The following is a 56605-nucleotide window of genomic DNA, read 5'->3' as shown; positions in this document are numbered from 1 at the left end:
GGCGGACTTGAACAAGACGCTCGATCCCGAAGAAACCACTGGCACGCAAGAAACGCAGGCACCCGGCGAATCAGAGGAAGTCACCCTGCAACCTGGAGAGTTGCCCGGCCCGCCCGATGAAACCGCGCAAGCGTTTGATGTACCGGAGCACTGGCAAAGCAATGAAATCCTCGAAAGCTACCCGATGGCCACCAACGGAAAATTCCAGAGTGTCTACACACTCGATTCACAACCCTCCAACGCCATCCTGATCAACGAGCAGGCTTACTTCGTACGTTTCGAAGCAGACGCCAATGGTGGTGGAACATGGGCCATCATTGATCCGCAGAACCCGAATGCCTTTACGGGTTCGATTCCCGTACGCCTGAATGCCGAAGGTGAATGGGAGCTGGCGCCGAAAAGCGGGTTGATGGGTGGCGGCAAAGGCCCCAGCAAGCTCGTTCCCGGCCCCTCCCGACCCACTGCCCCAGTGCCGCCCAAAGTGAATGATCACGCGCACTTGACCCGATACGATGCCCCCAACGGTCGCTCGTTGAACTTCCTGGCGCTGGGAAAACAGGAAACCCATATAAAAGTCGTCAACATGTCTGGTGGGCAAATCAGAGGGGTCTCCCCCTACGAAGAGTTTGTTGCCGGACGTCGCACGGTACTGGTCAGGGACGCAACCGGATTCCAGATGCCCAAGGACTTTTTCGCCTCGCTGCCTCCCCGCCCGGTCCAGCCCGTTATCACGCCATCCACGACGGTTACCGAACTCATCGAGAAGGTATTCGACATAGCGCCGGGGCTGGTGGTCGGTGAAAGTCAGGATCGCATCGCCAGCATGCGGTTCCTGATCGAGAACATGCCGACGCTGGCCAGGCGAGGCGTCAAGACGATCTACATGCATCGTTTGCTCAACGACTTCAATCAAGTCGATCTGAACAGCTTCGCCGAGACCGGAAAGATGCATGGCATGCTGGAGAAATACCTGAAACAGCTGCCAGGCGATCCTGCGGGACAGTTCACGCCGCTGGAGGTTGTCAAAACAGCCCAACAGAACGGCATTCGCATCCAGGCCACTGACTGCCTCGCAAGTTACCGCTATGAAGACTCGACCATGACCGCCCTATCACGGCAGTCCATCAAGACTTACCTCACCCACACCATCATGCAGGCCACCCAAGCCCGTAGCGGCGGTGGAAAATGGCTGGTGCTCACGGACCAGGAAAGTACCAACACATTCAGGGGATTGGCCGGCATCAGCGAAACCGAGGGAGGCATCGGTTTGCGCATCGAAGAAGTGCGACCCGATCAGACTCTACACCTGGACATCGACGATGGCATCGAAATCGGCCATGGCATAGCGGGGACAACTGGCCCGATGCGCGGCAATTTCAACACCCTGTATGCCGACATCAGCCTGCAGATGCCGACGCCGTTCATTCAACGAACGCCCGAGCAGATCAATAAACTGCTGTTCCGCCAAGGCATGTTCACCATCGACAAGTCGGAAGAAACCCTCACGCTGATCCATCGCAGCCGCACTGGCCAGATTGTGCGAACACCAATTGAGCGAACGATGGATAACGGCTATCGGCTCAACCGCCCTGCCTGGGTCGGCATACATCAGGTCACCTACGCGAATCTGCTCAGCCTCGCCCACGCACTCAACCGCATGGGCCTGACACTGGAAGGACGCCTGCCCGCTGTAGCGGCCTGATGCAAAAAGGCCCCGTGAATTCACATTCACGGGGCCTTTCAGGTGTTACAGGCGATCAGTCAGACCGGGATCATTCCCACTCGATGGTCGCTGGCGGCTTGCTCGACACGTCGTAAGTGACGCGGGAGATGCCTTCGATTTCATTGATGATGCGGCCGCTGACGGTTTCCAGCAGTTCGTAAGGCAGGTGAGCCCAACGCGCAGTCATGAAGTCGATGGTTTCCACGGCACGCAGGGCCACGACCCAGGCGTAACGACGGCCATCGCCTACAACGCCAACCGATTTCACCGGCTGGAACACCACGAATGCCTGGCTGACTTTGTGGTACCAGTCGGCCTTGCGCAGTTCTTCGATGAAGATGTGGTCGGCGCGACGCAGCAGGTCGGCGTATTCCTTCTTCACTTCACCGAGGATCCGCACACCCAGGCCCGGACCCGGGAACGGGTGACGGTAGACCATGTCGTACGGCAGGCCGAGTTCCAGGCCCAGACGACGGACTTCGTCCTTGAACAGCTCGCGCAGCGGTTCAACCAGCTTGAGGTTCATTTCTTCCGGCAGGCCGCCCACGTTGTGGTGCGACTTGATCACGTGCGCCTTGCCGCTTTTCGCGCCAGCCGACTCGATCACGTCCGGGTAGATGGTGCCTTGGGCGAGGTACTTGATGTTGTCCAGTTTGTTGGACTGGGCATCAAAGACGTCGATGAAGGTACGACCGATGATCTTGCGCTTCTTCTCTGGATCGCTTTCGCCAGCCAGGTTGTTCAGGAACTGGTCTTCAGCGTTGGCGCGGATCACCTTGACGCCCATGTTCTCGGCGAACATGGCCATCACTTGCTCGCCTTCGTGCAGACGCAGCAGGCCGTTGTCGACGAAGACGCAGGTCAGCTGGTCGCCGATGGCTTTGTGCAGCAGCGCGGCAACCACCGAGGAGTCAACGCCGCCGGACAGTCCGAGCAATACGTTGTCGGTGCCGACCTGGGCGCGAACCTGGGCGATGGCGTCTTCAGCGATCTTCGACGGTGTCCACAGCGCTTCGCAGCCGCAGATCTCGAGGATGAAGCGCGACAGGATGCGGCCGCCCTGCTTGGTGTGGGTCACTTCCGGGTGGAACTGCACGCCGTAGTAGCGCAGATCATCGTTGAACATGCCGGCAATCGGGCAGCTCGGGGTGCTGGCCAGGATGTGGAAGTCCTGCGGCATTTTGGTGACCTTGTCACCGTGGCTCATCCACACGTCGAGGCCGAACAGGCCGTCGGCGTCGATGTGGTCTTCGATGCCGTCCAGCAGCTGGCTCTTGCCGACTACGTCGACACGGGCATAACCGAATTCACGCAGTTCGGAACCTTCGACCTTGCCACCCAGCTGTTCAGCCATGGTCTGCATGCCGTAGCAGATGCCGAAGACCGGCACGCCCAGGTCAAACACCGCTTGCGGGCAGCGAGGGCTGTTGGCTTCGTGCACGGACTCGGGACCGCCGGCGAGAATGACACCTTTTGGAGCGAATTCGCGAATCGCTTCGTCGTCCATGTCGAACGGATGCAGTTCGCAGTACACGCCGATTTCACGCACGCGGCGGGCGATCAGCTGGGTGTACTGGGAACCGAAGTCGAGGATCAGGATGCGGTGGGCGTGAATGTCGAGGGCCATGAAGTCAGTCTCGTCTATGTAATTCAGAAACAACTCGGGGCTGAATAAAACAGCCCCGGGTTACTTAACGTTTTGCTAGAAGGCTCAACCTACGCGGTAGTTTGGCGCTTCTTTGGTGATCTGTACGTCATGAACGTGGGACTCGGCCATGCCAGCGCCGGTGATCCGCACGAACTCAGGCTTGGTGCGCATTTCTTCGATGTCGGCACTGCCGGTGTAACCCATCGAGGAACGCAGGCCGCCCATCAGTTGATGGATGATCGCGCTCAGGGTGCCCTTGTACGGAACACGCCCTTCGATGCCTTCCGGAACCAGTTTCTCGGCGCCTGCCGAGGAGTCCTGGAAATAACGATCGGAGGAACCTTGAGCCTGGGACATGGCGCCCAGCGAACCCATGCCACGGTAAGCCTTGTACGAACGCCCCTGGAACAGTTCGATCTCGCCTGGCGCTTCTTCAGTACCGGCGAACATCGAGCCCATCATCACGCAGGAAGCACCGGCTACGATGGCCTTGGACAGGTCACCGGAGAAACGGATGCCGCCGTCGGCGATCAACGGAACACCAGTGCCTTCAAGGGCAGCGGCGACGTTGGCGATGGCACTGATTTGCGGGACGCCGACACCGGCGACAATACGGGTGGTGCAGATCGAGCCAGGGCCGATACCGACCTTGACTGCATCAGCGCCAGCTTCGGCCAGGGCCTTGGCGGCAGCGCCGGTGGCGATGTTGCCGCCGATGACCTGCACTTCAGGGAAATTCTGTTTGACCCAGCGAACGCGGTCGATCACACCTTTGGAGTGACCGTGAGCGGTGTCGACCACCACCACGTCAACGCCGGCATTGACCAGGGCAGCAACACGGTCACCGGTGTCTTTACCGGTGCCGACCGCAGCGCCTACGCGCAGACGACCTTGATCGTCCTTGCTGGCCAGTGGGTAAGCCTTGGCTTTTTCGATGTCTTTGACGGTCATCATGCCTTTGAGGGCAAACTTGTCGTCGACGATCAGGACTTTTTCCAGGCGGTGCTTGTGCAGCAACTCGCGGACTTCGTTCTTGTTGGCGCCTTCACGGACGGTGACCAGACGCTCTTTAGGCGTCATCACTTCACGTACGGTGGCTTCCAGACGGGTTTCGAAGCGCACGTCACGGGAAGTGACGATGCCGACCAGGTCGCCATCGTGCAGTACCGGAACGCCGGAGATATTGTGCATGCGGGTCAGTTCGAACAGATCACGAACCGTGGCGTCAGCCTCGATGGTGATCGGATCCTTGACGACGCCGGCTTCGAACTTCTTGACCTTGCGAACTTCGGCAGCTTGCTGCTCGATGGTCATGTTCTTGTGGATAATGCCGATGCCACCTTCCTGAGCCATGGCGATTGCCAGACGGGCTTCAGTAACGGTGTCCATGGCGGCAGAAACCAGAGGAATGTTCAGCTCGATGCCACGGGTAAGGCGGGTCTTGAGACTGACTTCGTTAGGAAGCACCTCGGAATAACCGGGCACTAGGAGAATGTCGTCGAATGTCAGAGCTTCTTGGCTGATACGCAGCATCGCGGGGGCTCCCGAGCGGGAAAATGGAAGCGCGCCATTATAGTCAGACACCCCCTCGGGTTCAATGTAAAACTCTGTCTATTATCGATGCGGTGATCGACGGGGGGTTGGAACGCAAATCCTGTAGGAGCGAGGCTTGCCCGCGAAGGCGTCATCACTGGCGCTAAAAGCTTCGCGGGCAAGCCTCGCTCCTACAGGTTATGGTTACGATACGGGTGCGGTTACAGTTCGACCTTCACCCAGCTAACCGGCTGATCCAGCCAATCGGCAAACTCATCGATAAAGCTCTGCTTGAACCCGGCCTCGGCCCAGTTGTTGAAAATGAACCCCAGGTTGGAAAACCCGCATTCCTGCAAAAACAGAAAGCCATTGATGTCATCTTCATGCCCGCATTCGGGACAGGTGAAGTTATCGGTACGCCCCGGCATCCAGTCTTCGAGGCTTTCGAACAGCGCCTCGCCGATTTCCTTGCGGCACTCGGCGCAACCCGCCTCCCCCAGAAAACCTTTGGCCGGCGTATAAATGCAGCGTTTGGTAATGATCTCCAGGCCATTGACCGGCTCGCCGAACGGCAGCGCATCCGGGTGCAGCACCACGGCGCGGGCACCATCGGCGATCGCGTGCCCCATGCGGTTGCCGGTGCGGCCGCAAGTGGTCAGCTCTTCCTTGATGATGTCCTTGCGCACCAGCCACCGCACGACCGCCCGGGCCCGGGGTTCGTGTACCGGCAGCGTGGAGATTTTCGGGACGATGATGCTTTGGGAATTCATGGGTGCAAGCCTGCTGCGTCAAATGGAAGTTCTGCGGTGTGCCGTCCTACGCCTTCGCGGGCAAGCCTCGCTCCTACAAAGGCAGGCGCAGAACCTGTAGGAGCGAGCGGTGCGGCGACCCGACTTGCCCGCGAAGGCGTCCGAGCGGGCGGCAGCTTAATCCCTGACACTCTGAGGTCAAGTACTCAAATACCGCCCGATCAACGCAATCCCGCTGGCCAGCACCAACCAGGTCACCAGCCGCACAAACGCCTCGCGGGACAATCGCATGGTCAACCGCCGGCCGACCCACAACCCCAGCGCCATGGCCGGCAACAAACACAGCGCCAGTACCAACAAGGGTAGCTCGGCATACACACCCGCGACAGCAAACAGGCTCAGGCGCACCACGGTGCTGCAACTGATCAGCGCACTCTGGGTGGCCCGCGCCGCGTCTTTCGGCAACCGACTGTTCAAATAGATCGCATATAAAAAGCCGCCACTGCCAAACAACGCCCCGAACATCCCGCCCACCGTGCCCATCGGCACTGCCCAGGCGGCAGACAACTGCGTCGGCCGGGTTTTGACCCACAGGCTGTAAACCGCATAGACGCTGATAAACAGCCCCATCAACAGCAGCAACACGTCGGATTTCAGGTTCAGCAAAAAGATGACCCCCAGCGTGCAACCCACCGCCATGCACGGCAACAGCCGCAGCAACTCAGGCCTGGCCACATCCCGCCGCGAGGGCAGCAGATTGCCGAACGCCGCGACGAAATCCAGCAGCACCAGCAACGGCACGATCTTCGACAGCGGCATGAACACAATCAGAATCGGCCCCGCCACCAACGCAGTGCCGAACCCGGCGATACCAAACACGATGTACGCCAGGGCGATGGCCAGGCCGATCACCAACCAATCCGTCGCGCCGAATGGCCATTGGTGTAACAACTCCAGCACGTTCATCTGCACGCCTTTATCAAATACCTGTGATGACTTTAGCCAGCGCCGAGCCTTGCGACTAATATCTTCAAAGCCGACCTCTCATCTCAAAAAGGCATGACTCGTGCTTTCAACCCGTCAATTGCGTTACTTCGTGGAAATCGCCGAGTGCGGCAGCTTCAGTGCAGCCGCTGAGCGTTTGTTTGTTGCGCAGTCAGCCTTGAGCCGGCAGATCAAGGACATGGAAACCCGCCTGCAAACCCCGCTGTTCGAACGCACGGCGCGCCAGCCGCGACTGACCGCCGCTGGCGAGGCGTTCTTGCCGCGCGCCAGAAACCTGCTGAACGAACTGACCAAGGCCAGTGAAATGGCCACCCAAGTGGGCAACGGGCAACTGGGCACCTTGCGCCTGAGTCACTCCAGCACCGTGCCCATGAGTGGTCGCCTGCTACGGGGTATCAGTGCTTATCTGGACCAGCAGGCCGGCGTGTCCATGGAGATCGTCAAGCTGTCTTCCGAAGCGCAGCTTGAAGCGTTGGTCGACAATCGACTTGATGTCGGACTGCTGCGCCTGCCGGTGTTGCGCCAACGTGAAGGCGTGCAGATTGTTCCTTTGTATAGCGAACGATTGCTGCTGGCCGTTCCACCCAATCATCGGCTGGTTGTGGATAAGTCCGCTCAGGGCATCGATCTGGCGCAGTTGAAGGATGAAGCCTTTATCTCCATCCCTCACCCGCAGCGCGGCGGTTTGAGTTATCTGTCCGCCGAGCTGTGTATGCGCCAGGGATTTTTCCCGAAGGCGGCGCGGGTGGTCTCGCGCAAAACCACGCAACTGCAATTGATCCAGGCCGGATTCGGCATCGCGCTGCTGCCGGAGTCGATGCAGGACATCGCGCCACCCGACATTCATTTCCTGCCCCTGGCCGACCCGGATTGCCACAGCACCGTCGCCCTCGCCTGCCGGCAGAATCCCACGGCGCTGATTCAACACTTCATAAATGTCTGCACAGACCATTGTGGGAGCGAGCCTGCTCGCGATAGCGGTTTAACATTCAATAGCACTGTCGACTGACACACTGCCATCGCGAGCAGGCTCGCTCCTATAGGGGATCGTGCATTCGGTTGGAGAATGCCTTTATCATGCGCCCCATGATTAAAGATCCCTTTGCAAGACTCGGCCTGGACCGTGAAGTCCTGACTGTCAGCCAGCTCAACGGCCGCGCGCGGGTGTTGCTCGAAGACGTGTTCAGCAATATCTGGGTCGAAGGCGAAATCTCCAACCTCGCACGCCCGGCGTCCGGCCACGTGTATTTCACCCTCAAGGACAGCGGCGCCCAAGTACGTTGCGCGCTGTTTCGGCAGAACGCGGCGCGGGTTCGTCAGGCGCTGAAGGACGGCCTGGCGGTCAAGGTGCGCGGCAAGGTTTCGCTGTTCGAAGGCCGTGGCGACTATCAGCTGATTCTCGACACCGTCGAGCCGGCCGGTGACGGTGCGCTGCGCCTGGCCTTCGATGCCTTGAAGGAAAAACTCAGCGCCGAAGGCCTGTTCAGCGCCGAGCGCAAAGTGCCGCTGCCGGCGCATCCGCAGCGCATCGGCATCATCAGTTCGCCGACCGGCGCGGTGATCCGCGACATCATCAGCGTGTTCCGCCGTCGCGCACCGCAGATCCAACTGACGCTGATCCCCACCGCCGTGCAGGGCCGCGAAGCGACGGCGCAAATTGTCCGCGCATTGAAACTGGCGGACGCCCGTGGTTTCGACGCATTGATCCTGGCCCGTGGCGGCGGCTCGCTGGAAGACCTCTGGTGCTTCAACGAAGAAGCCGTGGCCCGCGCCGTGGATGCATGCGTGACGCCGATTGTCAGCGCCGTCGGCCATGAAACCGATGTATCGATCAGTGATTTCGTGGCCGACGTTCGCGCCCCGACGCCGTCCGCCGCCGCAGAACTGCTGGCGCCGGATTCCAGTGACCTGGTGCGTCGGGTCGAAAGCCTGCACCGTCGGCTGGTGATGCGCATGCGTGACCGCCTGATGCGTGATCGCCTGCGCCTGGAAGGCATCTCTCGTCGCCTGCGCCATCCCGGTGAACGTCTGCGCCAACAGGCGCAACGTCTGGATGATCTGGACATGCGCATGCGCCGCGCCTTCGAACGCAGCCTCAATACCCGTCGCGAACGGCTGATCCGCCTGGAAACCCGCCTCGCCGGGCAACATCCGGGGCGGCAACTGGCGATGTTGCGTCAGCGCCTCGACAGCCTCGCCGAACGCCTGCCCCGGGCCATGCGCGAAGGGCTCAAGTCCCGTCGTCTGCAACTGCAAAGCCAGGTGCAGACCCTGCACGTGGTCAGCCCTTTGGCGACCCTCGGCCGTGGCTACAGCATTTTGCTCGACGAGCGCGGCAACGCGATCCGCAACGCCGCGCAAACCCACAACGGCCAGCGCCTGAAAGCCAAACTGGGTGAAGGCGAACTGCAAGTGCGGGTCGAAGACAATCACCTGACGCCTGTCACCCTTTCTTTACTGGATTGATCCATGCCGCGTTTTTTAGCTTCGCTGCTGTTGCTGTGCCTGACCTTCAACGCCCACGCCGACAGCTACATCACCCGCCTGTTGAACAAACCGGTACCGGGGGGTGTGGCGGTGGTGGATCTGGGCAGCTCTGCCCAGGCGCCGAAAGCCAGCTATCAAGGCAAACCGGTGCTGGTGGTCAAGGAACAGGACAATTGGCTGGCGATTGTCGGTGTGCCGTTGACCGTCAAACCGGGTGCCCAATCCATCAGCAGCGGTGGCCGCAACCTGAGCTTCACCGTTGGCAACAAGAAGTATCCGGAACAGCGCATCACGTTGAAAAATACTCAACAGGTCAATCCTGACCCGGACAATCTCAAGCGCATCGAGCGCGAACTGGCCGAGCAGATCGCCGCGTACCGCACGTTCAGCCCGAATACGCCGAGCAACCTGCTGCTGGACAAACCGGTCAACGGCCCGCTGTCGAGCAAGTTCGGCGTGCGCCGTTTCTTCAACGGTGAAGAGCGCAATCCCCACTCTGGCCTGGATTTCGCCGTGGGCGCCGGCACGCCGATCAAGACCCCGGCGGCGGGCAAGGTGATTTTGATCGGTAACTACTTCTTTAACGGCAACACGGTGTTTGTCGACCATGGGCAGGGCTTTATCAGCATGTTCTGCCACATGTCGAAGATCGATGTGAAGGTGGGGCAGCAACTGGCGCGTGGTGGTGTGGTTGGCAAGGTCGGTTCGACTGGACGGGCGACCGGGCCGCACATGCACTGGAATGTCAGCCTGAATGATGCGCGGGTGGATCCGGCGATTTTCATAGGCGCGTTTCAACCTTGAATCTTCGCTGAAGCGAATGGCCATTTCGCGGGCAAGCCTCGCTCCTACAGGAGTTCACGCAATTACTGTAGGAGCGAGCGGTGCGGCGACCCGACTTGCTCGCGAAGGCGGTATCACTGACGCCGCCTATTCCGCGTCCAGGTCCTCTATCCCATGTACCTCTCGATCCGCCAGGCAGTGTTTGACCCACTCCTGCGTCTCGACTGAAAACCAGCTCAACTCCTCTGCCGTGATCAATTCCCGCGCACACAACCCAAGCAAATGCGAGCGGGCTTCATGACGCGAAAACCTGAAAACACCAAACGCCCAATACAGTTCCTTTTGCCCGGCTTTCAGCAGCTCCTCGCTGGCATCTATTCGTTCGTAGGGCGCGTTGCTCTTATCCAGCAGCGTTTTTTCGACATCCGACAAAATCCGCTCGCACATCCGCTCATGTGCCACCGGCCGTAACACGCAATACTGCTTCCAGTCAGACTCGTTCATCGCCGACTCCTGAATGCCAGTCGAGGCTTTAAGAATAGCCCGACTGTCAGCGCCCGGCGCTCAAACCATCAATTGCGCATCGCTTGAAGCTCGCGCAAAAAACCAAACAATCACGGGGACTCACAGCAATAAAATCTCGATAAATACGCGCTAGCGAGTATTCCTCTCAATTTTTTTCGACTGCTTGCCATCCTTCACCCTCGCGGTTAGGGTTGAAGACATGAAAACCTCTCACACCCTCATTCAGCTTCGCCAGCACCGCAGCCTGTGCCTCGTCAGCGCACGACTGCCGGGCTGAATCGCGACGCCTCGTTTTACGCTTTTCCCCAAGAACTTTTGATCCACCGGCAGGCCGCCTTTTTTCGGCCCACACAATAAGGATTTCCCGATGAGCATGCTCAAAGACCCGTCTTCGAAATACCGCGCGTTCCCGACCATCGACATTCCGGACCGCACCTGGCCGTCGAAGACCATCACCGCCGCGCCGATCTGGTGCAGCTCCGACTTGCGCGACGGCAACCAGTCGCTGATCGAGCCGATGGACGCGGTCAAGAAGCTGCGTTTCTGGAAAACCCTCGTACAGGTTGGCGTGAAAGAAATCGAAGCGTCCTTCCCGGCTGCGTCGCAAACCGACTTCGACTTCGTGCGCACCCTGATCGAAGGCAACCACATCCCGGACGACACCACCATTCAGGTGTTGACTCAAGGCCGTGAAGACCTGATCGAGCGCACCTTCGAATCCCTGCGCGGGGCGAAGAAAGCCATCGTTCACCTGTACAACGCGACCTCCCCTTCCTTCCGCCGCATTGTCTTCAACCAGGACAAGGACGGGATCAAGGCCATCGCCGTGAACGCCGCCAAGCTGTTCGTCAAATACGCGGCCCAGCAGCCGGACACGCAGTGGACCTTCGAATACTCGCCGGAAACCTTCAGCGCCACCGAGCTGGAGTTCGCCAAGGAAGTCTGCGACGCGGTCATCGAAGTCTGGAACCCGACGCCTGAGCACAAAGTGATCCTCAACCTGCCGGCCACCGTCGAATGCGCGACCCCGAACATCTATGCCGACCAGATCGAATGGTTCGGCCGCCACATCAACCGTCGTGACAGCGTGATCATCAGCCTGCACACCCACAACGACCGTGGCACCGGCGTGGCCGCCACCGAGTTGGGCCTGATGGCGGGTGCGGATCGTGTCGAAGGCTGCCTGTTCGGCAACGGCGAGCGTACCGGCAACGTCGACCTGGTCACCGTGGCACTGAACCTCTACACCCAGGGCATCCACCCTGAGCTCGATTTCTCGGACATCGACGGCGTGCGCAAAGTCGTCGAAGAATGCAACCAGATCCAGGTGCACCCGCGTCACCCGTACGTCGGCGACCTGGTTCACACCGCGTTCTCCGGCTCCCACCAGGATGCCATCCGCAAGGGCTTCGCCCAGCAGAAACCGGACGCCCTGTGGGAAGTCCCGTACTTGCCGATCGACCCGGCCGACATCGGCCGCAGCTACGAGGCGGTGATCCGCGTCAACAGCCAGTCGGGCAAGGGCGGTATCGCTTACCTGCTGGAACAGGAATACGGCATCAGCTTGCCGCGTCGCATGCAGATCGAGTTCAGCCAGGTCGTGCAGCGTGAAACCGATCGCCTGGGCCTCGAAATGACCGCCCAGCAGATCCACGCGTTGCTGCACAGCGAGTACTTGCAGGCCAACACCCCGTACGCGCTGGTCAGCCATCGCCTGCAGGAAGAAAACGGTCACAGCGCCGTGGAAGTGGAAGTTTCCGGCAAGGGCCAGGGCGAAACCAACCTGCACTGGCGCGGCAAAGGCAACGGTGCGCTGGAAGCGCTGGTGGCCGGTCTGCCGATTCCGGTGGAGATCATGGATTACAACGAGCACGCGATCGGTGCGGGCACCAACGCCAAGGCCGCGGCCTACATCGAACTGCGTGTGGAAGGCCAACGTGCGGTGCACGGTGTGGGCATCGATGAAAACATCACCACCGCCAGCTTCAAGGCCTTGTTCAGCGCGCTGAACCGCTCGTTGAGCCAGCCGGAAGCGAAAGCGGCGTAAGCCTTCGCTGTAATGCAAAAGGCCCCGGGGTGTGAACCTCGGGGCCTTTTTGTTTGCCGGCAATATTTATGTTGTCTGTCCCGGCCCCATCGCCAGCAAGCCGGCTCCTACAGTTGACCGCGTAGGTCAGAACAACTCGGTCAACTGTAGGAGCCGGCTTGCTGGCGATGGGGCCTTGTCAGGCAGAGAAAATCTCAGGTGAACTCGAACGTGTCAGCATCCAGATTCGCCGGAAACCGCGTGCGATAAGCCGCCAGTTCCGCCGCATCCAGAACAACCTGAAACACCCCATCCGCCTCACCGGCGCTGAGCAATGTCTCGCCCTGAAAATCCAGGACCTGACTGTCGCCGGTGTACGCAAAGCCTTTCCCGTCAGTGCCGATGCGATTCACCGCCGCCACGTAGCACAGGTTTTCGATTGCCCGCGCCGGCAGCAAACGGTTCCAGTGCTGGCGCCGCGCACCCGGCCAGTTGGCGGTGTACAGCAAAAGGTCTGTGTCCTGGGCATCGCGGCTCCACACCGGGAAACGCAGGTCGTAGCAAATCAGCGGTCGGACGCGCCAGCCTTTGAGCTCGAACTGCACCTGGCGCTCGCCCGGCGTGTAGTGATTGTGCTCGCCGGCCATACGGAACAAGTGGCGCTTGTCGTAATGCCAGACTTCGCCATCCGGCCGCGCCCACAACAGGCGATTGCGATGGCTGCCATCAGCGGCCTGAACGATGATGCTGCCGGTGATCACCGCATCGAGTTTTGCCGCCTGGGCGCGCAGCCATTTGCTGGTGGGACCGTTTTCCGCCTCGGCAAGCGTCTCGGACTCCATGGAAAAACCGGTGGTGAACATCTCCGGCAGGATGATCAGGTCCGCGCCGCGAGCCTGTTCCAGCAGTTGCTCGAAATGCTCCAGATTGGCCTGGCGGTCGTGCCAGGCCAGGGTTGTCTGGATCAGCGCGATGGTCAGATTCGGCAATGCACTCAGATCACGCATAGTTTTGCCGCTGCTTCACGCAGGGTCTCCTCGCGTTTGGCGAAGCACAGGCGCACCAGGCGCTGGCCTTCGGGTGGCGTCTGGTAGAACACCGAGATCGGGATGCTCGCCACGCCGTGTTCGCGGGTCATCCACAGCGCCATTTCGACATCGTTGAGGTCGGGACGGATCTGCGAGTAATCGACCAACTGGAAATAGGTGCCGGTGACGCGGGTGAAACTGAAACGCGATGGCATCAGCAAGTCGCAGAACAGATCGCGCTTGGCCTGGTAGAAGCCGGGCAATTCTTCGACGTGTTCAGGATGCTCCGCCATGAAGTCGGCCAAGGCGTATTGCAAGGGGGTTACGCCGCAAAAATTGACGTACTGGTGCACCTTGCGCAGCTCTGCCGACAAGGCCGGTGGCGCGACCACGTAGCCGGTTTTCCAGCCGGTGACGTGGTACGTCTTGCCGAAGGAGCTGACCACGAAGGCGCGCTGATACAGCTCTTCATGGGCCAGCACACTGACATGGGGCACACCGTCGTAGACCAGGTGCTCGTAGACCTCATCGCTGATCACATAGATGTCGCGGTCACGGATCAACGCCGCCAGTTGGTCCAGCTCGGCACGGTTGATCAGTGCGCCGCTGGGATTGTGCGGGGTATTGAGGATGATCATCCGCGTGCGCGGACTCAGCGCCTGGGCGAGCTTTTCGAAATCGATGCTGAAGTCGTCCAGCCCCAGTTGCACGTGAACACAACGGCCACCGGCCAGCTGGACCGAGGGCTCGTAACTGTCATAGGCCGGATCAAACACGATGACTTCGTCACCGTTGTGGATAACGGCCTGAATGGCGCAAAAAATCGCCTCAGTCGCACCGGGAGTCACGGTCACTTCGCTGTCCGCATCGACGGTGACGCCATAGCTGCGGGCAATTTTCGCCACGATCTGCTGACGCAGTACCGGCAGGCCGGTCATTGGCGAATACTGGTTATGGCCATTGGCAATGTGCCGACCCACCGCATCGCACAAGGCTTGCGGGGCATCGAAATCGGGAAAACCCTGTGACAGGTTGATCGCCCCGGTTTGCGCCGCGAGCTGAGACATCTGCGTGAAGATAGTGATGCCGACATTCGGCAGCTTACTGGTGATCATCGGTGATTCCCTGCTCTACACCCGGCTCTAACGGCGGCGCGGGAGAGCCCGAGGATAGCCAAACGGCGCCCATAAAAAAAGGGCGCCAGTGGCGCCCTTCTTCTCGAACCCGATCCCGTAGGAGCGAGGCTTGCCCGCGAACGCAACACCGCGGTGTATCAGATACACCGCGTTATCGTTCTTCGCGGGCAAGCCTCGCTCCTACAGAGGCGAGCCAGCCTTGAATCAGCGCTTGTCGCGGCGCTTCTTGTCGGCTTTCTTGTGGTGCGACATCAAGCGACGCTTCTTGTTGACCTGACGGTCAGTGAGCGAGTTCTTGTTGCCTTCGTACGGGTTCTCGCCGCCCTTGAACTCGATGCGGATCGGCGTACCGACCAGCTTCAAGACACGACGGTAAGTGTTTTCCAGATAACGCACGTAAGACTTCGGCACCTTCTCGATCTGGTTACCGTGAATCACGATGATCGGCGGGTTGGCACCACCCAAGTGCGCATAACGCAGCTTGATCCGGCGGTTGTTGACCATCGGTGGCGCGTGCTCGCCGACCGCATCTTCCAGAATCTGGGTCAGACGGTTGGTCGGCCAGCGGGTGACCGCGGACTTGAACGAGTTCTGTACGGAAGCGTAGAGGTTGCCCACGCCCGTGCCGTGCAGTGCCGAGATGAAGTGGATGTCGGCGTAGTCAACGAAGAACAGTCGACGTTGCAGTTCGACCTTCACGAAGTCACGCTCGCTCGGCGTCATGCCGTCCCACTTGTTGATCGCGATGACCAGCGCACGACCGGACTCAATGGCGAAGCCCAGCAGGTTGAGGTCGTGGTCCACCACGCCTTCGCGGGCGTCCATCACGAAGATCACCACGTTGGCGTCTTTGATCGCTTGCAGGGTTTTGACCACGGAGAATTTTTCGACTTCTTCGTGGATCTTGCCGCGCTTGCGCACACCGGCGGTGTCGATCAGCGTGTACTTCTCGTCGTTACGCTCGAACGGGATGTAGATACTGTCGCGGGTAGTGCCGGGTTGGTCGTACACGATGACCCGGTCTTCACCGAGCATGCGGTTGACCAGGGTCGACTTGCCGACGTTCGGGCGGCCGATGATGGCGATCTTGATCCCGTCTTTTTCGCTTGGGCCAGGAATGCGCTTGGCTTCCTCGCCTTCGGCAACGTCCTCTTCCTCGCCTTCTTCCAGCTCTTCTTCGTCTTTCGGGAAGTCGCTCAGGGCGATTTCCAGCATCTGGGTGATGCCACGACCATGAGCACCGGCGATCGGGATCGCGTGGCCCATGCCCAACGGGGCGAATTCGGCGCGGGCCATTTCAGGGTCGATGTTGTCGACCTTGTTGGCAACCACGTACGAACGCTTGTTACGTTTGCGCAAATGCTCGGCGATCATCTGGTCGGCGGCGGTGAAACCGGCCTTGGCATCTACCAGGAACAGAACGACATCGGCTTCTTCAATGGCCAGCAGCGACTGCTCGGCCATTTTTTCGTCCATACCGTGCTCGTCACCGGAGATACCGCCGGTGTCGACCAGAATGTAGGAACGCCCTTGCCACTTGGCCTCACCGTATTGGCGATCACGGGTCAGACCGGACAAGTCGCCGACGATGGCGTCGCGAGTCCTGGTCAGGCGGTTGAACAAGGTGGACTTGCCGACGTTCGGTCGGCCCACCAGGGCGATTACGGGAACCATGCGGCTCTCCACTTCGTTATTTCAGAAAATACAAAAGCCGCTGCGAGGCAGCGGCTGGTGCTCGGGGCAGCGTTTGAAAACGCTGCGAGCCCCGCAGAACGGGGCCGCTTGGGGGTTAACCCCAAGCATAGTCAAAACATTACTTGATGGTCAGGGCTTCCAGTTTGCCGCTGTTGCCATAAAGATAAATCGTGTCACCCACCACCAGCGGACGGGCACGCAGGCCGTCGCTGTCGATGCGTTCGCGGCCGACAAAACGACCGTCCACCTGGCTCAGCAGGTGCACATAGCCTTCCATGTCACCGACTGCAACATAGCTGGAGAACACTTCTGGAGCCGACAGTTGACGGCGAGCCAGCGAGTCGTTGCTCCACAAGGCTGTGGTGGAACGCTCGTCAACGCCTTCAACGGTGCCCGAAGCCAGGCTCACGTACACAGTGCCGAAGCCCTGCGCAACGCCGGCATAGCTGGAAGCATCACGCTGCCAGAGCTGACGACCGCTTTCCAGGTCCAGTGCCGCAACGCGACCCTGATAGCTGGCGACGTACAAGGTACCGCCGGACAGCAGCAGACCACCGTCGATATCGACAACGCGCTCCAGTTCCGAACGACCTTGCGGGATCGCAACCCGCTGTTCCCACACCGGCACGCCGTTGGAGATATCGAGCGCAACCACTTTACCGGTCGACAGGCCAGCCACCGCGAGGCGGTTGGTCACGATCGGTGCGCTGGTGCCTCGCAGGGTCAGGACCGCAGGCGTGCTGTCATACAACCAGCGCTGGTTGCCGGTAGAGGCATCCAGACCGATCAGACGGTCATCCTGAGTCTGAACGACCACCACGTCACCGTTGTTGGCCGGCGGCGCGAGAACTTCGCTGGACACGCGAGCGCGCCATTTCTCTTCACCGTTGGTGGCGTCCATCGCAACGATTTCGCCCTTGGTCGTACCGATCACGAGCAGGCCATAACCTACGCCAACGGCGCCGGAAACAGGCAGTTCGAGGTCTTTCTTCCACTTGACGTCGCCATTGCTGCGATCCATCGCCATCACCACGCCAGTGACGTCGGCGGCATAGATGGTATCGCCATCGATCGCCGGAACCAGCATGTTGTAGGTTTCGCCCTGACCGTCACCGATCGAACGACTCCACTGCTTTTGCAGGACCACTTCTTCTTTGAAGTCGACCAGCTCGGCAGGCGGCAATTCTTTTTTGCTGTTGCTGCTGCAACCCGCGGCCAAAACGGCCAGAGCCAGCAATGCTGCATGTTTCCAACGGATCACGTCACGCATCCCCTTTGGCCAGATCGTCCAACTTGATTTGTAGGCCACCGACTGCCGCTTCATCCGACAGTGCCGCCTTGGCTTTTTGATACGCAGCGTGCGCTTCGTCAGTACGACCCAACTGCACCAGCAGGTCGCCCTTGAGTTCTTCGCGGGTGGCGAGGAATGCTTTATCGGCATCGCCTTCGAGCAGTTTCAGGGCTTCATCGACCTTGTTCTGCGCGGCCAGTACCTGCGCCAGGCGCTGACGGGCGATTTCGCCCAGTGCCGGGTTGGCCGGTTTGGCAACGATGGCTTTCAGCTCGGTGGCAGCGTCGTCCAGCTTGCCGCTGTCGACCGCGACTTTCGCCACGAACAGGCTGCCGTATTGCGCGTAGGCGCTGCCGCCAAATTCGCTGTTGAGCTTGCCGGCCAGGTCCGAAACACGGGCGGCATCAGGCTTGCCGTTGGGCGTCAGCGTGGTTTCGAGCAATTGCTGATAGAGCATCGAGGCGCCTTGCGACTGATTGCTCTGATACTTTTGAAAGGCCTGCCAGCCGAACACGATGACCAGCGCCAACAGGCCGCCAGTGACCAGGGGCTTGCCGTTGCGTGTCCACCAGTCCTTCAAATCCGCCAGCTGTTCGTCTTCGGTACTCGACACCCCAATACTCCTTAATCGCTAAATCGGCTGTTTATGACAGCTTCAACCCTGCACGACGCAGGTGGCCAGGTGTGCAGCAAGCGCATCCCAGGCAATGCTTTGTTGTTCGCCCTGGCCACGCAGGGGTTTGAAACCTACCACTTGCTGGGCCATTTCGTCGTCACCGAGGATCAGCGCGTACAGCGCACCGCTCTTGTCGGCCTTCTTGAATTGACTTTTGAAACTGCCGGCGCCGGCATTGATCTGCAGACGCAGGTTGGGCAACTGATCGCGCACCTTCTCGCTCAACGTCAGGGCCGCCAGCTCGGCAGCCTCGCCGAATGCGCAGAGATAGACGTCGACCTGACGGGAGATCTCTTCCGGGATCTGCTCCAGGGTTTCAAGCAGCAGCACCAGACGCTCGATGCCCATGGCGAAACCAACGCCCGGGGTCGGCTTGCCGCCCATCTGTTCCACCAGACCGTCGTAGCGGCCGCCGGCACACACGGTGCCTTGAGCGCCCAACTTGTCGGTGACCCACTCGAAAACCGTCTTGCTGTAGTAATCCAGCCCGCGTACCAGCTTCGGGTTGATCACGTAAGGAATACCGGCGGCGTCCAGGCGAGCCTTGAGGCCCTCGAAGTGCACGCGGGATTCGTCGTCGAGGTAGTCGGCCATTTTCGGCGCGTCGACCAGGATCGCTTGAGTGTCGGCGTTCTTGGTGTCCAGAACGCGCAACGGGTTGGTCTTCAGACGACGCTGGCTGTCTTCGTCGAGCTTGTCCAGGTGAGCGGACAGGAACTCGACCAGCGCTTCGCGATAACGACCACGGGATTCGCTGGTGCCCAGGCTGTTGAGTTCGAGCTTGACCGCATCACGGATGCCCAGCTCGCCCCACAGGCGCCAGGTCAGCACGATCAGCTCGGCGTCGATGTCCGGACCGTCGAGGTTGAACACTTCGACACCGATCTGGTGGAACTGGCGATAACGGCCTTTCTGCGGACGTTCGTGGCGGAACATCGGGCCGATGTACCAGAGTTTCTGCACCTGGCCGCCGCCAGTGATGCCGTGCTCGAGCACCGCACGCACGCAAGCCGCCGTGCCTTCTGGGCGCAGGGTCAGCGAATCACCGTTACGGTCTTCGAAGGTGTACATCTCTTTTTCGACGATGTCGGTCACTTCACCGATCGAGCGCTTGAACAGCTCGGTGAACTCGACGATCGGCATGCGGATCTGCTTGTAACCGTAGTTATCCAGCAGACGCGAAACGGTGCCCTCGAAATGACGCCACAGGGGAGTCTGTTCGGGCAGGATGTCGTTCATGCCACGAATGGCTTGCAGAGACTTGCTCACTTTAAATCCTTAAATTCGTTCGATCAGCCGCGAGCGATTACAGCTGCGTCAGCTTCGACCTTCTCGGCCGCTTTCTGGCGGATCAAGCGTTCAAGCTCATCCACCAGATTGTCATTCGTCAGTTTCTGCGACGGCTTGCCGTCGATGTAAATCAGGTTTGGCGTGCCGCCGGTCAAGCCGATATGGGCTTCCTTGGCTTCGCCCGGCCCGTTGACCACGCAACCGATGACCGCGACATCCAGCGGCACCAGCAGATCTTCGAGGCGCCCTTCCAGCTCGTTCATGGTCTTGACCACATCGAAGTTCTGCCGCGAGCAGCTCGGGCAGGCGATGAAGTTGATGCCACGGGAACGCAGGTGCAGGGATTTGAGAATGTCGTAGCCGACTTTCACTTCCTCGACCGGGTCGGCCGCCAACGAGATGCGGATAGTATCGCCAATCCCTTCGGCGAGCAGCATACCGAGGCCCACGGCGGATTTCACTGTGCCTGAACGCAAACCACCGGCTTCGGTGATGCCCAAGTGCAGCGGCTGGACGATTTCCTTGGCCAGCAAGCGGTAAGCGGCGACGGCCATGAACACGTCGGAGGCTTTCACGCTGACCTTGAAGTCCTGGAAGTTCAGGCGTTCAAGGTGCTCGACGTGACGCAGGGCAGACTCGACCAGCGCGGCCGGGGTCGGCTCGCCGTATTTCTTTTGCAGGTCTTTTTCCAGGGAACCGGCGTTGACGCCGATGCGGATCGGAATCCCGCGATCACGGGCGGCATCGACCACCGCACGCACGCGGTCTTCACGACCGATGTTGCCCGGGTTGATCCGCAGGCAATCAACGCCCAGTTCGGCTACGCGCAAAGCGATCTTGTAGTCGAAGTGGATGTCGGCCACCAACGGCACTTTGACCAGTTGCTTGATCTTGCCGAAGGCTTCGGCGGCGTCCATGTCCGGTACGGAAACCCGCACGATATCGACGCCAGCGGCTTCCAGACGATTGATCTGGGCGACGGTGGCGGCAACGTCATTGGTGTCGCTGTTGGTCATGCTCTGCACAGCGATGGGCGCATCGCCGCCAACAGGCACGTTACCGACCCAGATTTTCCGGGATTCGCGACGCTTGATTGGAGATTCGCCGTGCATGACTTATTGACCCAACTTCAGGCGAGCAGTCTCGCCACTGGTGAATGGAGCGACATCAACCACCTGACCGTTGTAGCTGACCTGCGCGCCACGGGCGAAGCCCAGACGCACGGCAAACGGCGGCTTACCACTGAGGGAAACGGTTTCGCCTTTGCGCTTGAGACCACTGAGCAGCACTTTGCCAGTGCCGTCGGTAACTTGTGTCCAGCAATCAGCGGTGAATTGCAGTTGAACCTGGCCTTGGCCAGCAACCGGAGCAGCCGGTGCAGCCGCTGCCGGAGCAGGAATGGTCGGCGTTACCGAGGCGGTTGCAGGCGGGGTCGACACAACCGGAGCCGTCGGGGCCGCAGGCGCGACAACTGGCGCGGTGCTGTGCGCCGGGGCAACGGGTGCCGGAGCAGCCGGCGCGGTGTTATGTGTCGGTGCAACTGGCGCCGGGGTAGCCGGTGCGGCCGGAGCGACCACAGGCGTAGCCGGCTCAGCTTCAGCCGGCGCTTCAGTCGAAGTCTCGGCTTGCGGCAATGCGAGAGCGGTCGAACTTTCAGCCTGACCTTCCGCGACAGCCTGGTCTTCCGGCTCGTCCAGCGGATGGATCTGGGTGGTGCCGTCGGCGCCTTCGACTTCAACGTGCTCCGGGCTCAGGCTGATCAGGTCCTTGGTGCGCAATGAGGTTTGATCCTGCCACCAGATGAAACCGCCGCCGATCACCGCGATCAGCAGCAGCAGGCTGACGATTCGCAAGATAGTGTGGGAAACCCGAACCGGCTCTTCGATGCGCCCCAGGCTGTGGACGTTGGCGCCCTGGGAGTCGGTACCGGTGGATTGGTCGAATTGCTGAACCAGAACGGTCTGGTCCATGCCGAGCAATTTGGCGTAGGCGCGAATATAACCGCGGGCAAAGGTATGCCCCGGCAGCTTGTCGAATGCGCCGGCTTCCAGATTACTCAGGGAATTAACGGTGAGGTTGAGCTTGAGGGCCACTTCGGCCAGCGACCAGCCATTGCTTTCGCGGGCCTGGCGCAAAGTCTCACCGGGGTTAACGCGATTCGCTGCTACAACTTCGGGATGCGCCGCTTTCATCATTGCTCCGACAGGTATTGCTGATATTCCGGCGTACCGGGATAGAGTCGTTTTAGTTGCAGGCCATAACTGGCTGCCTTGTCGCGATCTTCGAACACTTTTGCCAGCCGAACGCCGAGCAATAGACTACGTGCATTTTGCTCGGTGAGCAGGCTAAAACGGTCGTAATAGTCACGCGCGGGCACATAATGCCTGTCTTCGTAAGACAACTCAGCCATTTCCAGCAATGCACGGGGTTGCTGACGGTTCAAACGCAAAGCTTTTTCCAACTGCTGCTGGGCCAGATCACGCTGGCCAAGCTTGGAAGCGGTCATGCCCAGGTTCTCGAACACTCGCGAACGCTCAGGATACAGGGTATCGGCAGCGGCTTGCTCGAAGCGCTCGTAAGCCTCTTTGTAACGTTTCTGTTCGAAAAGAAAACTGCCGTAATTATTCAGGATACGGGCATCGTTGGGGCGGGAAGAAAGCGCCTTGCGAAAGTGCTCATCCGCCAGCTCCGGCTCCATCTCGGCCTGAAACACCAGACCCAATGCGGCATTGGCGTCAGGATCCGAACCGTCCAGCTCCAAGGCCTTTTTCAGCGGGACCTTGGCGCGTTCGGTCATGCCCTGCTGCAAATAGCCCAAGCCCAGTTGCACGTAGGCAACTCGCGCTTCATCGCGGCCCTTGCTGGTCTTCATCGGATTGAAATCGCCCGACAGGACGCAGCCAGTACAAAGACTGGCCAACAGCAAAAGCAGCGCAAAGCGCAGGGACATAGAGATCCTCTCTTGAATTATTTCGCAGCGTTCGAAGCCATATCGTTGTCGGCGCTCAACTCGCGCACGGCGATATAACGTTCACTGCGACGGGTGCGATCCAGCACCTGCCCTACCAATTGGCCACACGCGGCATCGATGTCTTCACCGCGAGTGGTGCGTACGGTGACATTGAAACCTGCATGGTGAAGCTGATCCTGGAAGCGACGAATCGCATTGTTGCTCGGACGCTCGTAACCGGAATGCGGGAACGGGTTGAACGGAATCAGGTTGATCTTGCACGGGATGTTCTTGAGCAGCTCGATCATCTCAACGGCATGCTCAACCTTGTCGTTGATGTCCTTGAGCAAGGTGTACTCGATGGTCAGCACGCGTTTTTCGCCCAGGGACGACATGTAGCGCTGGCACGACTCGAGCAGCATCTTAAGCGGATATTTCTTGTTGATCGGCACCAATTGGTTACGCAATGCGTCATTCGGTGCGTGCAGGGACAACGCCAGGGAGACGTCGATGTGCTTGGACAGCTCATCGATCATCGGCACCACGCCGGAGGTCGACAGGGTCACACGGCGCTTGGAAATGCCGTAACCCAGGTCGTCCATCATCAGATGCATGGCTGCAACGACGTTGTCGAAGTTCAGCAGCGGCTCGCCCATGCCCATCATCACCACGTTGGTGATGGCACGGTCGGCGGTCGCCGGGATGCTGCCGAACGATTTATTGGCAATCCACACCTGGCCGATGACTTCGGCGGCGGTGAGGTTGCTGTTGAAACCTTGCTTGCCGGTGGAGCAGAAACTGCAATCCAGGGCACAGCCTGCCTGGGACGAAACGCACAGAGTGCCGCGTTTGCCCTGGGGAATGTAAACGGTCTCGACGCAGCTGCCGGACGCCACGCGCACCACCCACTTACGGGTGCCGTCGGTGGAAATGTCCTCGCTGACGACTTCAGGACCGCGAACTTCGGCAATGGCCTTGAGCTTGTCGCGCAGGGCCTTGCTGACGTTCGTCATGGCGTCGAAATCATCGACGCCAAGGTGGTGAATCCATTTCATTACCTGACCGGCACGGAAACGCTTCTCCCCGATTGAGTCGAAGAATTTTTCCATTTCCTGTTGAGTCAGCCCCAGCAGGTTGGTTTTTACAGTCGATGTAGTCATGGATTCACCTTCACTCTTAAGCCAATGCTTAGCGAGTGGTTACTTCAGTAGCTGCGAAGAAGTACGAGATTTCGCGAGCAGCAGCGGCTTCGGAGTCCGAACCGTGTACAGCGTTGGCGTCGATGGAATCAGCGAAGTCAGCACGGATGGTGCCGGCAGCAGCTTCTTTAGGGTTGGTAGCGCCCATCAGCTCACGGTTCAGAGCGATAGCGTTTTCGCCTTCCAGAACCTGAACAACAACAGGACCGGAGATCATGAAAGCAACCAGGTCGCCGAAGAAACCACGAGCGCTGTGCTCAGCGTAGAAGCCTTCAGCTTCGGCTTTGGACAGTTGCTTCAGTTTCGAAGCTACAACGCGCAGGCCTGCTTTTTCGAAACGAGTGGTGATCTCGCCGATGACGTTTTTAGCAACAGCGTCAGGCTTGATGATGGAGAAAGTACGTTGAACAGCCATGGTGTAACTCCAGAAACGGTAATTTGTGAAAAATTAAACCCGCGAATTATACGCGGGTTCTTGGGTATTGCCTAACCTGCAGCGTGGCTCAGTCGCGTTCTTCGATCCAGTGGGCCTGAATGGCCTCGAGGATCTTTTCGCCACAATGCTCAGGCAGGTCGTCGAACTCGGGCAATTCCATCACCCACTTGCGCAGATCGACGAAGTTGACCGACAAAGGGTCAACATCGGGCTTGCTTTCAGCCAGCTGGATTGCGATTTCCAGCACATCAGTCCACTTGAGACTCATGACAGTTCCTTGAATCAGTGCGGCGCTTCGGCGGCGTGGTTGAGCGAATACTTCGGAATCTCGATGGTCAGGTCTTCAGTCCCGACGATCGCCTGGCAGGCCAGACGCGATTGAGCTTCCAGACCCCAGGCACGATCGAGGAAATCTTCTTCCAGTTCATCCGCTTCTTCCAGCGAATCAAACCCTTCTCGAACGATGCAATGACAAGTGGTACAAGCGCAAACGCCGCCACAGGCACTTTCCATCTCGATGTGGTGCTCATGGGCCAGTTCGAGAATCGATGTACCGGGCTCAGCCTCGACCACCATGCCTTCCGGGCAAAACTTCTCGTGTGGCAGAAAAATGACCTGCGGCATCAGTTATCCTCGATTTCATTCAGATTGCGCCCCGCCAGCGCGGCTTTCACCGTCGAGTCCAGGCGGCGGGCAGCAAAGGCGTCGGTGACTTGCGACAGACGCTTGGTCTGTTGCTCGATGGCGTAACCATCGGCACCTTTCATCAGTTCGGTCAGTTCCTGCATCTGCAATTCGATGACCATGCGCTCTTCGGCGTCGAGCAAACGCTCGCCGTCGGCTTCGAGAGCGGCTTGCACCGCTTCGATCAGGCGCTGGGCATCGACCTGCTGCTCACGCAGCACACGGGCGACCTTGTCGTCGTTGGCGTGCTGGAACGAATCCTTGAGCATCTTGGCGATTTCGCCGTCGGTCAGGCCGTAGGACGGCTTGACCTGAATGCTTGCTTCAACACCCGAACCCAACTCACGGGCCGAGACACTGAGCAGACCGTCGGCGTCGACCTGGAAGGTCACGCGGATCTTCGCTGCACCGGCGACCATCGCCGGAATGCCGCGCAATTCGAAGCGCGCCAGGGAGCGGCAGTCGCTGATCAGCTCGCGCTCACCCTGCAACACGTGGATCGCCATGGCCGACTGGCCATCTTTGTACGTGGTGAAATCCTGGGCACGAGCGACGGGAATGGTGGTGTTGCGCGGAATCACCTTCTCCATCAGGCCGCCCATGGTTTCCAGCCCCAGGGACAACGGAATCACGTCGAGCAACAGCAGTTCGCCGCCATCGCGCTTGTTGCCGGCCAGCGTATCGGCCTGGATCGCAGCACCGATGGCCACCACTTGATCCGGGTCGATTTCAGTCAGCGGTTGGCGACCGAAGGCTTCGGCGACGGCTTCACGAACGCGAGGCACACGGGTCGAACCGCCGACCATGACCACCGCGTGCACGTCTTCCAGCTCGACGCCGGAATCACGCACCGCGCGACGGCAGGCCTTCAGGCTGCGAGCAACCATCGGCTCGATCAGCGCATTGAAAGCTTCGCGAGTCAGCTCGGCTTTCCAGTCGCCATAAGCGACTTCAACGGCCGCAACATTGGTCAGCGCTTCCTTGGCCGCGCAGGCAGTTTGCAGCAGGTTACGTTGCGCACCCGGATCGAGATCAGCGGACAAACCGGCGCTCTCGATGATCCAGCCGGCAATCGCATGGTCGAAGTCATCGCCGCCCAGGGCGCTGTCGCCGCCGGTGGCCAGCACTTCGAACACACCGCCGGTCAGGCGCAGAATCGAAATATCGAAGGTGCCGCCGCCCAGGTCATAAATCGCGACCAGGCCTTCAGCATGTTGATCCAGACCGTAAGCCACGGCAGCGGCGGTCGGCTCATTGAGCAAACGCAGCACGTTCAGGCCGGCCAGTTTGGCCGCGTCCTTGGTGGCTTGACGCTGAGCATCGTCGAAATAGGCCGGAACGGTGATCACCGCACCCACCAGCTCGCCACCCAATGTCGCTTCAGCGCGCTGACGCAATACCTTGAGGATATCGGCGGAGACTTCGACCGGGCTTTTCGGCCCCTGAATGGTTTCGATGAACGGCATGTGCGACTCGCCACCGACAAAGCGGTACGGCAGTTGCTCGCCCAATTGCTTGACGTCGGACAGACCACGACCCATCAAGCGCTTGACCGACAGCACGGTGTTCAACGGATCGGTAGCGGCAGCCAGCTTGGCCGACTCGCCCACTTCGACGCGATCGGCGTGGTAACGCACGGCGGACGGCAGGATGACCTGCCCGTCAGCGTCAGCCAGAGGCTCGGAAAGACCACTGCGCAATGCAGCGACCAGCGAATTGGTAGTGCCCAAGTCGATCCCCACAGCCAGACGACGCTGGTGCGGTTGAGGACTTTGGCCGGGTTCGGCGATCTGCAGTAGGGCCATCGTGATCAGGACTTATCTGTATATCAGGCGTGCGACCGGAGCGGCACTGGGTTAATCGTCGAGGCGCTCTTCTAACTGGCGCACTTCGTAGGTGAGCTTGTCGAGGAACTGCATGCGCCGCATCAGGCGTTCGGCCTGTTCACGTTGCGCTGCATCATTCCAACAGGCTGCGAAACTGTCGTTCAGTTTTTCCTGAGCAACTTTCAAACGACGCTTGAAGACGGCAACGCCATTCAGGTCGGCGCTGTCCTGCAGGTCTTCGAGCTCTTCGCGCAACTCCATCTGTTGCAGAAGAAACTCCGGATCATGCACCGTGACCTCCAGCGGCAGCTCGCCACCATTCAGGGCGAGCAGGTATCGCGCGCGCTTCGGGGGACTTTTGAGCGTCTGGTAGGCCTCGTTGAGGCTCGCGGATTGCTCTAGCGCCAGCCGTTGCTCGCGCTCGGAAGCGTCCGCAAAACGGTCCGGATGAACACTGCGCGCCAACTCACGGTAGCGCGTAGCCAGCTGGTCGAGGTCCAGATTGAAACTCGGTTGCAGCTCAAATAAAGCGAAATGACAAGGAGTACCCACAAGAAGCCTCAGATGTTGAAGCTTTCGCCGCAGCCACATTCACCGCGTACGTTGGGGTTGTTGAACTTGAAGCCTTCGTTCAACCCTTCCTTGACGAAATCGAGCTCGGTGCCGTCCAGGTAGGCCAGGCTTTTCGGGTCGATGATCACTTTCTCGCCGTGACTTTCGAACACCTGATCCTCGGCAACCACCTCGTCGACAAACTCCAGCACGTAGGCAAGGCCGGAACAGCCCGTGGTGCGAACACCCAGACGAATCCCTTCACCTTTGCCGCGCCCGTCGAGGGAGCGTCGCACGTGTCGAGCAGCCGCTTCTGTCATGCTGATAGCCATCGGTGACTCCTTACTCGTCGCAAAATCTTGAAAATCAGATCAAGCCTTTCTTCTGCTTGTAGTCGCGAACGGCCGCTTTGATAGCGTCTTCAGCGAGTACGGAGCAGTGAATTTTCACCGGCGGCAGAGCCAGTTCTTCGGCCAGTTGAGTGTTTTTGATGGTCTCTGCTTCATCCAGAGTCTTGCCTTTCATCCACTCGGTCGCCAGGGAGCTGGAGGCGATAGCCGAACCGCAACCGTAGGTCTTGAACTTGGCGTCTTCGATGATGCCTTGCTCGTTGACCTTGATTTGCAGGCGCATCACGTCGCCGCACGCCGGAGCGCCGACCATGCCGGTGCCGACATCCGGGTCTTCCGCGTCCATCTTGCCGACGTTACGCGGGTTTTCGTAGTGGTCGATGACCTTTTCGCTGTAAGCCATGATTCTTAATCCTCACTCATCAGAGAGTCGCTCTTGAAGCCCTGCCTACCTTAAGTTTACAGGGCCTGGTTTGCGGCGACTTGAAATCAGTGTGCCGCCCACTCGATTTTCGAAATGTCGACACCGTCTTTGTACATGTCCCACAGCGGCGACAAAGCGCGCAGCTTGGTAACGGCCTCGCAGACTTTCTGCGCGGCGTAGTCGATTTCTTCTTCGGTGGTGAAACGACCGAAGGTGAAGCGGATCGAGCTGTGTGCCAGTTCGTCGTTGCGGCCCAGGGCGCGCAGTACGTACGAAGGCTCCAGCGAAGCCGAGGTGCAAGCCGAACCGGACGAAACAGCCAGATCCTTGAGCGCCATGATCAGCGACTCGCCTTCAACGTAGTTGAAGCTCAGGTTCAGGTTGTGCGGAACGCGGGCGGTCATGCTGCCGTTGACGTACAGCTCTTCCAGGTCTTCGACCTGCTTGAAGAAACGGTCGCTCAAGGCTTTGATGCGCACGTTCTCGGCAGCCATGTCTTCCTTGGCTACGCGGAAGGCTTCACCCATGCCGACGATCTGGTGGGTCGCCAGGGTGCCAGAACGCATGCCGCGCTCGTGACCGCCGCCGTGCATGGTCGCTTCGATGCGCACACGCGGCTTGCGGCTGACGTACAGCGCGCCGATGCCTTTAGGGCCATAGGTTTTGTGGGCGGAGAACGACATCATGTCGACTTTCAGCTTCTGCAGGTCGATCTCGACCTTGCCGGTGGACTGAGCGGCGTCGACGTGGAACAGGATCCCTTTGGAGCGGGTCAGTTCGCCGATGGCTGCGATGTCGTTGATGGTGCCGATTTCGTTGTTCACGTGCATGACCGAAACCAGGATGGTGTCGTCACGCAGTTCAGCTTCGATCATTTCCGGCGTAACCAGACCGTCAGTGCGAGGCTCGATGTAGGTCACTTCGAAGCCTTCACGCTCCAGTTGGCGCATGGTGTCGAGGACAGCCTTGTGCTCAATCTTGGTGGTGATCAGGTGTTTGCCCTTGGTCGCATAGAAATGCGCCGCACCCTTGATTGCCAGGTTGTCGGACTCGGTGGCACCGGAGGTCCAGACGATTTCACGCGGATCGGCGTTGACCAGGTCTGCGACCTGACGACGGGCGTTTTCGACGGACTCTTCAGCTTTCCAGCCGAACACGTGGGAACGGGACGCCGGGTTACCGAAGTTTCCGTCGACCAGCAGGCATTCACTCATCTTTTGCGCAACACGCGGATCAACCGGGGTGGTCGCAGAGTAATCAAGGTAAATCGGCAATTTCATGGACTATCTCCTAAATCAGGCTGGCTGGCGTGCCGCTAGCTCTTTGGCTGTCATTCGACGGCGGACGCTTCAATCTTGTCCAGGCGTGGCGTCTTGCTGTTGCAACGACGCTGGTCCTGACGCTGGGCTACTTCTTGCACCTCACGGCGAGTAACAAGATCAGCCAAGCTGATACCGCTCAGAAATTCGTGGATCTGCAGGCTCAGGTCGCACCACAAGTGGTGAGTCAGACAGGTATCGCCTTGATGGCAACCGCCCTGCCCCTGGCATTTGGTTGCATCGACCGATTCGTTTACCGCATCGATCACCTGGGCGACCTGGATGCCCTGCATGTCGCGGGACAGTTGGTAACCGCCGCCCGGACCACGGACGCTGGACACCAGATTGCTGCGGCGCAATTTGGCGAAAAGCTGTTCGAGGTAGGACAGGGAGATGCCTTGGCGCTCGGAGATATCGGCCAGGGACACGGGCCCGTGCTGCGCATGCAACGCCAGATCAAGCATGGCGGTCACGGCGTATCGGCCTTTTGTAGTCAGTCGCATGGACAATTACCACGGAGTTCGGAATGGGGCGAGTATGCAATTCCCGAGTATTTAAGTCAACTATAAGACCTAGTACTTTAGTCAGGTTTACCCGCAAAAGAGCGGCCGCATCATAACAAAGGCTGGGCGGTTACAGCCAGCAATTGCGCGTTATCGTTCTTCGCGGGCAAGTCGGATCGCCGCCCGCTCGCTCCTACAGGATTAACGAAACCCTTGCAGGAGCGAGGCTTGCCCGCGAAGGGGTCGACTCGGTCTAGCTGGCCTGGCTCTGATCCTTGTCCTTCACACACGCAAAGTCTTCTTCGCGCAGCTCCGGCAGGTCTTTCGCACAGTAATTACTGCCCAGATCCTTCAACGCCCCGCACATCCCCTCCAGACGACCATCGACTGCCTGCAGATGATCGAGCAGTTGATTGATGGCACGCGCCACCGGGTCCGGCATGTCTTCGCCAACACCGTAGGCATCGAAACCGATCTTCTCGGCCATGGCCTTGCGCTTGGCGTCCTGCTCTTCATCGGATTTGACGATGATCCGCCCTGGAATGCCGACCACTGTCGCACCGGGCGGCACGGCCTTGGTCACCACGGCATTGGAACCGACCTTGGCGCCAGCACCCACGGTGAACGGGCCGAGCACCTTGGCACCAGCCCCCACCACCACACCGTCTTCCAGTGTCGGGTGACGCTTGCCTTTATTCCAGCTGGTGCCGCCCAGCGTCACACCCTGATAAAGGGTGACGTCGTTGCCGATCTCGGCGGTTTCACCGATGACAATGCCCATGCCATGGTCAATGAAGAACCGACGACCGACCTTGGCACCCGGATGGATCTCGATCCCGGTCAACCAGCGGCCGAAGTTCGACACCAGCCGCGCCAGCCACTTCAGCTCGGCGCGCCACAAGGCTGCCGACAACCGGTGGATCCAGATGGCGTGCATGCCCGGGTAGCAAGTCAGGACTTCAAAAGCGTTACGCGCCGCCGGGTCACGATGGAAAACACTCTGGATATCTTCACGCAAACGCTCGAACATCATTAATCCTTCCGCTTTAGAAGCTCACCACGGGCCGCTTTCTGGGTTTCCGTGAGGATGCCACGCAATATATTCATTTCCGCCCGGCTGACCGAGCTTCGTCCGTACAACCGACGCAGGCGCGCCATCAAGTGCCGTGGCTTTTCAGGATCGAGGAATTCGATGGCCACCAGGGTTTGCTCCAGGTGCTCATAGAATCGCTCCAGCTCATCCATGGTCGCCAGCTCAGCGCTTTTGACCGATGCCACTTCTTCCTTCTCGACCTTGCTCGACTGGCCTTGGGCCGCCAACCAGGACATGCGCACTTCATAGCTCAACACCTGCACCGCCGCCCCAAGGTTCAGCGAACTGAATTCAGGGTCTGATGGGATGTGCACGTGATAATGACATCGCTGCAGCTCTTCATTGGTCAGGCCGGAATCTTCACGACCAAATACCAAGGCGATTTCGGCGCCCTGCCCGGCTTCCTCGACCACTTTCGTCCCGCATTCGCGGGGATCGAGCAGCGGCCAGGGAATGCGCCGGTCACGGGCGCTGGTGCCGAGCACCAGATTGCAGCCGACCAAGGCATCTTCCAAAGTGGCGACGACTTGCGCGTTTTCAAGGATGTCCCCGGCGCCAGATGCACGAGCATCGGCTTCGTGGTGCGGGAACAACCGTGGTTCGACCAGCACCAGCCGCGACAGGCCCATGTTCTTCATGGCACGCGCAGCCCCGCCGATATTGCCGGGGTGGCTGGTATTGACCAGGACGACACGAATGTTATGCAGCAAGGGAGGCGCTCTCGAACACTTTAATGGGGAGCAGAATCTTACAGCTCAACAGGGTGCCCCGCCTCAAAAATAACGATTCACTTTTGACGGCGCTCAATGTTGGCATGCTGCGTTGCCGCTTCTCCCCATAGCGCGCTATGAGTCGGCGCGGCGCCTTGCCTGCCAACATTGATCACTCGTCAAAAGTGACCGTATTTCTGAGGCGGGGCACACCGTTCAGCTATGAAAGCGAACACTGACCTTCTCCTGTAGAAACTTTCTGATAGAATGCCCGGCTTTCTTTAACAACCTTAGGTGACACATCCATGCAGCCCATGCTGAATATCGCGCTGCGCGCCGCCCGCAGCGCCAGTGAATTGATCTTCCGCTCCATCGAGCGCCTGGATACCATCAAGGTCGACGAAAAAGACGCCAAGGATTACGTATCCGAGGTGGATCGCGCCGCTGAACAGAAAATCATCGACGCGCTGCGCAAGGCTTACCCGAACCACTCGATCATGGGTGAAGAAACCGGCATGCACGCCGGCACCGGGATCGAAGGTGAAGAATACCTGTGGATCATCGATCCGCTGGACGGCACCACCAACTTCCTGCGCGGCATTCCTCACTTCGCTGTCAGCATCGCCTGCAAATACCGCGGTCGCCTGGAACACGCAGTTGTTCTGGACCCGGTTCGCCAGGAAGAATTCACCGCCAGCCGTGGTCGCGGCGCTCAACTGAACGGTCGTCGCCTGCGCGTCAGCGGCCGCACCAGCCTGGACGGCGCCCTGCTGGGTACCGGCTTCCCGTTCCGTGACGACCAGATGGACAACCTCGACAACTACCTGGGCATGTTCCGCGCCCTGGTTGGCCAGACCGCCGGCATCCGCCGCGCTGGCTCGGCGAGCCTGGACCTGGCCTACGTGGCTGCCGGTCGCTTCGATGCGTTCTGGGAGTCGGGCCTGTCCGAGTGGGACATGGCTGCAGGCGCCCTGCTGATCCAGGAAGCTGGCGGTTTGGTGAGCGATTTCACCGGCGGTCACGATTTCCTTGAGAAAGGCCACATCGTTGCCGGTAACACCAAGTGCTTCAAGGCAGTGCTGACGGCGATCCAGCCGCACCTGCCGGCCTCGCTGAAGCGCTAAGCTGCCAGCGACAGAAAAAGCACCCTTCGGGGTGCTTTTTTTATGCCTGGAATTTGTCCCTGACAACACCACCCCCTGTAGGAGCCGGCTTGCTGGCGATAGCGGTGCAACAGTCGACATCAATGTTGAATGACCGACCGCAATCGCCAGCAAGCCGGCTCCTACAGGGGGTGCGTTAATTTTGGGTACAAAAAAAGCACCCCGTAGGGTGCTTCTTTTTCAGCGGCTGACAATCAGCTCATCAATGCGCCTGTTCATTCTGCGTCAGGATCAACTTACCTTCCTTATCCACCGGAATCTGGTTGCCCGGATCACGATCCATCCGCACCTTGCCTTCCTTGCCGTCCAGCGAATAACGAACGTCGTACCCCACAACCTTGTCGCTGATGTCATTCACCGTGTTACAGCGGGTTTGCGTCGTGGTGTAGGTGTCACGCTCCTGCATGCCCTCCTGAACCTTGTTGCCGGCGTAACCACCACCGACCGCGCCTGCAACCGTGGCAATTTTCTTGCCGGTGCCGCCGCCGATCTGGTTACCCAGCAGCCCGCCTGCCAGCGCACCCACCACCGTACCGGCAATCTGGTGTTGATCTTTCACCGGCGCTTGCCGGGTGACCGCTACATCCTTGCACACTTCACGTGGAGTCTTGATTTGCGTCTTGACCGGCTCAACGGCGAGTACTTGCGCATACTCGGGGCCGTTATTTTTTACCAGGCTGTAGGTGGCCACAGCACCCCCGGCAGTCACACCGACAGCACCCAGTACAGCACCAACCAGCATCGACTTGTTCACATGAACCTCCTGACCATCACATGCGGGATAAACCCGTGCTTCTCCCAGCCTTGGAGCATAAAAAAAGGCGCGAGTTCAACTCGCGCCTTTTTGGACTACATCGCTGGGGAACTGCTCTGGACTAGAGAGTCCTCAAGGACGGTCGTCGACTTCCTTCTCGGTATTCACCGTCGGGATCAGGTCTTCGGAACTCAGGTTCAGCCAGATCAACACCACGTTGGCGATGTAGATCGACGAATAAGTACCGGCCAGAACACCCACCAGCAGCGCCAGGGAGAAGCCGTAGAGGTTGTCACCACCGAAGAACAGCAGTGCCGCAATCGCCAACAAGGTGGAAACCGACGTCGCGATGGTCCGCAGCAGGGTTTGCGTGGTCGAGATATTGATGTTCTCGATCAGGCTGGCCTTGCGCAGTACACGGAAGTTCTCACGAACCCGGTCGAATACCACGATGGTGTCGTTGAGCGAGTAACCGATGATCGCCAGTACCGCCGCCAGCACCGTCAGGTCGAAGGTGATCTGGAAGAACGACAGGATACCGATGGTCACGATCACGTCGTGAATCAAGGAAACGATCGCACCGACGGCGAATTTCCACTGAAAGCGGAATGCCAGGTAGATCAGGATGCCGCCCAGCGCCATCAGCATGCCGAGGCCGCCCTGGTCGCGCAGCTCTTCACCCACCTGCGGGCCGACGAACTCGACGCGCTTGACCGTCGCCGGGTTATCGCCGCCGACCTTCTGCAACGCCGCTGCCACCTGGTGACCCAACTGCGGGTCTTCGCCAGGCATGCGCACCAGCAGATCGGTAGTCGCGCCGAAGTTCTGCACGATGGCTTCGTGATAACCGGACGAAACCAGCTGCTCACGCACCTTGGTGACGTCGGCCGGACGCTCGTAGGTCAGCTCGATGAGCGTACCGCCGGTGAAGTCCAGCCCCCAGTTCATGCCCTTGTGGAAGACACTGAAAATGGCCAGCGCAGTAAGGAACAATGTGACGCCGAACGCGAAGTTGCGAACGCCCATGAAGTTGATAGTACGTAACATGGCAGCCCCTTAAATCCACAACTTCTTGAAGTCACGACCGCCGAAGATCAAGTTGACCATCGCGCGGGTGACCATGATGGCCGTGAACATCGAAGTCAAAACCCCGAGGGACATGGTCACTGCGAAGCCTTTGACCGGACCTGTACCCATGGCAAACAGGATCCCGCCCACCAGCAAGGTGGTCAGGTTGGCGTCGAGAATCGCCGTGAATGCGCGACCGAAACCTTCGTTGATTGCCCGCTGTACGGTCATGCCCGCCGCGATCTCTTCACGAATCCGCGAGAAGATCAGTACGTTGGCGTCGACCGCCATACCCATGGTCAATACGATACCGGCGATACCCGGCAGGGTCAGCGTTGCACCCAGCAGCGACATCAGGGCCAGCAGCAGCACCATGTTCACACCCAGCGCAACGGTGGCAATGATGCCGAAGAAGCGATAGATGGCGATGATGAACAGCGAGACGAACAGCATGCCCCACAGCGATGCATCGATACCTTTGGTGATGTTGTCCGCACCCAGGCTCGGGCCAATGGTGCGTTCTTCAGCGAAGTACATCGGCGCCGCCAGACCACCGGCACGCAGCAGCAGCGCCAGTTCGGACGATTCGCCCTGGCCGTTCAGGCCGGTGATGCGGAACTGAGCACCCAGCGGCGACTGAATGGTCGCCAGGCTGATGATCTTCTTCTCTTCCTTGAACGACTGCACCGCCACGTCTTTTTCGACGCCATCGACCACTTGCTTGGTGTAAGTGGTGACCGGACGCTGCTCGATGAAGATCACCGCCATGCTGCGACCGACGTTCGAACGGGTTGCGCGGCTCATCAGCTCGCCACCGTGGCCATCCAGACGGATGTTCACTTCTGGCGTGCCGTGCTCGCCGAAGCCAGCCTTGGCGTCAGTTACCTGGTCGCCGGTGATGATCAGGCCACGCTCAATCAGCGCAGGAGGACGATTGCCTTCACGGAACTCGAAGGATTCGGAAGTGGCTTTCGAAGCACCAGGTTCAGCAGCCAGACGGAACTCAAGGTTGGCCGTCTTGCCGAGGATACGCTTGGCTTCTGCGGTGTCTTGTACGCCCGGCAGCTCAACCACGATGCGGTTGGCGCCCTGACGCTGAACGATCGGTTCGGCAACACCCAGCTCGTTGACGCGGTTACGTACCGTGGTCAAGTTCTGCTTGATGGAGTATTCGCGGATTTCCGCCAGCTTGGCCGGGGTCATCGCCAGACGCAGCACCGCCTGACCATTGAGGTCGGCCGGAACAATGTCGAAATCGTTGAAGTTCTTGCGGATCAGTGCACGGGCCTGTTCGCGGGAAGCTTCATCAGAGAAGCCCAGCTGAATGGCACCGCCCAGTTGCGGCAGGCTGCGATAGCGCAGTTTCTCTTTACGCAACAGGCTCTTTACATCGCCTTCGTACACTTTCAAGCGTGCGTCGAGGGCTTTGTCCATGTCCACTTCAAGCAGGAAGTGCACACCACCGGACAAGTCCAGACCCAGCTTCATCGGGTGCGCGGCCAGGCTGCGCAGCCATTGCGGGGTGGTTTGTGCCAGGTTCAGAGCAACGACGTAGTCATCACCCAACGCCTTGCGCACGACGTCCTTGGCAGGCAACTGGTCTTCAGCCTTGACCAGACGAATCAGACCGCCCTTGCCGTTGGTCGCCAGCGTGGCCGCCTTGACGTTGATCCCGGATTCCTTGAGCGCAGCGCTCACTCGATCCAGATCAGCCTGATTGACCTGCAGCGCAGTGCTTGCACCGCTGACCTGAATGGCCGGGTCATCAGGATATAGATTGGGAGCGGAATAAATCAGACCGATCGCCAGCACCGCCAGGATCAGAATGTATTTCCACAGAGGGTATTTGTTCAGCATCACGCCGCCCGCTTATGACGCGGGGCGCCTTGCGCGCCCCGTCGATTGAGTAGAAGTTGAAACTTAGATCGCTTTCAGCGTGCCTTTTGGCAGCGTGGCGGCAATGGCGCCTTTCTGGAACTTCATTTCGACGGTGTCGGAAACTTCCAGAACCACGAAATCGTCAGCCACTTTAGTGATCTTGCCGGCGATGCCGCCGGTGGTCACAACTTCGTCGCCTTTTTGCAGGCTGCTCAGCAGGTTCTTCTGCTCTTTGGCGCGCTTGGCCTGTGGACGCCAGATCATCAGGTAGAAGATGACCAGGAAACCGACCAGGAAAATCCACTCAAAACCGCCACCCATTGGGCCGGCAGCGGCCGGTGCAGCGGCGTCAGCCATGGCATTCGAGATAAAAAAGCTCATTTAGCACTCCAGTTGCAAATGTTGAATCTTGGGGTCAGAAAACTCAGTCCAAAGGCGGAACAGGTAACCCGCGTTTGGCGTAGAAGGCATCGACAAAGGCGGCCAATGTACCCTGTTGAATAGCCTCGCGCAAACCAGCCATAAGCACTTGATAATGACGCAAGTTATGGATGGTATTGAGCATGCTTCCCAGCATTTCGCCGCACTTGTCCAGGTGATGCAGATAAGCGCGGGAGAAGTTCTGGCAGGTATAGCAATCGCAGGTCGGATCGAGCGGCGAATCATCATGGCGATGGAACGCGTTACGGATCTTCAGCACGCCAGTATCAATGAACAGATGCCCATTGCGGGCATTACGGGTTGGCATCACGCAATCGAACATGTCCACACCGCGGCGCACACCCTCAACCAGATCTTCCGGTTTGCCAACGCCCATAAGGTAACGAGGTTTGTCAGCCGGCATCTGACCCGGCAGGTAATCCAGCACCTTGATCATCTCGTGCTTCGGCTCGCCCACCGACAAACCGCCAATGGCCAGGCCATCAAAGCCGATCTTGTCGAGGCCTTCCAGCGAACGCATGCGCAGATCCTGGTGCATGCCGCCCTGAACGATACCGAACAGCGCCGCCGTGTTGTCGCCATGGGCTTCTTTCGAACGCTTGGCCCAACGCAACGACAGCTCCATGGAAATGCGCGCGACGTCTTCATCAGCCGGGTACGGCGTGCATTCGTCGAAAATCATCACGATGTCCGAGCCCAGGTCACGCTGGACCTGCATCGACTCTTCCGGCCCCATGAACACTTTGGCGCCATCAACCGGAGAAGCGAAGGTCACGCCCTCCTCCTTGATCTTGCGCATCGCGCCCAGGCTGAACACCTGAAAACCGCCGGAGTCTGTAAGAATCGGGCCTTTCCACTGCATGAAATCGTGCAGGTCGCCGTGCTTCTTGATCACTTCGGTGCCAGGACGCAGCCACAAGTGGAAGGTGTTGCCCAGAATGATTTCCGCGCCGGTCGCGGTAATGTCCCGCGGCAGCATGCCCTTCACGGTGCCGTAAGTACCGACCGGCATGAACGCCGGGGTCTCGACGGTACCGCGCGGGAAGGTCAAGCGACCGCGACGAGCCTTGCCGTCAGTAGCAAGCAACTCAAACGACATACGACTTTGGCGACTCATTCTTTGTCCTCAGGGCCACGTGGTGCGGGATTACGGGTGATAAACATCGCATCACCGTAGCTGAAAAAGCGGTATTCATGCTCAACGGCGGCTTTATAAGCGGCCATGGCTTCGGGATAACCGGCGAATGCCGAAACCAGCATCAACAGCGTGGATTCGGGCAAATGGAAGTTGGTGACCAGGGCATCGACCACATGAAACGGCCGGCCCGGGTAGATAAAGATGTCGGTGTCGCCACTGAACGGCTTGAGCACGCCATCGCGCGCGGCACTTTCCAGCGAACGCACGCTGGTGGTCCCCACCGCCACCACGCGCCCACCGCGAGCGCGGCAGGCGGCGACGGCATCCACCACGTCCTGGCCAACTTCCAGCCACTCGCTGTGCATGTGATGGTCTTCGATTTTCTCGACCCGCACCGGCTGGAACGTGCCCGCGCCAACGTGCAAAGTCACGAACGCCGTCTCGACGCCCTTGGCCGCAATCGCGTCCATCAGCGGCTGATCGAAATGCAGCCCCGCCGTCGGCGCCGCCACCGCGCCCAGGCGCTCGGCGTACACCGTCTGATAACGCTCGCGGTCCGAGCCTTCATCCGGGCGGTCTATATAAGGAGGCAACGGCATATGCCCGACGCGGTCGAGCAGCGGCAACACCTCTTCGGCGAACCCCAGCTCGAACAACGCATCATGACGCGCCAGCATCTCGGCTTCGCCACCGCCATCGATCAGGATCTTCGAACCCGGCTTCGGCGACTTGCTGGAGCGCACATGGGCCAGCACGCGATGACTGTCGAGCACCCGCTCCACCAGGATTTCCAGCTTGCCGCCGGAAGCCTTCTGGCCAAACAGCCGCGCCGGAATCACCCGGGTATTGTTGAACACCATCAAATCGCCCGGGCGCAAATGCTCAAGCAAATCAGTGAATTGACGGTGTGCCAGGGCGCCGCTGACCCCATCAAGGGTCAACAGGCGACTGTTGCGACGCTCGGCCAAAGGGTGGCGAGCAATCAGCGAATCAGGGAGTTCGAAAGTAAAGTCAGCAACGCGCATGATGGGGTTCGTCTAGCAGGGCCCGGAAGTCTAGCCGAAATAGTGAAAATTCTCTATGTACCTGATTGACCGACGGTAATCTCATCTCTATACTTCGCCGCCATTGAGCCCTGATGGCGGAATTGGTAGACGCGGCGGATTCAAAATCCGTTTTCGAAAGGAGTGGGAGTTCGAGTCTCCCTCGGGGCACCAAAATTAAGAAAGGTCTTGCTTAGCAAGGCCTTTTTTTTCGCCTGCAGAAAAGCACCTGACACCCCGCTGACGTGTGGGAACCGGCTTGCTGGCGATGCTTTTGACCTTCTCGCTTGTTTCGGCGGGCACGACAATTCTCAAGGATTCATCCCATGGAACTGCTGCTGGAAACTGTTGCTCTGTTCTGTCTGAAGCTTGCGTATGAGACGGAGGGGTCGAGTCCGATTTTGCGAGATGATCCGATCATGAGTGATTATGAGCGGGAGGTTTTTGGGTTGCTGGTGCGCCGGGGTGATATCGAGGGTATTCAGTTTAGAGTGGCTCACTGCGCAGGTTTGGCGCTAGACGCAATAGGCGGGGCTGAAACGCCGCTAGGGCGTGAGTTGCATCGTTTGTCAGCTGATTTCACCAGTGCGCGGACAATGGAGCAGCTTGATGCGCCGCTCATTGCGCTCAAGGATTATCTGAAAGTCATTCAATGAAGGAAGGCTGGCGGCCAAAACGGGAACGCACTATAGACGGACCGACACTGACCGCCACGTCTTATCCGAAAATAAATCTGTCCTCTTTTTCTGATTTGAATCGCCCTTGGGTTCATCGTCATTCTTGTATCTAGAACTGCCATAGAGTAACTGCTCCGGCCGAAAGCAGACATTCCGCGAAGGGCTGCATCCGGTAAATTGCTGCCTGTCGAAGCCTTAGATGCTAAAAAGGCTGGTGACTTATCAAGTAGAACACATTAGAAGTGTACTTCAACTAATCGATATTGAGTGCGCGTCGCTAACGAGGGAATGTATGGGTGAAGCAAAACGCAGGGGCACAAAAGCACAACGAGTAGCCGCTTTATTAGATGAGAGCGGCGTGGTTCAGATGACAGCAGAGCGATACAACGCATTCATTGCTTGGACACGCTCGCCGATTGCCAATGTTGTAGGTATAGAACTGGAGTTTTTCTCAGACAAAGCTGAGACGCTGATCGGCGTCTTGACTAAGGATCGATTCGATCGGGACTTTGGCTTTGTCATTCTTGGACGAGATCTCAAGGGTCGCTTCCGCTGCATTGACGTGAATTGCAGCATGACCAGAACAAACGCACGCCACACGCTGCTCGCTTCGTTCAGGAAGCACATCGCCAGTGGAGAATCGGTCTTCCCTCAAGGTGATGAGAAGACCGATAAGGCAGGTGTTGCCCTGTTCGATACGAAGTTGCCAATCGAGCAACAGCATCCCGCTTTCCACATGCTATGCACCCGCCCTCATTGGGTGCCCGCGCGAGCGATCATGTCGGAAATGATGCGGCACTTTGTTGACGTTGATGGCAACTTCGTAGAGCAGTTTCAAACCACCGCATTCGACGCACGGATTTGGGAGCTGTACCTCTATGCCGCACTGTTGGAACTTGGCCTCTTCGTAAATAAAGATCACGAGGCGCCTGATTTCGAGGTGAGCGATGGGCAAAACAAGGTTTTCGTCGAAGCTGTCATCGTTGGACCCTCGCCAAATGATCCACCACTCGACCCTCCAAAGAGCCACACGCCTATCAGACGGACGCTAGAAGAAGTCAAAGAGCTACTTAAGACCCGTGCACCAATTCGATTCGGTAGCGCCCTTTACTCGAAGCTCAACCGTAGGACCAAGTACTGGGATCTAGAGCATGTTAAGGGGCATCCGCTGGTTTTTGCAGTCGCGGACTTCCATGAGGAGCAGTCCATGACTTGGACTTCGCCAGCGCTTCTTGAATACCTCTATGCTGTCACTCATGATTTTATTTATGACGAAGCGGGGCAGTTGGTAATCACTCCATTGAAGATCGAAACACATGAATACCAAGGCAAGGTAATTCCTTCGGGATACTTCTTTCAGCCCGGAGCAGAGAACGTGAGTGCAGTGTTGTTCTCGTCGTCCGGGACGATCTCAAAGTTCAATCGCATGGGGCAGCTTGCAGGCTTTGGTCTCTCGGACCAAAAAATCTTCCGAACGGGCGTAAAACACCGTCACGATCCAAACGCCGCTATCCCCGAGCCCTTCTTCCATGAAGTCAAACAAGGGGTCGTGACTGAGACTTGGGCCGAAGGGCTTTCCATGTTCCACAACCCCAATGCGAAGCACCCGATTAATCCGAATATGTTTCCCGGCATCGCCCACCACTGGTTTGAAGATGGGATAGTGAAAAGCCTGCTGCCTGAGTTTCATGTATACAATTCGTTTACTTGGAACATGGTCCCCACCGACGATGATGAGCCTGGTGACGAACTCGCGCCTCGAAAAGTTGCCGCCGGAGAGAATAAGTAACTACTACGACAGAAAAAAGGGACATTTATTTTCTAGAAAATTTACCTGTCCCTTCTTCTGCTTCAATCCGGAAATATTTTGACCTGAATAGGCACCATTAGAGATTAATTATTTGAGCGAAGCTAGAGTCATTAACTCTTGTACGATCACTCGCAGATCAGCCATCATCCTGTCGATATCCTGCCTCTGGGCAATGAAGCGGCGGCTGTGCGCGGACATGTCTCCAACGTCTTTTAGTCGTGGAAGTGCGGCTTTAGCATTTTTGCTAAGGTTCCACTGTTTTTGTGTCGAAAGTGCAGATATAAGATCTCGTAAATAAAAAAAATCCCCCTGCGCAGTTTTTATGCTGTCAGCCAAGCCGTACTTTTCATAAACCTCAATGATAAGCGTCTCTACTAAACGACGGATCATTACCGCTGAAGCATCGTACCAGCCATGTTCGTAGGAACCGTTGATCTGGTGCACCAAGCGTTCAAGATATCCTCGAGTATTACGGACAAGGGAAAAATAAATAACTGGTTCTTCAGGGCTTGGTGCTCCCTCCTCGGGAGGAGGGTTTTTTTCCCTGACGCTGTCTCTAAGTAGCCGGACACTTTGAAGCGCACGCTCGATACTCATTCAATTAGCCCATAAGTGGCAGATGCTTGGCCATGCTTTCGAAGATTTTGTCGATCTGTTCAGGGCTGCTATCAGGTGAGATATGAATCTGAATGTCCACATGCAGCTTAGGGCTAAAACTGCGTTTCTCTCTCCGATCATTAACACTCGTTTCCTCTACGAGGTCTTGAATTTTCGTCGAAGGCACGCTCTTTGTTGGCTTGCTGACTACGCTGGAAGAATTCATCGAAGTTTTAGTAGATTTCACCGGCCCGCTGCCAGGCTTTGACTGCGCCGCTTTTTCCTTCGCACGCGCCAGATCTGCCTCAAGTAGCATCATGTAAGTCGCGCTGTAAGCTCTTGCCGCAGACTCTCCAACCTTGGCATCTCGAGCAAACCAGGCAGCGATATCCTTCAGATGCGCATCTGGATCTGAAAACAAGTCGAGTAGCTCCCGAGGATAGGCTTCCTCAAGAATGATCTTGCACACTGCTGGATACTTATTGTCATCCCGCCATTCATAAGCAAGGTCCGTTGGCTTTCCTGAGTCGTCAATCAGGCCAAAGACACGAAGGGGTGGAATTATATTAGCGCTAGCGGATCTCTCGCCCATATTTAGCGCTGATGCGAGATAACTCGGCGTAACCTTTTCTGGAGTGCGCTGCTTGAACTTATCCCGTAGAAGGAACCAATTGTTCATCGGAATTTTCGGATAGCCCTTCTTTTTCTCGTCAGCCATAACACGCTCCACCCCGTCAATAAATGAAGCCTCCTCATTCACTTAGGCAGCTTCCCTTCACCGATCCAATGTAGACCACGGTATCGGTTATCGCGATCTCGTTTCGGCTTAGTATTGAGTCAAGCCAACTGAATCTCATATTTTCGGATAGCCGAGACAGTTTCCCCAATCTTTCGACTGAGCCTGTATTACGTGCTCGACCCGTAACGAAAAAACCGACGACAGATCACTTTTTTCGTCTCTGACGGTTTGGAGTTGAGTCTTTCGAAGGTTGCAGGAATAGGGCCTGCACGATACCCTCCCACCGTCGCTGCAAATTCAGCGACCGGGCTTGGTAACCCGAGGTAAATCACTGCGCAACAGTGCTATGCGTCCGCAGGCGCTTTTTTTTCGCCTGCGATCTGCGTTATGGCGGCTGTGCGTGGGACGTCTTCGGACGTGCCGGTTTCCTTGATTTCCCGGTTTACCAACCTGCGCACAGCTGCCACCCATTCGCTTGGTAACGAATTGTGGCAGCTCTTCAAATTAAGGAGCTTTGCAATGCGCAGCATCAATCCGTACAAAATTTGGCTTTCCCCTCTACGCAATTCCCAATCGCGTAACACCCTCCCTGACAGCCTCTCCATCCTCGGAGGTGCCCAATGACCAACCAACCCGAACTAAAAACCATCGGCCTAACCCCCGCCATCTACTGCGGCGATCAACCACTCTTCCACGTCACCCGTGACGTCCCCCTCGGCGATGCGTTATCTATGGCTTCCGATTTCCTGTTCCTCGCCAAAACGCTCACCGAAGATGCCGCCTACGCCAAAGACACCGATCGCCACGCCTGGGCTGCGCATTATTTGACGTCGATGAGTAAGGCGTTGGTGGATGATGCGGTGAAGGTGCTGACGCGGGATCGGGATTCTTTGTCGGGGTTCAAGCGGGCGGGGGCGAAGGCTTAAGGGTTGTAGCCGTCAGTCGATAAGGTAGGAAGTCTGTGGGGGCGGGTTGCTTGGGGTGGTGGCGGTGTATTTCGGCCATTGGTGGTGGCTGGTTTGGCGCTATCGCCAGCAAGCCGGCTCCTACAGGGGGTGTGGTTGTCTGATGGGGGTTGTTGGCCCTGAATTTTTTTAACCAAGGAGTGGAGTGAGTAATGTTGTTTGATTCGCTGGTTATTTACGGTGCTTGGATTGGGGTGTGGGTTTGGATCGTGCGCTGTCGTGGCACTCTGAATCTGTGGCTGGCTAATCTGGCGGGGTTTGTGTGTGGCTGTATTGTCGGGATGGTGGTGGAGCAATTGACTCGTGCCGCCAGCGGGATTCTGTCGCCGGATGCGCCATTTATGTTGTATTCGATTATGGCTGGGTTTGGCACTTTGGTTGGGACTTGGATGTGGCTTATTGCGAGGCTTGAGCAGCCGGAGGATCTGTTTCTGCGGCATTTGTTTGCCGGGGCGGTGAGTGTTTTTGTTGGCGCGGTTGTGCTTGGGCAGGCTTGGTCGTATTTGGTTTCTGGGTGAGTGTCTTTGGGGTTGGTGGTGGCTGGTTTGGCGCTATCGCCAGCAAGCCGGCTCCTACAGGGGTTGTGGGTTAGCCCCGGGGGTTTCGGGGCTTTTGGGTGCTCGGGTTAGAGGAGGTGTTGGGAGATCAGTTTGGAGATTTCTACCATTGATGTCCGGCCGGTGAATTCGAATTTCACTTTGCCCAGCGACGAGAAGTAGATCTCCAGTTCCGAGTCCAGGTCGAACGTGCCGGAGGTTTCTACCGAGTAGGCGACGATGTTTTTGTAGGGCAGTGAGGTGAAGTCTTTTTTGCTGCCGGTGATGCCCTGGACGTTGACGGCGATGATGCGTTTGTTGGTGAAGACGACGCCGTCGCGCATGGATTTGTACGAGTCGATGACGTGCTCGCCTTCCAGCAGCAGTGCACTGACCCGTTCTGCGTATTCTTCGTTTTGCTTGAGTTTGAAGAAGCCTTTGTTGTTGAAGTCGATCATCTGCCCATCCTCCGTTCGAAGAAAAATCCTGCGGATTACTTCACCACTTTCACGACTCGAATGTTGACGGGGAATCCATCCTGTCCAGGCAGTTTCTTCCATCCCACGTACTGAAAAATCGCTTCTTCATCAATGTACTCGCCCCACTCCGCGACTTTGCCGCCCAACACGGCGACGTTCCGGTTAATGGCGCAGGTGCCATCGTCAGGACCGACGGTGTAGATCACATAAGGTTTGACGTATTTCGCGGCGCGGAAATGTTCGCCGCAACCAGAATCGACTCTGATCATCAAGGTCTTCAGATTTGCTTCACCATCCAGCTCGGCGTGCTGGTCGAGTTCCCCGATTTCGCCGACGTCGGTGAAGCCCAGAGAGCGAGCGCGCTTGTATGCCGGGGAGGCCAGGTGTTTGATCTGGGCTTGCGCGAGATACTCGTCCACGTCTTTGCTGAGTTCAATTTCGCCCTTGTGCGCGATCTCTTCCGCTATGGGAACGCCGCTCTCACAACGAGCGTATTCGGGGGAGCCAAGGCTTGACGGGGATAGGTAGTAGCGATGGAACTCAAGGGTACTCAGATGCATCTTGATAGCGGGATTAGCTTCTTTGGGCGTCTGGCGCCCGGCCTGCACCTCGGCCACCACCTGCAGAAATTTCTGGCAATCGGAGAGGTAGCCGTCCCAGGCGTATGTCGGGGTTTCACTCGACAGGCCGGCGAGCGCCGGGGTCATCACGACGGCGAAAGTGATTGCGCAGAACAGGCGCGAGACTCGAGTGACAGTGGCCATGTGTAGTCCGTTACAAAGTTGATGAAAGTGGCGCAACGCTACTGTTTTGCCGCCTTGCCGTCCACTGGCAGCAAAGGGGAGAGCCGATACTTCCTGCGGCGAGCCGCTGTGCATGCATCCTGAAACCTCCACGCAGGCTACGTTCTTCTAGACTCAATAAGAGGTCGTGGATAGAACCGGACACGTCGCATTGGTGCAGTCAAATCAACAGCCGCGTGGCAATCTGACTTTTATGCCCTTACTGAGGTGCGGCGAAGACCGTGCCGGGCACAACAAGATGCCCATTCAGGGTGCCCTGGCCACCGGCCTGAAATTGCCACGATACCGTGACGTGGTGTGAGTGCCGCAGCCGACACTTTCGGACGACCGACAACCTTCTGGTTTGTCCGTGACCGTGAGGATTGCTGAATGCCTGATGAGAGTTTGCACCTGCCTTTGGTCAACAGCCTGCTGGAGCGCCACAAAGGCTCCCCCGGCGCTCTGTTGCCCATTCTTCATGATATTCAGGAACGCATCGGTTACATCCCCGATGTGGCCGTCCCCGAGATTGCTCATGCCCTCAACCTGAGTCAGGCCGAGGTTCGCGGGGTGATCAGTTTTTACCATGACTTCCGTACCGCGCCGCCGGCCCGCCATATTCTGCGTTTGTGCCGGGCTGAGTCCTGCAAAAGCCGTGGTGCCGAAGAGTTGGCTGCGCAGTTGCGCGACCGCCTGCAACTGGACGATCACGGCAGCAGCGCCGACGGCAACATCAGTTTGCGCCCCGTTTATTGCCTCGGCGCCTGCGCCTGTTCGCCGGCCCTGGAGCTGGATGGCCGGGTGCATGCGCGGCTCAGTGCTGAGCGTCTCGATGCCTTGCTCGACGCTTGCCGGGAGGACGCGTGATGCCGACTCTTTATTTGCCCTGTGATTCCCTTGCCCGTGCTGTGGGTGCCGATGAAGTCTCCACAGCGCTGATCACTCAGGCCAAGGAACGCAATCTGCCGCTGGAGCTGCAGCGCACCAGCTCGCGCGGTTTGTATTGGCTGGAACCGCTGCTGGAAGTGGACAGCCCGCAAGGCCGGATCGGCTTCGGTCCGCTGACCGCAGACGATGTGCCGTCCGTGCTCGATGCCTTCAAAGGCGACCCATCCGCTCACCCACTGGCCTTGGGCCTGGTGGAAGAGCTGCCTTATCTCAAATCTCAACAACGCCTGCTGTTCGCCCGCGCCGGTATCACCCGGCCGCTGTCGCTGGACGATTACCGGGCGCACGGTGGTTTCGAAGGCCTGACAAGGGCCGTCGCCATTGGCGGCGAAGAGACCGCAACCGCAGTGTTCGATTCAGGCCTGCGTGGCCGTGGCGGCGCGGCCTTCCCCGCCGGAATCAAATGGCGCACGGTGCGCGGCACTCAGGCGGCGCAGAAATACATTGTTTGTAACGCCGACGAAGGCGACTCCGGCACCTTCGCCGATCGCATGTTGATGGAAGGCGACCCCTTCCTGTTGATCGAGGGCATGGCCATTGCCGGCATTACCGTCGGCGCCACCTTCGGCTACATCTATGTCCGTTCGGAATATCCGGATGCCGTGGCCACTCTGCGTGCAGCGTTGAACATTGCTCGTGAAGCGGGTTACCTCGGCGCCAATGTCGGCGGCAGCGGTCTGGCCTTCGACATGGAAGTGCGCGTCGGTGCCGGCGCTTACATCTGCGGTGAAGAAACCGCGCTGCTGGACTCGCTTGAAGGCAAGCGCGGGGTCGTCCGCGCCAAGCCGCCGATCCCTGCTCTACAAGGACTGTTCGGCCAGCCGACGCTGGTACACAACGTGCTGACCCTGGCCTCGGTGCCGCTGATTCTGGCGAAAGGTGCGCAGTTTTATCGCGACTATGGGATTGGCCGTTCAATGGGCACGATGCCTTTCCAACTGGCGGGCAATATTCGCCACGGCGGCTTGGTGGAACGGGCCTTTGGCCTGACCCTGCGGGAACTGGTGGAAGACTACGGCGGCGGCACCGCCAGTGGCCGGCCGCTGAAAGCCGCGCAGGTGGGCGGCCCGCTCGGCACGTGGGTACCTCCGTCGCAATTCGATACACCGCTGGATTACGAGGCGTTCGCCGGCATCGGCGCGATGGTCGGTCACGGCGGTGTGGTCGTGGCTGACGACACCTTGGACATGGCGCAAATGGCCCGTTTCGCCATGCAGTTCTGCGCCGAAGAATCCTGTGGCAAATGCACGCCTTGCCGCATCGGCTCGACCCGGGGCGTGGAGGTGATCGACCGGATGCTGGCCGCGCCGGACCAGAGCGATCGCGATGCGCAGGTGATCATCCTCAAAGACCTGTGCGACACGATGCAATACGGTTCGCTGTGCGCCTTGGGCGGCATGGCCCCCTTCCCGGTCACCAGCGCCCTCAAGTATTTCCCCGCCGACTTCGGTCTGCAGCCTTCGGAGGCCGAGCAATGATTACTCTCTTCGACCCGAAAACCGATATCGATCTTGGCACTCCCGCTCGCGAAAGCCAGGTGCAAGTCACCCTGAACATCGACGGTCGCAGCATCAGCGTGCCGGAAGGCACTTCCGTGATGCGCGCCGCTGCGCTGATGGGCACCACTATTCCCAAACTGTGTGCCACCGACAGCCTGGAAGCCTTCGGCTCCTGCCGCATGTGCCTGGTGGAGATCGACGGCATGCGCGGCTACCCCGCGTCCTGCACCACGCCGGTCACTGAAGGCATGACCGTGCACACCCAGACGCCGAAGCTCGCAACCCTACGCCGCAATGTCATGGAGTTGTACATCTCCGATCACCCGCTGGACTGCCTGACCTGCTCGGCCAACGGCAACTGCGAACTGCAAACCGTCGCCGGTCAGGTCGGCCTGCGGGAAGTGCGCTACAGCTATGAAGGCGAAAACCATCTGGAGGATGTGAAAGACACCTCCAACCCTTATTTCGACTACGACCCCAGCAAGTGCATCGTCTGCAACCGCTGCGTGCGCGCCTGTGAAGAAACCCAGGGCACCTTTGCGCTGACCATTACCGGTCGCGGTTTCGAATCCCGCGTGGCCGCTGCTGGTGGCGAGAATTTCCTCGATTCGGAATGCGTGTCTTGCGGCGCCTGTGTGCAGGCCTGCCCTACCGCGACGCTGATGGAAAAAAGCGTGGTCGAACTCGGCCAGCCGGAACGCAGCGTGATCACCACCTGCGCCTATTGCGGCGTGGGCTGTTCGTTCCGCGCCGAGATGAAAGGCGACCAACTGGTGCGCATGGTTCCGGACAAGAACGGTCAGGCCAACCACGGCCACTCTTGCGTCAAAGGGCGCTTTGCCTGGGGCTACGCGACCCACCCGGATCGCATCACCAAACCGATGATTCGCAAGAACATCAGCGACCCATGGCAGGAAGTCAGCTGGGATGAAGCGGTGACCTACGCCGCCAGCGAATTCCGTCGCTTGCAGCAGAAATATGGCCGCGATTCCATTGGTGGCATCACCTCCAGCCGTTGCACCAACGAAGAAACCTATCTGGTGCAAAAACTGGTGCGCGCCGCGTTCGGTAACAACAACGTCGACACCTGTGCGCGGGTTTGTCACTCACCGACCGGGTATGGCTTGAAACAAACCTTGGGCGAGTCCGCCGGCACTCAGAGTTTCGATTCGGTGATGCAGGCCGACGTGATCCTGGTGATGGGCGCCAACCCGAGCGACGCTCACCCGGTGTTCGCTTCGCAACTCAAACGCCGTCTGCGTGAAGGTGCGCGGTTGATCGTTATCGACCCACGTCGCATCGATCTGGTGGACTCGGTGCACGCCCGCGCCGAATATCACTTGGCCCTGCGCCCCGGCACCAACGTCGCCATGCTCAACGCGTTGGCCCACACGATCATCACCGAAGGCTTGCAAGACCAGCCCTTTATCGACGCCCGTTGCGAGGGCAATGACTTCGCCCGCTGGAGCGAGTTTGTCAGCCGTGCGGAAAACTCGCCGGAAGCCCTTGCCCCTGTCTGCGGCGTCGACGCTGCCGATATTCGTGCCGCCGCTCGCCTGTATGCAACCGGAGGCAACGCCGCGATTTACTACGGTCTGGGCGTCACCGAGCACAGTCAGGGCAGTACGGCGGTGATGGGCATCGCCAACCTGGCCATGGCGACCGGCAACATCGGCCGCGAAGGCGTGGGCGTGAACCCGTTGCGTGGGCAGAACAACGTGCAAGGTTCCTGCGACATGGGTTCCTTCCCCCACGAGTTGCCCGGCTACCGGCACATTTCCAACGAAACGGTCCGCACGCAATTCGAACAGGCGTGGAATGTCACCTTGCAACCCGATCCGGGCCTGCGGATTCCGAACATGTTCGAGTCTGCGCTGGCCGGCAGTTTCAAGGGCCTGTATTGCCAGGGTGAAGACATTGCCCAGAGCGATCCGAATACCCAGCACGTCACTGCGGCCTTGTCGGCCATGGAATGCGTGGTGGTGCAGGATATCTTCCTCAACGAAACCGCGAAGTTCGCCCATGTGTTCCTGCCGGGCGCTTCGTTCCTCGAAAAAGACGGCACCTTCACCAACGCCGAGCGCCGTATCTCGCGGGTGCGCAAGGTCATGGACCCGTTGGGCGGCAAGGCCGACTGGGAAGGCACCGTGGCTTTGGCCAACGCCTTGGGTTACCCGATGAACTACAAACACCCATCGGAAATCATGGATGAAATCGCCAGCCTGACGCCGACGTTCACCAACGTCAGCTACGCCGAACTGGACCGCCACGGCAGCCTGCAATGGCCGTGCAACGCCGCCGCACCGGACGGCACGCCGACCATGCACATCGATCAATTCGTGCGCGGCAAGGGGCGGTTCATGCTCACCGGTTATGTGCCTACCGAGGAGAAGGTCAACAACCGCTATCCGCTGCTGCTGACCACCGGACGCATCCTCAGCCAGTACAACGTCGGCGCTCAAACCCGGCGTACCGAGAACGTCGCCTGGCACGACGAAGACCGTCTGGAAATCCACCCGACCGACGCCGAAAGCCGTGGCATCAATGAAGGTGACTGGGTGGGCATTGGCAGCCGCGCCGGGCAAACCGTGCTGCGTGCGCGGGTGACCGAACGAGTCGCGCCGGGCGTGGTGTACACCACGTTCCACTTCCCTGAATCGGGGGCCAACGTGATCACCACCGACAACTCCGACTGGGCGACCAACTGTCCGGAGTACAAGGTCACCGCCGTTGAGGTCAGCCGCGTGTACCACCCTTCGGAATGGCAAAAACGCTTCCAGGAGTTCACTGACGAACAGCACCGTTTGCTCAAGGAACGCCGTCAAGGCGCTAAAGCGGAGGTGCGCCGATGAGCACTGCCAACCTGATCAAGATGGTCAACCAGATCGCCCAGTACTTCGCCACCGAACCGGACCGGAAACAGGCCGTGCTCGGTGTGCGTAACCATCTGCAGATGTACTGGACGCCAGGCATGCGCAAGGAGTTGCTGGCCTGGCAGACAGAGCATCAGGGGGCGGATTTGCATCCGTTAGCGCAAGAGGCGGTAAGCGGGGCGGGTTGGGAAGCGTAGATCTAGAAAACGACGAAAAAACCTGTAGGAGCGAGCCTGCTCGCGATGCGGTGTGTCAGTCACCATCATTATTGACTGACATACCGCTATCGCGAGCAGGCTCGCTCCCACAGGGGTTGTGTGTTGTGTTCCGTCCTATTTATCCCCATCGGTCACCCGCACCGCGATCTCGATCGCCCGCACGCTGATCGCCGCAAAGGCGGTCAGCGGGGTGGGTTGGGAGGCCTGAAACCCTGTGGGAGCGAGCCTGCTCGCGATGGTCGTCAACGATAACGCGGGCTGTCTGGATGCCCGCGTTGTATGGACTTGCATCGCGAGCAGGCTCACTCCCACAGGGGTTGTGTGTGGTGTTGGCCCGCCTTATTTATCCCCGTCGGTCACCCGCACCGCGATCTCAATCGCCCGCACGCTGATCGCCGCAAAGATCGCCGTGAGCAGCACGCCGTTGAACCCGAGCAATATTGCCAATATCCGCGAAACCGGCAACTTCGGCACCAACTCGCCATAGCCGATGGTCAAGCCGGTCACGAAGCCGAAATAGATGCCGTCGAAAGGATCCCAACCTTCCAGGTAGCTGATGATCAGGCCGCACGTGACGATGACGATCAGCATGGTGGAAAGGATGGGCCAGACAACTCGAAGGTAATAGCCGACAGCTTTGTAGAACTCTCGGCGGATGTTCGACGTATTTGCAGGCTTCATGTCGTGGGTTTCCTGAGGGCGGCAGGCGAATTGACACTCATCAGCTTGGCACAAGTATTGGAAATCGATGCCGCGTCCCAGGAGGTAATGGCTACTCGATCTGAATCGGCCCCTTGGTCCCGGCATCGCTGTCGGTCCAATAGTCCTCATTCTGCAACCGCCGATCGCCCTGAATCGTGAAGGTGAGTTTGCCCTGATGAAACTGCAGCGTGCCATCGGTGCGCTTGGCGTTTACCCGCTTGCCGTTGACCCAGACTTGCTCCTTGGCATCGATACGAATCGTCGCAACGGTCGCGCCGGCATCGCTCTTGGCGACCCATTGCCCGGCGTAAGGCGTCTGGGTATTTGTGCTGTCCGCCGCGGGGTTGGTGAAACCGGCCTTGGCGTTTTCCGCTTTGCTCTTGTGGATATCGCAGCCCTGAGTCTCGCTGACCTGGGTGCAACCGGATTGCTCAAGTTGTTTGCGGTACTTGTCGTTGATGGCATAGGCCGGGAGTTGCACCAACATCATGGTGGCCAATGCCGGCAGGATGATCCGTTTCATAGGTCCTCTCTTCTGAACAGCGCCTTCCCCAGCGCCCGCGAACTGCATGGATCTTTCACTGTAGTCCGAATCCTGTCCCCGGATGCACCGGCAAAACCACCAACGCCGCCAACCCGCCCTTCGACCGATTGCGCAGCTTCAGCTCGCCGCCGTGCTCCAACACAATCGCCCGTGCCGCCGATAACCCCAACCCTACCCCGCCCGTGCTTTTATTCCGCGAGCCTTCCAGACGAAAGAACGGCACAAACACCTGTTCAAGACTGGCCTGCGGAATTCCCGGGCCACGATCCAGCACGTTGATCCGCACTTCCCCCGCATCAGGCATCAGCTCAATCGCGGGCTCACTACCGTACTTGATCGCGTTATCCAGCAGATTGGTCATCACCCGCTTAAGCCCCAACGGCCGCCCGAAATACACCAGCCGTTGCGGCCCGCTGAAGGCAATCTCGACACCCTGATCCCGGTAGTCATCCCGCAAGGTTTGCAGCAGTTCCGCCAGATCAAACTGGGTCGCCGGTTCAAGCCGCGCATCGTCCCGAAAGAACTCCAGCGCAGAATTGATCATCGCCTGCATTTCATCCACGTCACGAAACAACCGCTGCTGTTGCTCGGCATCCTCGATGAATTCGCCGCGCAAGCGCATGCGCGTCAACGGTGCGCGCAGGTCGTGGGAGATGGCCGCGAGCATTTGCGTGCGGTCGCGGATGAAGTGTTGCAACTGGGCCTGCATGGCGTTGAAGGCGAGGATCGCCTGGCGGATTTCCTGCGGGCCGAGGGGTTCGATGGGCGGAGCACGGAAATCGATGCCGAAGCGTCGGGCGCCTTCGGCGAAGCGCTGCAAGGGTGTGGCGAGACGGCGGGTGGCGATCAGGGCGACCAGCGCGGTGGAGATCAGCACCAGCAGGATGACGATCAGGTAGCGCGGCGTTTCGTCGAGGCCCCAACTGCGTGAGGGCGCGGAGAACATCAGCCAGGACGAGTCGGGCAGCTCGATCAGCAACGCGTAATGCGCGTCCGCCGAGGGTTCCGTCCAGTCAGCCGGCTCGTAGGTCTGGATTCGACCCGCGAATTTAAGCAACGGCTGCAAGAGGGTCGAGCCGATTTCGGAATCCAGATCCTCCACCGGCGGCAGGTTGAGCTCACGTCGATCAAGGTGCCAACTGACGGTAAAGCCTTCATCACTGACAGCTTGTGCCAACTGGCTGCGCAGGGGCACCGGGGCAGCCTTGATGACGCGGGTGATGGCGGCCATTTTTTCCAGAAGCCCGGTTTCAGTCAGCGGCGGCCGCGCCCAGACGCCGGCGAGCTGGATGAACAGCCCGTTGAGCGCCAGGGAAATGAGCATGGCGAGGATGATGGTCAGGGCGATCCAGCGCGCCACCGTGTCCCGGCGAATCCGCTTCAGCCAGTTCATCGCCGCGTCACGCTGGGGGTGAACAGGTAGCCGCCGTTGCGCACGGTGCGAATCATCGCCGGGCGCTTGGTGTCGGATTCGAGTTTGCGTCGCAAGCGGCTGACTTGCACGTCGATGCTGCGGTCGAACGCGTCGTGGCAATGCCCACGTGCCAGGTCCAGCAATTGTTCGCGGGTGAGGATGCGCTGCGGGTGCTCGACGAAGACCAGCAACAAATCGAACTCACCGGCCGACAGCGGAATCATCACGTTGTCCGGCGAGCGCAGTTCCCGGCGGGTGACGTCGAGGTGCCAGTCGGCGAAGTCGATCAGCGGCCGTGGACGTTCCTGCGCCAGCGGTCGGCGGTCCTCCACGCGGCGCAACACGGCACGCACCCGGGCCAGCAATTCACGGGCGTCGAAGGGTTTGGTCAGGTAATCGTCGGCGCCGAGTTCGAGGCCGACTACCCGATCACTGAGTTCGCCCATGGCGGTGAGCATGATCACCGGGATCGCGTGGCGGATGCGCAGTTGCTGGCACAGGATCAGCCCGCTGTCGCCGGGCAACATCACGTCGAGAATGATCAGGTCTGGCGCCTGGCGCTCGATGGCCGCCCACAGCGACGCGCCGTCGGTGGCGACCTCGACGCTGTAGCCGTGCTGGACGAAGAATTTTTTCAGCAGATCGAGGACTTCAAGGTCGTCGTCGACAATTAAAAGGCTGTTCACCGAAGGTCACTTAACGGGGCGAATGGAACCGTCATCTAAAACCATTCACGGCAGCGCGTCATATATTTCAATCCTGCAATAAAACGACAGCGGCGCAATAAACCGGACATCTTTGCGCAAGGCTCGGGGCCCAGCATCGCCGCCAATTCCTCCCGAGACTCGCGTCCATGTTGCCTTTCAAATGTGCTCCCTGGCTGGCCCGCAACACCTCGATTGCCGTGCTGGCCGCCGGGTTGGCGGGCTGCAGCAGCCAGCCGTCGTCCAGCGCCGAAGTGAGCTGCGCCGACATCGCCTATTCGGTGTACGACCCGGCGGAACCGCTCAATCGCGGGGTCTTCGCGTTTAACCGGGTGGTGGATGACTACGCCCTGGCGCCGGTCGCTCGCGGCTATCGCCACACGCCGGACTTTTTCCAGACGGGTGTGCATAACTTCGTGGCGAACTTCGGCGAGCCCGAGGTGTTTATCAATGACCTGCTGCAAGGCAACCCGATGCGTTCGGTCAATACGCTGGGGCGATTCGCGCTGAATACCACGGTGGGCGTGGTGGGGTTGATCGACGTCTCCGGCATGGCCGGCATTCCACGTCATAAAGCCGACTTCGGCCAGACCTTCGGCGTGTGGGGCATCGGTGACGGGCCAATCGTCGAACTGCCGTTGCTCGGCACGTCCAACAGCCGCGATGCGGCCGGGCGTGTGCTGAGTTTCGTGGTCGATCCGTTCGGCGACAACAGCGATACCGTGGACACGCTCTCAACGATCAACACCGTCGGCGACATCGTCGATGGCCGAGCCGAAGTGCTGCCGCTGACCGACAGCCTGCAAAAACTGCCGGACTATTACAGCGCGTTGCGCAACGTGGTGGCCGAGCATCGCGCCGCTTTCGTGGTCGAGGGCAAACAAGGCTCGCCGAAGAACACTCAACCACAATGCACAGGAGCACCGGCCGATGGTTTCTGAAGGCCTGATTCTTCAACACCGCGTGACCCGCGACGACGAGGCGAATCTGCACTGCCGGGAAATCACCCTGCGCCTGTCCGCAGACTGTCGCCAACTGGTGCTCACCCGCTACACCGAACACTACGGCCCGGCGCTGGTGCGCTGGATCGAGCGCAGTCACACGGTGTCGGTGAGCGAGCTGTTTCGCTGGCTGGTCGCCAACGGTGAGGCGGATGTCAGTGAGCAGCGATCACTTCCTCCAACACCCGCGCTACGCACTGCACCGCCGCGTCCTCATCGCGGCGTTTATGCCAGGCCAGATGCACCGCAAATCCCTCAACCTCAATCGGCGGTTGCACGGCGTGCAGCGTCTTGGCCATCGGCATCGACAGGCACTGGCTGGGCAACATCGCAATCAGGTCCGAGCCCAGCAGCAGATCCGGAACCATGACGAAGCTCGGCACGACGATCCCGACCCGTCGCGCCAGCCCCCTCCCTTTCAATAATTCGTCGAGCGGGCCCCAGGTTGCGCCTCGGCCAGACACCAGCACGTGTGGATAACTCAGCCAGCGCTCGAGATTGAAGTCTGCAATTGCAGGATGCCCGGCGCGCATTGCCACCACGAAATGCGCGTGCAACAGCAGGCGGCGGGTGTAGTCGGGGCCGAGGGGCGGGAAGACCGACATGGCCAGATCGCTTTGACCGCGACTCAAACTTTCCTGAGCCGCTTCGCCGCCCTGCCAGGGTTGAATCACCAGGTCGATGCCCGGTGCCAACTCGGCCAGTCGCTGGTGCAACTGTTGCGCGACGATGATCGCCGGGAAGTCGGCCATGACGATGCGCACGGTTTGGCGCAGGGTACTCAGGTCGGCACTGGCAGCCCCGACAAGGGTGCTGACCGAGCCCAGAATCTGCTTCAACGGACCGCGCAAGGCCTGCGCCTTGGGGGTCAGTTGCATGCCGCCTGGTACGCGTTCGAGCAGACGATCCTGGAACAGATGCCGGCAACGCTCCAGCGCATTGGAGGCCGCCGGTTGCGACAGGCCGACACGCTCGGCGGCGCGGGAGACGT

56 protein-coding genes and 1 tRNA gene (2 of these 57 running past the window's edge) are annotated in these 56605 nt (G+C 59.1%); 16 read left to right on the top strand and 41 right to left on the bottom strand.

The window, feature by feature from the left end; all coding sequences use genetic code 11:
• Positions 1-1702: the 3' portion of a membrane-targeted effector domain-containing toxin gene (locus ACM6IO_RS18675; protein WP_414912010.1), read on the top strand. The gene continues 1352 nt to the left of window position 1, outside the view; the window shows 1702 of its 3054 coding nt (coding positions 1353-3054); its start codon lies off the left edge, out of view; its stop codon occupies positions 1700-1702.
• Between the two features lie 70 nt (positions 1703-1772).
• Here the strand turns inward: ACM6IO_RS18675 and guaA are convergent, their stop codons facing one another.
• The 4 genes from guaA to ACM6IO_RS18655 all read right to left on the bottom strand — a co-directional run bounded on the left by guaA (position 1773) and on the right by ACM6IO_RS18655 (position 6619).
• A complete protein-coding gene (gene guaA, locus ACM6IO_RS18670) occupies positions 1773-3350 on the bottom strand; it encodes a glutamine-hydrolyzing GMP synthase (RefSeq protein WP_008025547.1) in 1578 nt (525 codons plus the stop codon).
• An 84-nt stretch (positions 3351-3434) separates the two neighbouring features.
• Complete coding sequence (gene guaB / locus ACM6IO_RS18665; RefSeq protein ID WP_008042411.1) at positions 3435-4904, bottom strand: IMP dehydrogenase; 1470 nt, start codon at positions 4902-4904, stop codon at positions 3435-3437.
• A 221-nt stretch (positions 4905-5125) separates the two neighbouring features.
• A complete protein-coding gene (locus ACM6IO_RS18660) occupies positions 5126-5674 on the bottom strand; it encodes a hypothetical protein (protein ID WP_008042413.1) in 549 nt (182 codons plus the stop codon).
• A 177-nt stretch (positions 5675-5851) separates the two neighbouring features.
• Complete coding sequence (locus ACM6IO_RS18655; RefSeq protein ID WP_008042415.1) at positions 5852-6619, bottom strand: sulfite exporter TauE/SafE family protein; 768 nt, start codon at positions 6617-6619, stop codon at positions 5852-5854.
• Positions 6620-6719: 100 nt separating this feature from the next.
• On the opposite strand from ACM6IO_RS18655, the gene ACM6IO_RS18650 reads away from it, so the two are divergent.
• The 3 genes from ACM6IO_RS18650 to ACM6IO_RS18640 all read left to right on the top strand — a co-directional run bounded on the left by ACM6IO_RS18650 (position 6720) and on the right by ACM6IO_RS18640 (position 9949).
• A complete protein-coding gene (locus ACM6IO_RS18650; RefSeq protein ID WP_008042417.1) occupies positions 6720-7667 on the top strand; it encodes a LysR family transcriptional regulator in 948 nt (315 codons plus the stop codon).
• Between the two features lie 77 nt (positions 7668-7744).
• Positions 7745-9124: an exodeoxyribonuclease VII large subunit gene (gene xseA, locus ACM6IO_RS18645; protein ID WP_032832722.1), complete on the top strand. Its 1380-nt coding sequence runs from the start codon at positions 7745-7747 to the stop codon at positions 9122-9124.
• 3 nt (positions 9125-9127) lie between these two features.
• Entirely contained in the window at positions 9128-9949 is an 822-nt protein-coding gene (locus tag ACM6IO_RS18640) for a M23 family metallopeptidase (protein WP_192228443.1), read from the top strand.
• A gap of 126 nt (positions 9950-10075) precedes the next feature.
• Here ACM6IO_RS18640 and ACM6IO_RS18635 read toward each other — a convergent pair whose 3' ends face one another.
• The gene (locus ACM6IO_RS18635) at positions 10076-10432 is read right to left on the bottom strand and encodes a hypothetical protein (RefSeq protein WP_008025532.1); all 357 of its coding nucleotides are present in this window, start codon (positions 10430-10432) and stop codon (positions 10076-10078) included.
• Between the two features lie 388 nt (positions 10433-10820).
• Here ACM6IO_RS18635 and leuA point away from each other — a divergent pair, with 388 nt between their 5' ends.
• Positions 10821-12500, top strand: coding sequence for a 2-isopropylmalate synthase (gene leuA / locus ACM6IO_RS18630; protein ID WP_008025530.1), 1680 nt, complete (start codon positions 10821-10823; stop codon positions 12498-12500).
• Positions 12501-12694: 194 nt separating this feature from the next.
• On the opposite strand, the gene ACM6IO_RS18625 is transcribed toward leuA, so the two are convergent.
• The 21 genes from ACM6IO_RS18625 to trmJ form a co-directional block, all read right to left on the bottom strand.
• Complete coding sequence (locus ACM6IO_RS18625; RefSeq protein WP_223451685.1) at positions 12695-13486, bottom strand: amidohydrolase; 792 nt, start codon at positions 13484-13486, stop codon at positions 12695-12697.
• Positions 13474-14622 (bottom strand): pyridoxal phosphate-dependent aminotransferase, encoded by a 1149-nt coding sequence (locus ACM6IO_RS18620; RefSeq protein WP_008042421.1) that lies wholly within the window; start codon positions 14620-14622, stop codon positions 13474-13476. The genes ACM6IO_RS18625 and ACM6IO_RS18620 overlap by 13 nt, the downstream gene beginning before the upstream one ends.
• A 225-nt stretch (positions 14623-14847) precedes the next feature.
• On the bottom strand, positions 14848-16317 hold the full coding sequence (gene der, locus ACM6IO_RS18615) for a ribosome biogenesis GTPase Der (RefSeq protein WP_008025521.1): 1470 nt from the start codon (positions 16315-16317) through the stop codon (positions 14848-14850).
• A 139-nt stretch (positions 16318-16456) separates the two neighbouring features.
• Positions 16457-17608 carry an outer membrane protein assembly factor BamB gene (gene bamB, locus ACM6IO_RS18610; protein WP_032828591.1) on the bottom strand — a complete coding sequence of 384 codons (1152 nt, stop codon included), beginning with the start codon at positions 17606-17608 and terminating at the stop codon, positions 16457-16459.
• Positions 17601-18242: a tetratricopeptide repeat protein gene (locus ACM6IO_RS18605; RefSeq protein WP_192228439.1), complete on the bottom strand. Its 642-nt coding sequence runs from the start codon at positions 18240-18242 to the stop codon at positions 17601-17603. The genes bamB and ACM6IO_RS18605 overlap by 8 nt, the downstream gene beginning before the upstream one ends.
• Positions 18243-18284: 42 nt before the next feature.
• Positions 18285-19574 (bottom strand): histidine--tRNA ligase, encoded by a 1290-nt coding sequence (gene hisS, locus ACM6IO_RS18600; protein WP_008042422.1) that lies wholly within the window; start codon positions 19572-19574, stop codon positions 18285-18287.
• A 23-nt stretch (positions 19575-19597) separates the two neighbouring features.
• Positions 19598-20707, bottom strand: coding sequence for a flavodoxin-dependent (E)-4-hydroxy-3-methylbut-2-enyl-diphosphate synthase (gene ispG, locus ACM6IO_RS18595; protein WP_007903603.1), 1110 nt, complete (start codon positions 20705-20707; stop codon positions 19598-19600).
• Between the two features lie 3 nt (positions 20708-20710).
• A complete protein-coding gene (locus tag ACM6IO_RS18590) occupies positions 20711-21787 on the bottom strand; it encodes a helix-turn-helix domain-containing protein (protein WP_223436577.1) in 1077 nt (358 codons plus the stop codon).
• Positions 21787-22545, bottom strand: a complete 759-nt coding sequence (pilW, locus tag ACM6IO_RS18585; protein ID WP_008042429.1) for a type IV pilus biogenesis/stability protein PilW — start codon at positions 22543-22545, stop codon at positions 21787-21789. The genes ACM6IO_RS18590 and pilW overlap by 1 nt, the downstream gene beginning before the upstream one ends.
• A gap of 17 nt (positions 22546-22562) precedes the next feature.
• Positions 22563-23705, bottom strand: coding sequence for a 23S rRNA (adenine(2503)-C(2))-methyltransferase RlmN (gene rlmN / locus ACM6IO_RS18580; protein ID WP_008025507.1), 1143 nt, complete (start codon positions 23703-23705; stop codon positions 22563-22565).
• Positions 23706-23733: 28 nt separating this feature from the next.
• Complete coding sequence (gene ndk, locus ACM6IO_RS18575) at positions 23734-24159, bottom strand: nucleoside-diphosphate kinase (protein WP_007916882.1); 426 nt, start codon at positions 24157-24159, stop codon at positions 23734-23736.
• A gap of 88 nt (positions 24160-24247) precedes the next feature.
• A complete protein-coding gene (gene iscX / locus ACM6IO_RS18570) occupies positions 24248-24448 on the bottom strand; it encodes a Fe-S cluster assembly protein IscX (RefSeq protein ID WP_008025505.1) in 201 nt (66 codons plus the stop codon).
• A gap of 14 nt (positions 24449-24462) precedes the next feature.
• On the bottom strand, positions 24463-24804 hold the full coding sequence (gene fdx, locus ACM6IO_RS18565; protein ID WP_008025503.1) for an ISC system 2Fe-2S type ferredoxin: 342 nt from the start codon (positions 24802-24804) through the stop codon (positions 24463-24465).
• On the bottom strand, positions 24804-26669 hold the full coding sequence (gene hscA, locus ACM6IO_RS18560) for a Fe-S protein assembly chaperone HscA (protein WP_008025501.1): 1866 nt from the start codon (positions 26667-26669) through the stop codon (positions 24804-24806). The genes fdx and hscA overlap by 1 nt, the downstream gene beginning before the upstream one ends.
• Positions 26670-26720: 51 nt before the next feature.
• Positions 26721-27242, bottom strand: coding sequence for a co-chaperone HscB (hscB, locus tag ACM6IO_RS18555; RefSeq protein ID WP_008025499.1), 522 nt, complete (start codon positions 27240-27242; stop codon positions 26721-26723).
• Positions 27243-27250: 8 nt separating this feature from the next.
• Positions 27251-27574 (bottom strand): iron-sulfur cluster assembly protein IscA, encoded by a 324-nt coding sequence (gene iscA / locus ACM6IO_RS18550; RefSeq protein ID WP_003227904.1) that lies wholly within the window; start codon positions 27572-27574, stop codon positions 27251-27253.
• Between the two features lie 34 nt (positions 27575-27608).
• Positions 27609-27995 (bottom strand): Fe-S cluster assembly scaffold IscU, encoded by a 387-nt coding sequence (gene iscU / locus ACM6IO_RS18545; protein ID WP_003443374.1) that lies wholly within the window; start codon positions 27993-27995, stop codon positions 27609-27611.
• Positions 27996-28081: 86 nt separating this feature from the next.
• Positions 28082-29296 (bottom strand): IscS subfamily cysteine desulfurase, encoded by a 1215-nt coding sequence (locus tag ACM6IO_RS18540; protein WP_008025496.1) that lies wholly within the window; start codon positions 29294-29296, stop codon positions 28082-28084.
• A 50-nt stretch (positions 29297-29346) separates the two neighbouring features.
• Positions 29347-29838 carry a Fe-S cluster assembly transcriptional regulator IscR gene (iscR, locus tag ACM6IO_RS18535; RefSeq protein ID WP_414912009.1) on the bottom strand — a complete coding sequence of 164 codons (492 nt, stop codon included), beginning with the start codon at positions 29836-29838 and terminating at the stop codon, positions 29347-29349.
• Between the two features lie 253 nt (positions 29839-30091).
• A complete protein-coding gene (cysE, locus tag ACM6IO_RS18530; protein ID WP_008025494.1) occupies positions 30092-30868 on the bottom strand; it encodes a serine O-acetyltransferase in 777 nt (258 codons plus the stop codon).
• A 2-nt stretch (positions 30869-30870) separates the two neighbouring features.
• Positions 30871-31641, bottom strand: coding sequence for a tRNA (cytosine(32)/uridine(32)-2'-O)-methyltransferase TrmJ (trmJ, locus tag ACM6IO_RS18525; protein ID WP_414912008.1), 771 nt, complete (start codon positions 31639-31641; stop codon positions 30871-30873).
• A gap of 305 nt (positions 31642-31946) precedes the next feature.
• Here trmJ and suhB point away from each other — a divergent pair, with 305 nt between their 5' ends.
• Complete coding sequence (suhB, locus tag ACM6IO_RS18520) at positions 31947-32765, top strand: inositol-phosphate phosphatase (RefSeq protein WP_008014726.1); 819 nt, start codon at positions 31947-31949, stop codon at positions 32763-32765.
• Between the two features lie 241 nt (positions 32766-33006).
• On the opposite strand, the gene ACM6IO_RS18515 is transcribed toward suhB, so the two are convergent.
• The 6 genes from ACM6IO_RS18515 to queA all read right to left on the bottom strand — a co-directional run bounded on the left by ACM6IO_RS18515 (position 33007) and on the right by queA (position 39108).
• Entirely contained in the window at positions 33007-33558 is a 552-nt protein-coding gene (locus ACM6IO_RS18515; RefSeq protein ID WP_008025488.1) for a glycine zipper 2TM domain-containing protein, read from the bottom strand.
• Between the two features lie 132 nt (positions 33559-33690).
• Positions 33691-34605, bottom strand: a complete 915-nt coding sequence (secF, locus tag ACM6IO_RS18510; protein WP_008025485.1) for a protein translocase subunit SecF — start codon at positions 34603-34605, stop codon at positions 33691-33693.
• Between the two features lie 9 nt (positions 34606-34614).
• Positions 34615-36483, bottom strand: a complete 1869-nt coding sequence (secD, locus tag ACM6IO_RS18505; protein WP_008025484.1) for a protein translocase subunit SecD — start codon at positions 36481-36483, stop codon at positions 34615-34617.
• A gap of 63 nt (positions 36484-36546) precedes the next feature.
• Positions 36547-36885, bottom strand: coding sequence for a preprotein translocase subunit YajC (yajC, locus tag ACM6IO_RS18500; RefSeq protein WP_007916913.1), 339 nt, complete (start codon positions 36883-36885; stop codon positions 36547-36549).
• A gap of 43 nt (positions 36886-36928) precedes the next feature.
• Positions 36929-38044, bottom strand: a complete 1116-nt coding sequence (gene tgt / locus ACM6IO_RS18495; protein WP_162130724.1) for a tRNA guanosine(34) transglycosylase Tgt — start codon at positions 38042-38044, stop codon at positions 36929-36931.
• Positions 38045-38058: 14 nt separating this feature from the next.
• The gene (gene queA / locus ACM6IO_RS18490) at positions 38059-39108 is read right to left on the bottom strand and encodes a tRNA preQ1(34) S-adenosylmethionine ribosyltransferase-isomerase QueA (RefSeq protein ID WP_192420785.1); all 1050 of its coding nucleotides are present in this window, start codon (positions 39106-39108) and stop codon (positions 38059-38061) included.
• A gap of 107 nt (positions 39109-39215) precedes the next feature.
• On the opposite strand from queA, the gene ACM6IO_RS18485 reads away from it, so the two are divergent.
• The 3 genes from ACM6IO_RS18485 (at position 39216) to ACM6IO_RS18475 (ending at position 41592) form a co-directional block, all read left to right on the top strand.
• Positions 39216-39300, top strand: a tRNA-Leu gene (locus ACM6IO_RS18485).
• 152 nt (positions 39301-39452) lie between these two features.
• Positions 39453-39782 carry a hypothetical protein gene (locus tag ACM6IO_RS18480; protein ID WP_414912007.1) on the top strand — a complete coding sequence of 110 codons (330 nt, stop codon included), beginning with the start codon at positions 39453-39455 and terminating at the stop codon, positions 39780-39782.
• Positions 39783-40095: 313 nt separating this feature from the next.
• On the top strand, positions 40096-41592 hold the full coding sequence (locus ACM6IO_RS18475; protein WP_414912006.1) for a hypothetical protein: 1497 nt from the start codon (positions 40096-40098) through the stop codon (positions 41590-41592).
• A 108-nt stretch (positions 41593-41700) separates the two neighbouring features.
• Here the strand turns inward: ACM6IO_RS18475 and ACM6IO_RS18470 are convergent, their stop codons facing one another.
• On the bottom strand, positions 41701-42210 hold the full coding sequence (locus tag ACM6IO_RS18470; protein WP_414912005.1) for a DUF4145 domain-containing protein: 510 nt from the start codon (positions 42208-42210) through the stop codon (positions 41701-41703).
• 4 nt (positions 42211-42214) lie between these two features.
• Positions 42215-42928 (bottom strand): DUF5343 domain-containing protein, encoded by a 714-nt coding sequence (locus ACM6IO_RS18465; RefSeq protein WP_414912004.1) that lies wholly within the window; start codon positions 42926-42928, stop codon positions 42215-42217.
• Between the two features lie 641 nt (positions 42929-43569).
• Between ACM6IO_RS18465 and ACM6IO_RS18460 the strand changes: the two genes are divergently transcribed.
• Entirely contained in the window at positions 43570-43875 is a 306-nt protein-coding gene (locus ACM6IO_RS18460) for a DUF3077 domain-containing protein (RefSeq protein WP_414912003.1), read from the top strand.
• 191 nt (positions 43876-44066) lie between these two features.
• A complete protein-coding gene (locus ACM6IO_RS18455) occupies positions 44067-44432 on the top strand; it encodes a hypothetical protein (protein ID WP_192227813.1) in 366 nt (121 codons plus the stop codon).
• 107 nt (positions 44433-44539) lie between these two features.
• Here ACM6IO_RS18455 and ACM6IO_RS18450 read toward each other — a convergent pair whose 3' ends face one another.
• Both ACM6IO_RS18450 and ACM6IO_RS18445 read right to left on the bottom strand, forming a co-directional pair.
• Positions 44540-44908, bottom strand: coding sequence for a PH domain-containing protein (locus ACM6IO_RS18450; RefSeq protein ID WP_008025469.1), 369 nt, complete (start codon positions 44906-44908; stop codon positions 44540-44542).
• Between the two features lie 35 nt (positions 44909-44943).
• Complete coding sequence (locus tag ACM6IO_RS18445) at positions 44944-45693, bottom strand: hypothetical protein (protein ID WP_207285699.1); 750 nt, start codon at positions 45691-45693, stop codon at positions 44944-44946.
• Positions 45694-46101: 408 nt separating this feature from the next.
• On the opposite strand from ACM6IO_RS18445, the gene ACM6IO_RS18440 reads away from it, so the two are divergent.
• The 4 genes from ACM6IO_RS18440 to ACM6IO_RS18425 are packed head-to-tail and all read left to right on the top strand — an operon-like array spanning position 46102 to position 51228.
• The gene (locus tag ACM6IO_RS18440; protein ID WP_207285700.1) at positions 46102-46578 is read left to right on the top strand and encodes a formate dehydrogenase subunit gamma; all 477 of its coding nucleotides are present in this window, start codon (positions 46102-46104) and stop codon (positions 46576-46578) included.
• Entirely contained in the window at positions 46578-48137 is a 1560-nt protein-coding gene (locus ACM6IO_RS18435) for a formate dehydrogenase beta subunit (protein WP_414912002.1), read from the top strand. Before ACM6IO_RS18440 ends, ACM6IO_RS18435 begins: the two co-directional genes overlap by 1 nt.
• Positions 48134-51010, top strand: coding sequence for a formate dehydrogenase subunit alpha (fdhF, locus tag ACM6IO_RS18430; RefSeq protein WP_414912001.1), 2877 nt, complete (start codon positions 48134-48136; stop codon positions 51008-51010). The genes ACM6IO_RS18435 and fdhF overlap by 4 nt, the downstream gene beginning before the upstream one ends.
• Complete coding sequence (locus tag ACM6IO_RS18425) at positions 51007-51228, top strand: formate dehydrogenase subunit delta (protein ID WP_008025460.1); 222 nt, start codon at positions 51007-51009, stop codon at positions 51226-51228. Before fdhF ends, ACM6IO_RS18425 begins: the two co-directional genes overlap by 4 nt.
• Positions 51229-51588: 360 nt before the next feature.
• Here the strand turns inward: ACM6IO_RS18425 and ACM6IO_RS18420 are convergent, their stop codons facing one another.
• The 4 genes from ACM6IO_RS18420 to ACM6IO_RS18405 form a co-directional block, all read right to left on the bottom strand.
• A complete protein-coding gene (locus tag ACM6IO_RS18420) occupies positions 51589-51930 on the bottom strand; it encodes a potassium channel family protein (protein WP_008025459.1) in 342 nt (113 codons plus the stop codon).
• A gap of 91 nt (positions 51931-52021) precedes the next feature.
• On the bottom strand, positions 52022-52474 hold the full coding sequence (locus tag ACM6IO_RS18415; protein ID WP_008025457.1) for a hypothetical protein: 453 nt from the start codon (positions 52472-52474) through the stop codon (positions 52022-52024).
• A gap of 55 nt (positions 52475-52529) precedes the next feature.
• Positions 52530-53888 (bottom strand): ATP-binding protein, encoded by a 1359-nt coding sequence (locus ACM6IO_RS18410; RefSeq protein ID WP_414912000.1) that lies wholly within the window; start codon positions 53886-53888, stop codon positions 52530-52532.
• Positions 53885-54595, bottom strand: coding sequence for a response regulator (locus ACM6IO_RS18405; protein ID WP_008025454.1), 711 nt, complete (start codon positions 54593-54595; stop codon positions 53885-53887). Before ACM6IO_RS18405 ends, ACM6IO_RS18410 begins: the two co-directional genes overlap by 4 nt.
• Before the next feature lie 167 nt (positions 54596-54762).
• Here ACM6IO_RS18405 and ACM6IO_RS18400 point away from each other — a divergent pair, with 167 nt between their 5' ends.
• On the top strand, positions 54763-55554 hold the full coding sequence (locus tag ACM6IO_RS18400) for a VacJ family lipoprotein (RefSeq protein WP_008036622.1): 792 nt from the start codon (positions 54763-54765) through the stop codon (positions 55552-55554).
• A gap of 215 nt (positions 55555-55769) precedes the next feature.
• Here the strand turns inward: ACM6IO_RS18400 and ACM6IO_RS18395 are convergent, their stop codons facing one another.
• Positions 55770-56605, bottom strand: partial view of a LysR substrate-binding domain-containing protein gene (locus ACM6IO_RS18395; protein WP_414911999.1) — the 3' portion only. It continues 64 nt past the right edge of the window; 836 of the gene's 900 nt are visible here — the last part of the coding sequence; its start codon lies off the right edge, out of view; it ends in the stop codon at positions 55770-55772.

The sequence above is a fragment of the Pseudomonas sp. IT-P44 genome (assembly GCF_949768225.1).
Taxonomy (GTDB): domain Bacteria; phylum Pseudomonadota; class Gammaproteobacteria; order Pseudomonadales; family Pseudomonadaceae; genus Aquipseudomonas; species Aquipseudomonas migulae.
This window is presented reverse-complemented; position numbering and strand designations above follow the sequence as displayed.

Coding starts and splice junctions, on each gene's coding strand:
- ndk (WP_007916882.1), bottom strand. CDS start 24,159: ATGGCTGTTCAACGTACTTTCTCCATCATCAAGCCTGACGCTGTTGCT.
- secD (WP_008025484.1), bottom strand. CDS start 36,483: ATGCTGAACAAATACCCTCTGTGGAAATACATTCTGATCCTGGCGGTG.
- der (WP_008025521.1), bottom strand. CDS start 16,317: ATGGTTCCCGTAATCGCCCTGGTGGGCCGACCGAACGTCGGCAAGTCC.
- ACM6IO_RS18480 (WP_414912007.1), top strand. CDS start 39,453: ATGGAACTGCTGCTGGAAACTGTTGCTCTGTTCTGTCTGAAGCTTGCG.
- ACM6IO_RS18425 (WP_008025460.1), top strand. CDS start 51,007: ATGAGCACTGCCAACCTGATCAAGATGGTCAACCAGATCGCCCAGTAC.
- ACM6IO_RS18640 (WP_192228443.1), top strand. CDS start 9,128: ATGCCGCGTTTTTTAGCTTCGCTGCTGTTGCTGTGCCTGACCTTCAAC.
- cysE (WP_008025494.1), bottom strand. CDS start 30,868: ATGTTCGAGCGTTTGCGTGAAGATATCCAGAGTGTTTTCCATCGTGAC.
- ACM6IO_RS18455 (WP_192227813.1), top strand. CDS start 44,067: ATGTTGTTTGATTCGCTGGTTATTTACGGTGCTTGGATTGGGGTGTGG.
- ACM6IO_RS18420 (WP_008025459.1), bottom strand. CDS start 51,930: ATGAAGCCTGCAAATACGTCGAACATCCGCCGAGAGTTCTACAAAGCT.
- yajC (WP_007916913.1), bottom strand. CDS start 36,885: ATGAGCTTTTTTATCTCGAATGCCATGGCTGACGCCGCTGCACCGGCC.
- rlmN (WP_008025507.1), bottom strand. CDS start 23,705: ATGACTACATCGACTGTAAAAACCAACCTGCTGGGGCTGACTCAACAG.
- ACM6IO_RS18415 (WP_008025457.1), bottom strand. CDS start 52,474: ATGAAACGGATCATCCTGCCGGCATTGGCCACCATGATGTTGGTGCAA.
- iscA (WP_003227904.1), bottom strand. CDS start 27,574: ATGGCTATCAGCATGACAGAAGCGGCTGCTCGACACGTGCGACGCTCC.
- ACM6IO_RS18655 (WP_008042415.1), bottom strand. CDS start 6,619: ATGAACGTGCTGGAGTTGTTACACCAATGGCCATTCGGCGCGACGGAT.
- ACM6IO_RS18435 (WP_414912002.1), top strand. CDS start 46,578: ATGCCGACTCTTTATTTGCCCTGTGATTCCCTTGCCCGTGCTGTGGGT.
- ACM6IO_RS18450 (WP_008025469.1), bottom strand. CDS start 44,908: ATGATCGACTTCAACAACAAAGGCTTCTTCAAACTCAAGCAAAACGAA.
- leuA (WP_008025530.1), top strand. CDS start 10,821: ATGAGCATGCTCAAAGACCCGTCTTCGAAATACCGCGCGTTCCCGACC.
- ACM6IO_RS18440 (WP_207285700.1), top strand. CDS start 46,102: ATGCCTGATGAGAGTTTGCACCTGCCTTTGGTCAACAGCCTGCTGGAG.
- xseA (WP_032832722.1), top strand. CDS start 7,745: ATGATTAAAGATCCCTTTGCAAGACTCGGCCTGGACCGTGAAGTCCTG.
- bamB (WP_032828591.1), bottom strand. CDS start 17,608: ATGCGTGACGTGATCCGTTGGAAACATGCAGCATTGCTGGCTCTGGCC.
- guaA (WP_008025547.1), bottom strand. CDS start 3,350: ATGGCCCTCGACATTCACGCCCACCGCATCCTGATCCTCGACTTCGGT.
- fdhF (WP_414912001.1), top strand. CDS start 48,134: ATGATTACTCTCTTCGACCCGAAAACCGATATCGATCTTGGCACTCCC.
- iscX (WP_008025505.1), bottom strand. CDS start 24,448: ATGAGTCTCAAGTGGACTGATGTGCTGGAAATCGCAATCCAGCTGGCT.
- iscR (WP_414912009.1), bottom strand. CDS start 29,838: ATGCGACTGACTACAAAAGGCCGATACGCCGTGACCGCCATGCTTGAT.
- ACM6IO_RS18470 (WP_414912005.1), bottom strand. CDS start 42,210: ATGAGTATCGAGCGTGCGCTTCAAAGTGTCCGGCTACTTAGAGACAGC.
- ACM6IO_RS18590 (WP_223436577.1), bottom strand. CDS start 21,787: ATGAAAGCGGCGCATCCCGAAGTTGTAGCAGCGAATCGCGTTAACCCC.
- guaB (WP_008042411.1), bottom strand. CDS start 4,904: ATGCTGCGTATCAGCCAAGAAGCTCTGACATTCGACGACATTCTCCTA.
- ACM6IO_RS18660 (WP_008042413.1), bottom strand. CDS start 5,674: ATGAATTCCCAAAGCATCATCGTCCCGAAAATCTCCACGCTGCCGGTA.
- ACM6IO_RS18445 (WP_207285699.1), bottom strand. CDS start 45,693: ATGGCCACTGTCACTCGAGTCTCGCGCCTGTTCTGCGCAATCACTTTC.
- ACM6IO_RS18400 (WP_008036622.1), top strand. CDS start 54,763: ATGTTGCCTTTCAAATGTGCTCCCTGGCTGGCCCGCAACACCTCGATT.
- pilW (WP_008042429.1), bottom strand. CDS start 22,545: ATGTCCCTGCGCTTTGCGCTGCTTTTGCTGTTGGCCAGTCTTTGTACT.
- fdx (WP_008025503.1), bottom strand. CDS start 24,804: ATGCCGCAGGTCATTTTTCTGCCACACGAGAAGTTTTGCCCGGAAGGC.
- ACM6IO_RS18410 (WP_414912000.1), bottom strand. CDS start 53,888: ATGAACTGGCTGAAGCGGATTCGCCGGGACACGGTGGCGCGCTGGATC.
- hscA (WP_008025501.1), bottom strand. CDS start 26,669: ATGGCCCTACTGCAGATCGCCGAACCCGGCCAAAGTCCTCAACCGCAC.
- suhB (WP_008014726.1), top strand. CDS start 31,947: ATGCAGCCCATGCTGAATATCGCGCTGCGCGCCGCCCGCAGCGCCAGT.
- tgt (WP_162130724.1), bottom strand. CDS start 38,044: ATGTCGTTTGAGTTGCTTGCTACTGACGGCAAGGCTCGTCGCGGTCGC.
- queA (WP_192420785.1), bottom strand. CDS start 39,108: ATGCGCGTTGCTGACTTTACTTTCGAACTCCCTGATTCGCTGATTGCT.
- ACM6IO_RS18465 (WP_414912004.1), bottom strand. CDS start 42,928: ATGGCTGACGAGAAAAAGAAGGGCTATCCGAAAATTCCGATGAACAAT.
- ACM6IO_RS18625 (WP_223451685.1), bottom strand. CDS start 13,486: ATGCGTGATCTGAGTGCATTGCCGAATCTGACCATCGCGCTGATCCAG.
- ACM6IO_RS18460 (WP_414912003.1), top strand. CDS start 43,570: ATGACCAACCAACCCGAACTAAAAACCATCGGCCTAACCCCCGCCATC.
- ACM6IO_RS18620 (WP_008042421.1), bottom strand. CDS start 14,622: ATGATCACCAGTAAGCTGCCGAATGTCGGCATCACTATCTTCACGCAG.
- ACM6IO_RS18475 (WP_414912006.1), top strand. CDS start 40,096: ATGGGTGAAGCAAAACGCAGGGGCACAAAAGCACAACGAGTAGCCGCT.
- ispG (WP_007903603.1), bottom strand. CDS start 20,707: ATGCACGGCGAATCTCCAATCAAGCGTCGCGAATCCCGGAAAATCTGG.
- secF (WP_008025485.1), bottom strand. CDS start 34,605: ATGTTACGTACTATCAACTTCATGGGCGTTCGCAACTTCGCGTTCGGC.
- iscU (WP_003443374.1), bottom strand. CDS start 27,995: ATGGCTTACAGCGAAAAGGTCATCGACCACTACGAAAACCCGCGTAAC.
- ACM6IO_RS18540 (WP_008025496.1), bottom strand. CDS start 29,296: ATGAAATTGCCGATTTACCTTGATTACTCTGCGACCACCCCGGTTGAT.
- ACM6IO_RS18635 (WP_008025532.1), bottom strand. CDS start 10,432: ATGAACGAGTCTGACTGGAAGCAGTATTGCGTGTTACGGCCGGTGGCA.